Raw genomic sequence first — 57671 nt, 5'->3', positions numbered from 1 at the left:
GGCCGCGCGACAGCGTTGCTGCCGGGCCGCCGCTGCAGGAAAAGCCTTCGAACACATTGTAGTCGATCCGGCTCATCTGCCGCTTCGCGCTGATGGTCTTGGTCGCCTTGGGATCCCACACCACGATATCGGCATCCGAGCCGACGGCGACGGCGCCCTTGCGCGGATAGATGTTGAGGATGCGGGCGATGTTCGCCGAGGTCACGGCGACGAATTCCTCCTTGGTCAGCCGCCCCGTGGCGACGCCCGCGGTCCACAACAGCGCAAGGCGATCTTCGAGGCCGCCGGTGCCGTTCGGGATCTTTCTGAAGTCGCCGAGCCCGAACCGCTTCTGCTCCGTGGTGAAGGCGCAGTGGTCGGTCGCGACCACTTGCAGCGAACCCGACTCCAGGCCCGCCCACAGGCTGTCCTGATGCGACTTGTCGCGGAACGGCGGCGACATCACGCGCTGCGCGGAATGATCCCAGTCCTTGTTCTGGTATTCACGCTCATCGAGCAGCAGATGCTGGATCAACGGCTCGCCATAGACGCGTTTTCCCGCGGCCCGGGCGCGGGCGATCGCCTCATGCGCCTCGCGGCAGCTGGTGTGCACGATATAGACCGGTGTGCCCGTCATATCAGCGATCATGATGGCGCGGTTGGTGGCCTCGCCCTCGACCTCCGGAGGCCGCGAATAGGCGTGGCCCTCGGGGCCGGTGACGCCGCGCGCGATCAGCGCCTCCTGCATCAAGGCAACGACGTCGCCATTCTCCGCGTGCACCACCGGCATCGCGCCGAGATGGGCGCAGCGCGCGAACGAGTTGTAGAGCTCGTCGTCGTTCACCATCAGCGCGCCCTTGTAGGCCATGAAGTGCTTGAAGGTGTTGATGCCGTAGGTTTTGACCACGGTCTCCATCTCGTCATAGATCTGCTTCGACCATGAGGTCACCGCCATGTGGAAGCCGTAGTCGGATGCCGCCTTCTCGGATTTGTGGCGCCATTCCTGATAGGCCGCGAGCATCGACTGGCCGGGATCGGGCAGGCAGAAATCCACCACCATGGTGGTGCCGCCGGTCAGCGCCGCCTTCGTGCCGGACTCGAAGTCGTCGGCGGTGACGGTGCCCATGAACGGCATTTCGAGATGGGTGTGCGGATCGATGCCGCCCGGAATGATGTAGGCGCCGCCGGCGTCGATGATCTCCGTTCCCGTTGGCGCCGCGATCGCAGGGCCGATCGCGACGATGCTGTCGCCCTCGATCAGCACGTCCGCACGGCGCGAATGATCATGATTGACGACGGTGCCGCCGCGGATGAGGAGGGTCATGGGAACTCCAAGGGAGAAGAGACAAGGGAGAGAGAAAGAGACGGAACGCGGCGAAGGCTAAGCGCGTCGGTCGCGATGCGACAGGCAAAATTTTAGTCAGCCGCCGATCCTGGCCTCGCTGCGCTCTCTCGGCCTCTACGCCGCCCCTGGCACGGCTGGGAATTCGACATGCGCAACGGCCAGTCCTGGTTCGATCCGAAACGCGTCAAGATCCGGTCATATCCGGTTGCGGTGGAACGCGGCGACGAATTGCAGAAGGGCCCGTATGTCGCCGAGACGTTCCGGTGCATGTCGAAGACAGTTATGTGATTGGCGAGGTCTTAGCCGGCATTGCCGATTGAGATTCCAACGCAAGTGCGATATGGCTCTCGCGCTTTCAGAAGCGGAGACGAGTTTTGTCGAAACAATCCCTGCGTGAGGAGGCCGAGCGCCTGATCCGCGAATCGATGGAAAAGAAGACCATCGTCGTCAAGCAGGGCTCGACCCGCATCGAGGCCGTCTGCGGCAAGTGCGGCGCGCCAAACCGGGTTCAGGCGGAAAAAGGCCAGAGCCGCGTCAAGTTCGCCTGCAAGAATTGCGGGCACCAGCAAGAGACGCTGTAAGGGCTCAGGCCGACCGGCGCCGGCCCGTGCGCCCGATCGCCCTCAGGATCGCCGATCCCGCCTTCAGGCCGGACTGAAGCGCGCCCTCCATGTAGCCGTAATAGGCAAAGCAGGTGTGCTCTCCCGCGAAATACATCCGCTTGTGAAATGCGCTGTTGAGCAGCGGACCGGCGCGCGTGACTTCGCCGGGCGCCGGGCAGGAATAGCCGGCACCGGTCCAGGGATCGGCGGGCCACGCAATGAAGTCCGGAGGCTGGGACAGATTGTCCTCATAGCCGCGATAGACCTGGCCGAGCCGTGACGCGTAGAAGGCATCGACGGCGGTCTTGCCGCCGCGCTCCCATTCTCGAATGGCTTGCTGCGCCGGTCTGCTGCCGGCGAACAGGCTGAGTTCGACCTCGCGCCCGCGCGGCGCGATCTGGTTGTCGGTACCTTCCCATGTGACGCCGAAGCGGTTCGACGTCGCGGCCGGCGCCAGCCCATGATCGATCCAGAAACGGCGCTTGACCGGACTGAGGTATTTCACGGCCGTCCCCATCGAGATGTAATGGTCGGGCGTCAGTTGCGGCGTGATCTCGATCTTGGCGAAGCGGCCGCCCGGCCACAGGCTCGGCGGAATCGCAAGCACGACGTAGTCGGCGAGATGTGAGGCAGCCCCCTCCGGTGTGATCGTCACGCCCTCCTTGTCGACGTCGATCGCAACGACAGGCGAGGACAGATGGACCACCCCTCCGACCTTCCTGATTTCCTCGGCCAGGTGCTCGGCCAGCGACTGATTGCCCTCCGAGCAGCGTAGCGTCTCGGTCTGGGTGAAAAAGGCGGCCGGGTGTCCTTTGAGTGCGCCGCCGTGCACCACCGCGAAATTGGCGAGCAGGCTTTGTCGCTCCACGGGCCGACCCGCGTCGTTGCTGAACTGCTCCTTCATTGCGAGCTTGGCGAGACGCGAGCAAGGTTCGTCCCGAATCCAGTCCGCCATGGATTGCTGGTCCAGCGCGTCCGCGTCTGAAGTGAGCCACGGCGCATGCTTATGGACGTGCCGCGCGCGCCGTGCCATCCGACCGAAGGCCGCCTCCATCTGTTCGAACAGCGTCTTGAGCGCGAACGCGTTCGAGATCTTTCGACCGTCGAGATAGATCGGCATATCGAGATCGAGCGCGTCGAAATTCGAATCCAGCGTGAACAGCGACAGTCCCAGCCGGAACTGGCGCGCCAGGGCTAGCCACAGCGGATGATTATAGCCGATCAGTTCACCGCCGGCTTCGACCACGCCGCTCGATTTGTTCTTGCTCCAGACACGGCCGCCGACGCGTTCACGCGCCTCAAAAATCGTCACGTCGCAGCAATGAGCGAGCGTGTAGCCGGCCATCAGGCCGCCGAGCCCCGCTCCGACGATCGTCACACGCGGCCGTCGCGCCGCCCGCGCCGGGCGCGGCATGTCGCGGGGAGGCGTGGCCGCCGTGACGACCATTGCGTTGGCGAGGGTCGAACTGACAAGCTTCTGACGGTCGAAGCCGATGAACTTCTTGCCGTAACGGCGATTGAGCCGTGCGTAAATCGAGCGCATGATCGAAATCCTCAGATCGAAATCAGAAATCGAAAAACGGTCTCGAACGGTCGAGGATCGGTCCGAAACGAGCGGGCCGCGCCGGCCAGGCCCCAAATTTGACGGGTCCGAGGATCGACGATAACCTGCAACCTTTGGTCGTGTCGAGGGCGGGGGCTCGGATATGGCATCAAGGGCAAAGGCGCGTACCGGCCGCCGGGCGGCCGCCAATCGCAAGGCAGCAAAGCGTGACGACAAGACCGGGTCGGCAGGTGCGGTAAAGCACCCCGTCGTCGTGTCCGGCAGCGCGCGCCCGCCCACCGCGGGGGCCAGGCGTCTGCGCGATGAGAACCCACGTCAGCACGTCGAGATCACACTGACATTGCGTGGACCCAAATTGCCGGACGACGAAAGGCTCGGAGGTCGAGCGCTGTCGCGAGCCCAGTTCAGGGCGAGATATAGTGCCTCGAAGAGCGACGCCGACAAGGTGTCACAGGTTTTGCGCAAATTCGGCCTCAAGGTCGAGGACGTGTCCCTTGAGACGCGGAGCATGCGCGTGAGCGGGACCGTCGCGCAGATGGAGAAGGCGTTTCAGCCCCGCCTCGGCGTCTACTGGAGCAAGGATCAGGGGCAATTCCGCGATCGCGAGGACGACTACAAGATTCCCTCTTCGCTGAAGAAGATCGTCACTGCGCTGATCGGATTCGGCCAGCGGCGTGTCATGTGGCGGAGCAGGGCGAGGATCGGTGCTGGTTTGACGCCGCTCAGCCCATCTTCCCTGGAAGCGCTGTATCATTTTCCGCCCGGGGAGGCCGCTGGCCAGAAGATCGCGATTGCCGAGTTCGGTGGCGGCTATTTTGCCGAGGACCTCGCGCTTCACTGTAAGACATTCGGGCGCAAGAGGCCCAAGGTCGATATCGTCTCGATCAACTGGCCGGTGCGCAACCGCAGGCAAATCGAACTGTTGCCAAAGGACGATCGCCAGGACGCGCTGGACGATACCGGCGAGGTGATGATGGACGTCGAGGTGGTTGCAGGCCTGGCTCCCGGTGCCGAACTGTCGGTCTATTTTGCGAACTTCGATCAGAAGGGCTGGGTCGATTTATTGAACCGCGTCATCAAGGACAGGCCGGTGGCACTGTCGGTGAGCTGGGGCTCTGCAGAAGATTCCAGTGATTGGTCGCCGGCGGCACGTACTGCCATCAACGAGCGGCTCCAGGCGGCGGCCGTGCTGGGAATCACGATCTGCGGTGCGTCCGGCGACGATGGTGCTGGCGACGAGGAAACGGACGGCGCCGCCCACGTGGATTTTCCGAGCTGCAGCCCGTTCGTTCTCGCGGTCGGTGGCACGATGATCGCGCGTCTCGGCGGCGAGATCACGGAGCAAGTGTGGTGGGAGACGCCGGGGCGGCGCATGAAAGCGGGCGGAGGGGCAACAGGCGGAGGAGTGAGTGAGGTATTTCGTCGTCCTGCGTGGCAGCGCGGCCTCGATATTGCTTCCTTGAACGGTTCCGGTCAGTGGGGACGCATCGTGCCTGACATTGCGGCGCTTGCCGGCCCACCCGGCTACGCGATGATCTTCCGCGGCAAGCCGGACTATGGCGGTGGGACCAGCGCGTCCGCGCCGCTCCTGGCAGCGCTCATCGCGCGTGTCAATGCACTTTTGCCGCCGGAGAAGCGGCAGCGCTTTCTTGCTCCATTGCTCTATCGGAAATCGCCGCTTGGCCGGCCGACAGGAGATCTTGTCTGCTACGACATCACCATCGGTCACAACGTATCCAGGCCAAAGCCGGGCGTCGGATACGAAGCAAGGCGCGGATTCGATGCGGTGTCCGGCTGGGGCGTGCCGATCGGCAACGCGCTCCTGCTTGCCCTGAGCTGAACGCCTCGGCTAGCTCCGGTCGACGAAGTTTTTGAACGCGTCCGCGTAATCCGGATGCCATCGCGACAGCGGCGGGCGGTTCTCGACGATATCGCCGGCGGCCCACAGCATGCGCTTCTCGTCGAGCGCACGCGGCACGTCGTTATCGGGGCAGAGGATGTAGAAATCGCGGGCCTCAAGCCGCGCGATCATGAAATCGACGGTCTGCTCCGGCGTCCACGCGCCGGCCGGCTTTTCGGTGCGGCCCTTGGCGGTGAGCCCGGTGAACACGAAGCCGGGGATCAGCAGATGCGCGGTGATATGACAGTCTTTCGTGTTGCGCAGCTCGTGCTGGAGCGCTTCCGTAAACGCCTTCACGCCGGCCTTGGAGACGTTGTAGGCGGGATCGCCGGGCGGGGTGGTGATGCCCTGCTTGGAGCCGGTGTTGATGATCAGGCCGGCCTTGCCGCGCGCGATCATCTGCGGCGCGAAGATGCGTGCGCCGTTGATGATGCCCCACATGTTGACGCCGATGATGCGCTGCCAATTGTCTGATTCCCCGAACAGCGTGCTGCCCGGCTGAATGCCGGCATTGTTCATCAGCAGGTCCGTGCCGCCGAAATGTGCGCCCACCGCGCGTTCCAGTTCCGTCACGCTTTCGATCCGGCTGACGTCGACCGCAGACGTCATCACATTCGCAGCCCCCGCAATCGATGACAGTTTTGTTGCGGCCTCTGCCAGCCGGCCCTCGTCGACGTCGGCGATGCAAACCTTCATCCCGGCGCGCGCAAACGCTGTTGCCGCAGCGAGGCCGATGCCGGATGCGCCCCCGGTGATCACGGCGACATTGCCGTTGGCGATGACAGGATGCGGCATGGCTATTCTCCGGGAAGGGGCATTGCGCTCGGTCGAGCTATAACATGGCGCTCGCGCGACCCTGCACAAGTCGGCATGGGAGATCTTCGTTCCACGACGACTTTACGCCTTTCCGGCGCCGCTGTATTCTATTTGACCTAACGATCCCGCCCAGATCGAACCCAAACAATGACCTACCTAGGGAGTGCAGCCATGGCTGTGTCGCAGGCTATTCCGATCACGCGCCATCCGTTCGCCAACGGGTCCTACAAGCAAATGCTGATCGACGGGAAGTGGGTGGATGCCGCTTCCGGCAAGCGCTTCGAGACCCATAATCCCGCCACTGGCGAACTGCTCGCAACCGTCGCCGAGGGCGACAAGGAAGACATTGATCGTGCGGTCGCGGCTGCCCGCCGTGCCTTCGAAGGTCCTTGGAGCAAGGTCAAGCCGTTTGAGCGCCAGAACCTGCTGCTCAAGCTCGCCGACCTCGTCGAGAAGAATTTCGACGAATTGTCGCAGCTCGACACCCTCGACATGGGTGCGCCGCTCAGCCGCACGCGCGCCTATCGCCTCCGTGCCGTCGGCATGTTGCGCTATTACGCCGGCCAAACCACCGCGATCCACGGTGAGACCATCGAGAACTCGCTGCCCGGCGAAATCTTCTCCTACACGCTGAAGGAACCCGTTGGCGTCGTCGGTGCCATCATTCCCTGGAACGGCCCACTCACCGCGACGCTCTGGAAGATTGGTCCGGCGATCGCGACCGGCTGCACCGTGGTGCTCAAGCCAGCCGAAGAGGCGCCGCTGACCTCGCTGCGCATCGCGGAGCTCGCAATGGAAGCGGGCATTCCGCCTGGCGTCGTCAACGTGGTGCCCGGCTATGGTGAGACCGCGGGCGCGGCGCTCGCTTCGCATCATGACGTCGACAAGGTCGCGTTCACCGGCTCGCATGTCACAGGTCAGTCGATCATCCGGGCCTCGGCCGGCAACCTCAAGCGCGTCTCGCTCGAGCTCGGCGGCAAGTCGCCGGACATCGTGTTTGCGGATGCCGATCTCGACGCGGCCGTGCCGGGTGCGGCGATGGCGGTGTTCGCCAATTCGGGGCAGATCTGCAGCGCCGGCACTCGGCTGTTCGTCGAGCAATCGATCTACGATGAGTTCGTCGGCCGCGTCGCCGAGTTCGGCAAGAAGCTGCAGGTCGGCAACGGTCTCGATCCGAACACCCAGGTCGGCCCGCTGGTCTCCGAGCAGCAGCTCGAGCGCGTTACCGGCTATCTCGACATCGGCCAGAAGGAAGGCGCGCGAGCGCTCGCCGGCGGCGGCCGCGTCACGGAGGGCGTGCTGTCGAAGGGTTTCTTCGTCTCGCCGACCGTGTTTGCGGGTGTCCAGGACAACATGCGCATCGCGCAGGAGGAGATTTTTGGTCCCGTCATCTCCGCGATCGCGTTCAAGGACATGGACGAGCTGGTCAAGCGTGCCAACAACACCACGTTCGGCCTCGGCTCGGGCCTGTGGACGCGTGACGTCACCAAGGCGCATGCGGTCGCGAAATCGCTGCGTGCCGGCTCGGTGTGGGTGAATTGCTACCAGGCGATGGACCCGGCCGTGCCCTTTGGCGGCTATAAGATGAGCGGCTATGGCCGCGAGTCCGGCAAGCAGCATGTCGAGGAATATCTCAACGTGAAGGCCGTCTGGATCAAGACGGCGTAAGGCCTGTTTTCTCTCGCGTTCCGCGCGAGGGAATATCTGGTTTCATAGGGGCGGCGCCTTTTCCGGTGGCCGCCCCTCGCTATATGATCCGCATCCTTTCAAAGACATCCCGGGGGCCCCCATGAAATTCGAGGCGTTGTTCAAACCGTTGCAGGTCGGTCCGTACAAGCTCGCGCATCGCGTCGCGATGGCGCCGCTGACGCGCATGCGCGCCGAGCGCGAGAGCTTTTCGCCGCGGCCCCTCAACGCCGAATATTACGGCCAGCGCGCGACACCGGGTGGCCTGATCATCGCTGAAGCTTCGCCGGTGCTCTCACACGGCCGCGGCAACCCGGCAACGCCCGGCATTTATTCGGAGGCGCAGATCGCCGGCTGGCGCAAGGTGGTCGACGCCGTGCACGCCAAGGGCGGCATCATCTTCCTCCAGCTCTGGCATGTCGGCCGCGTCTCGCATTCGTCCTATCATGGCGGTCAGCTGCCGGTCTCGGCCTCGGCGATCGCCATCAAGGCCGAAGGCATGAAGGCGATGACGGCCGATGGCAAGCTGGCCGATTACGAGACGCCGCGCGCGTTGGAGACGGACGAGGTCAAGGGCGTGGTCGAGGCGTTTCGGCAGGGCGCGAAGAACGCGCTCGCCGCCGGTTTCGACGGCGTCGAAATCCACGGCGCCAACGGCTATCTGCTCGAGCAATTCTTGCAGTCGCGCAGCAACCAGCGCACCGATCAATATGGTGGCTCGATCGAGAACCGAACTCGCCTGCTGCTCGAAGTGACTCGGGCGGCAATCGACGTGTGGGGCGCCAACCGCGTCGGCGTCCGCCTGTCGCCTCACGGCATCGCCAATGATTCCGCCGAGCCCGATCCGATGCCGCTCTATACGCACGTGGTGAAGGCGCTCGACAAGCTCGGCCTTGCCTATCTGCATTTCATCGAGCCGCGCTCCAGCGGTGCGGGCCGCGCCGACGTCCACTGGGAGAACGTGCCCTCTGCGATGGTGCTGTTCCGTCCGCACTACAGCGGCGTGCTGATGACCGCGGGTGGTTTCACCGGTGAGACCGCGAACGCGGCGATTGCCGATGGCCACGCCGACATCATCGCCTTCGGCCGCATCTTCATCTCCAACCCCGATCTGCCGCGGCGCCTGGAGCACGACTACCCGATCACGCAGTATAGCCGCGCGACGTTCTATGGCGGCGAGGAGAAGGGATATACGGATTATCCTGCGTACGATGAGCTGACGCCTGCCTGACCTCTCCCGTCATTCCGGGGCGATGCGCTGCATCGAACCCGGAATCCATTTAACGTCCTGGCTTGCCGCCCAATGAATTCCGAGCTCGCGACTTCGTCGCGCCCCGGAATGACGATCGTGTATTGTCGTCTTCGCAAAGACGACGGAGAGACTTCCATGGCCAAAGCCGCAGTCGCCGCAGGAACCGCCGCCGGCCAATGCCTCTGCGGCAAGGTTACCTTCGAGATCGACGTTCCCGCACGCTGGGCCTGGCACGACCACTCCGCCGCCAGCCGCCGTGCCCATGGCGCGGCCTACGCCACCTATGTCGGAAGCTGGACGAAGCGCTTTCGGATCACCTCCGGCAAGGCTGCGCTGACCCGCTACGAGGACAAGGCGACCAAGACCGTGCGCAGCTTCTGCTCGCATTGCGGCACGCCGATCGCCTATGAGCGCCCGCGCGGCCCGCACATGGTCAACATCCCCCGCGCGCTGTTCAAAGAGCGCACCGGCCGCCAGCCGCTCTATCACATCGCGATCGAGGAGCTGCAGGAATGGGCCTATACCGGCGAGCCGCTGGTGCCGTTGAAAGGCTTTCCGGGCGTGGTCTGGCAGCGCTCGAAAAAGAAGAAGCGCGCTAGCGGCGAGGATCCGTTCGAATTGGGGCGCGAGGAGATGTAGTGTGAGCTGCACACTCTGCTCTCGTGCCCCGGACGCAGTGCGGCGCGCAGTGCCGCACTGCTGAGCCGGGGCCCATACGTCTTCTAGCTCGGTGCGAATCTGGGTCCCGGCTCTGCGCCGCAACGTTGCACGTTGCGCCGCGTCCGGGACACGAGACTGTCCCGCGCAACGCAGCCATGACCGCGCTTCCTTGCGCGCCCCCCAAAACTTCGGCCATCATGCCTCCGTCCTTGCGGCAACGTCCGCTCCTGGAGGAAGCATGAAGAACAAGATCACCGGCCGCTCCGCCTTTCTCGCGCTACTCAAGGACGAGGGCATCACGCACCTGTTCGGCAATCCCGGCACCACCGAGCTGCCGATCATGCATGCGCTGAAGGACCATCCTGATCTCACCTATGTGATGGCGATGCAGGAGAGCCTGGTGGTGGCGATCGCTGACGGCTACAGCCGCGCCTCCGGCAAGCTCGTAGCTTGCAACGTCCATGTCGCGCCCGGCCTCGGCAACGCGATGGGCTCGCTCTATAATGCCCAGTTCACGGGCACACCGATGATTTTGACTGCGGGCCAGCAGGAGCAGGGCCACGGCCTGATGGAGCCGGTGCTCTATGGCCCGCTGGTGCGCATGGCCGAGCCGCTGGTGAAATGGGCGGTCGAGGTGACGCGGCTGGAAGACCTGCCGCGCATCGTGCGCCGTGCCGCCAAGGTCGCGATGACGCCGCCGACCGGGCCAGTGTTCATCTCGCTGCCGGGCGACATCCTCAACAGTGAGGCCGGCATTGATCTCGGTCGCTCCACCCGGATCGACGCGCGCACGAGACCTTCCGATGAGGCGCTGAGGGCGTTCGCCGCGCGGCTGCTGAAGGCCGAGCGCCCTGTCATCGTCACCATGGACGAGGTGGTCAAGAGTGACGCGCTGAAGGAGGCTGCCGAACTCGCCGAACTGCTCGGCGCTGCCGCGTACCAATCCTCGGCGCCCTATGGCTCGCACTTCCTCTCGGAGAGCCCGAGCTTCGTCGGCACGCTGGCGCGCGTGCAGAAGGTCGTGCGCGACACGCTCGCGCCGTACGACCTGCTGGTCGCGCTTGGTGGCGATCCCTTGCGGATGTCTGTCTATAGCGAGGTGGATGCGCTGCCTGATGGCCTCGGCATCGTGCAGGTCGGTCTCGTCGATTGGGAGATCGCCAAGAACTACGGGGCCGAAATCGCGCTGAAGGCGGATGTGAAGGAAACGCTGCGCGCGCTGATCCCGGTGCTGAAAGAGATGGGGGGCGCCGCATTGGCGAGCCGCGCCAGGCAGCGCCTCGCCGAGCTTGCGCCGAAGAACTGGACTGCGCGGCGCACCGCGTTGGTCGAGCAGATCAGCAAGAGCGCCGGCCGTACGCCGATCGATCCGGATTTCCTGGTGCTGCAAATGGTCGAGGCCATGCCCGAGCATGCAATCCTCGTCGACGAAGGGCTCACCTCCAGCCGCCAGATCACGGCGCTGCGTCCGCACCGCGATCGCTATGGCTATCACGGCCTTGCCTCCGGCGGCATTGGCTGGGGCCTGCCGGCCTCGGTCGGCGCCAGCATCGCCAATCCGGATCGCCCCGTCGTGTGTTTCTCAGGCGACGGCAGTGCGATGTATTCGATCCAGTCGCTGTGGACGGCCGCGCATCACAAGCTGCCGCTCAACGTCGTCATCGCCAACAATGGCGGCTATCGCATCATCAAGCAGCGCCTGCTCGCCTTCCACGGCGACGACAATTATGTCGGCATGGACTTTGTCGATCCACCCGTGGATTTCGCCGGTGTGGCGAAGGCGCTCGGCTGCGAGGCGATCAAGATCAGCGATCCCCGCGAGCTGAAGGCAACGCTGGCGTCGGCGTTCAACCGGCCGGGGACCAAGCTGATCGAGGTGATGGTGGACGGGAGGGTGTAGTCCCGCTGTCGTCCCGGCGAAGGCCGGGACCCATACCGCGTGATTTATCGATCGCTGGTGCTACCAGTCCCGAACGACCAGTCTTCGCCAAACCACGCCCTGTGGTTATGGGTCCCGGCCTTCGCCGGGACGACACTGAGGGTGTGGCGGCTCGCTCTACCCCTTCTTCCCCACCCGATACCCCGTCGCCGGATGCGGCGCGTCGAGCCTCGCGCGCCCATTGCCGAACAGCTTCTCCCGCAGCGTGCCCTTCGCATATTCCGGCTTGTACCGACCGCGCTTCGTGAGTTCCGGCACCAGCATGTCGGCGATGTCCTCGAAATCGCCGGGCGAGATCGCAAAGGCAACGTTGAGGCCATCGACGTCGGTCTTGTCGAACCAATCTTCGATCTTGTCAGCGACGCTTTCGGGCGTGCCCACTACAACGGGTCCCGCGCCGCCGATGCCGACATGTTCGATGACGTCGCGCACGGTCCAGACGCGGTTGGGGTCGCCGCGGGTGACGTTGTCCAGTGCGCTGCGACCGGCGTCGTTCTGGACGTGACGGACCTGCTGATCGAGTTCGTAGCCGGAGAAGTCGATGCCGGTCCAACCGGACATCAGGGCGAGGGCGCCTTCTGGATTGATATGTGACCGGTAGTCGGCATATTTCGCCGCCGCCTCGGCTTCCGTGTTGCCGAGGATGATCGTCATCATGTTGAACATCAGGATCTCGGCGGGGTTGCGGCCGAGTGCGGCTGCCTCCTGGCGGATCGCGGAGACGCGCGGCGCAATGATCTTGGCCGAAGGCCCCGACATGAACACGCATTCGGCATGTTTCGCGGCGAACTGCCGGCCACGCGGCGAAGTGCCGGCCTGGTACAGCACGGGCGTGCGCTGCGGCGACGGCTCGCTGAGGTGAATGGTGTTGTTGATGCGGTAATTCGCGCTCTCATGATTGACGCGATGAACTTTTGTCGGATCGGTGAAGATGCCGCGCTTGCGGTCGCGCAGCACGGCGTCGTCCTCCCAGCTTCCTTCCCAGAGCTTGTAGACCACCTCCATGTATTCGTCGGCGATGTCGTAGCGGTCATCGTGCCCGGTCTGCTTCTCCTTGCCGGCGCCGCGCGCGGCGCTGTCGAGATAGCCGGTGACGACGTTCCAGCCGATCCGCCCCTCGGTGAGATGATCCAGCGTCGACATCCGCCGCGCGAATGGGTAGGGCGGCTCGAAGGAGAGGTTACTGGTGACGCCGAAGCCCAGGTTCTTGGTGACTGCGGCCATTGCCGAGAGCAGCAGCAACGGTTCGTTCGACGGCGTCTGCGCCGCATTGCGCAAGGCTGCGTCAGGGCTGTTGCCATAGACGTCGTAGACCCCGAGCACGTCGGCCAGGAACAGCCCGTCGAAACGGCCGCGTTCCAGCGTCTTGGCGAGATCAATCCAGTAGGGCAGGCGGTTATACTCGGCGGTGCGGTCGCGCGGATGGGTCCATAGCCCCGGTGATTGGTGCGCGACGCAATTCATCGCAAATGCATTGAGCCTGATCTGCTTGGCCATGCTGGTCCCCCGGCGCCCTGTACTGAGCGCTCTTCGAATGATAGATGTGCGCCCCAATCTGGCGACGTTCTTGCATATGGTTGGGCCTTGGCAAGGCTAAAATCGGCGGCACTCCCGCGCTTGGCAAGCCAATCTCAAGAGAGCAAGAACGAATTCCCAAGAACTACCAGGTCCCCGCCACTTTCGAAGGCTTGCCCGTGTCGGGTAAGGTCCTTCCTCCCAAAGCTTCGAAAACCAAGCCATGAAAAGAGCCGACACAAGAGCCGACGCCATCGCCCGCGCCCGGGACGACTTCAAATCCGGTGCGTTCCTCGCTGAACTCGACCGCCGGGTCGGCTTCAAGACCGAAAGCCAGAATCCGTCGCGCGGCCCTGAGCTGCGCGCCTATCTGGAACAGGAGATGATGCCCTCCTTCGCCGCGCTCGATTTCACCAGCCGCCTGGTCGAATCCCCGAGCGGCAAGGCGCCGTTCCTGTTTGCGGAGCATCACGAGAGCGCTTCGCTGCCGACCGTGCTGGTCTACGGCCATGGCGACGTCGTCGACGGCATGGAGGGCGAGTGGCGCGATGGCCGCGATCCCTGGCGCACCACCACGGCGGGCATTCGCCTCTACGGTCGCGGCACCGCCGACAACAAGGGCCAGCACAGCATCAACATGGCGGCGCTGCGCGCGGTGCGCGAGGCCCGCGGCGGCAAGCTCGGCTTCAATGCAAAATTCATCGTCGAGATGGGCGAGGAGATCGGGTCGCCTGATCTCGGCAAGGTCTGCGACCTCAACCGCGACGCGCTCAAGGCCGATCTGTTCATGGCCTCCGACGGGCCGCGGCTATCAGCGGATCGGCCAACGCTGTTCCTCGGCTGCCGCGGCGGTATCCGCATCCATCTCGATGTGAACTTGCGCGACGGCGGCCATCATTCCGGCAATTGGGGCGGCGTGCTCGCCAACCCCGCGACCATCCTGGTCAATGCGATTTCGACGCTGGTCGACGGCCATGGCCGGCTTCAGCTCGACGCGTTGAAGCCTCCGCGGCTCACCAACCAGATCCGCAGCTATCTGGCCGATGTGCAGGTGGTCCCGACCGAGGATGAGCCGGCGCTCGCGGACAATTGGGGCGAGGACGGTCTGTCCGCGGCCGAGCGGCTCTATGCCTGGAACACGCTGGAAGTTCTGGCGATGTCGTCAGGCAATATCGCGAAGCCGGCGAACGCCATTCCCGGCCACGCCAATGCCGTGCTGCAACTGCGGTTCGTGGTCGGCACCAAGGTCGATGGCCTGATCGACGCCGTCCGCGCCCATCTGGTCGCAAGGGGCTTTCCGATGGTCGAGGTGCGGGCGGCCCAGAGCTTTGCCGCCTCGCGCACCGATTTCGACAGCCCGTGGATCAAATGGGCGGCGGATTCAGTCCAAAACACCACCGGCAAGGCGCCGGCGGTGCTGCCGAACTTCGGCGGCTCGCTGCCGAACGACGTGTTTTCCGAAATTCTGGGCCTGCCGACGATCTGGGTCCCACACTCCTATCCCGGCTGCTCCCAGCATGCGCCCAATGAGCACATCCTGCTGCCATTGACCGAAGAGGCCTTGACGGTGATGGCCGGGCTGTTCTGGGATCTCGGGGAATTAACGCGGCCGTTAACCTGAGCCGGCATCCAGCCGAAAGTCACATTCTAATCCGGGCCGAGATGTGCTTGCATCCGGCCGCATCATCCTGAAAGGGGAGAAAAAGTGAAACATTTCCGCCACATCGGCCTTGCGCTCGCCGCGACCTTTGTCGTCAGCCAGGCCGGCGCCGAAGAGCTGACCGGCACGCTGAAGAACATCAAGGACACCGGCGCGATCACGCTGGGATTCCGCGATTCCTCGATCCCGTTCTCCTATCTGGACGACAACCAGAAGCCCGTCGGGTTCGCGATGGACATCTGCTACAAGATCGTCGACGCCGTGAAGAAGGAGCTCAAGCTCGACAAGCTCGAGGTGAAGCTCAATCCGGTGACCTCGGCGACTCGTATCCCGCTGATGGCGAACGGCACCATCGACCTCGAATGCGGCTCGACCACCAACAATGCCGAGCGCCAGAAGCAGGTCGCCTTCACCAACACCCACTTCCTGACCGCCAGCCGCTACGTGTTCAAGAAGTCGAGCGGGCTGAAGTCGATCGATGACCTCAAGGGCAAGACGGTGGTCTCGACCGCCGGCACCACCAACATCAAGCAGCTGACCGAGGCCAACGTCGAGAAGAAGCTCGGCGCCAACATCATCCCGGCCAAGGACCATGCCGAAGCCTTCCTGATGGTCGAGACCGACCGTGCGGTCGCCTTCGTGATGGATGATATCCTGCTCGCGAGCCTCGTGGCCGGCTCGAAGTCGCCGGACGACTACGTCATCTCCAAGGATGCGTTCTCCAAGCCTGAGCCCTATGGCATCATGCTGCGCAAGGACGACGCGCCGTTCAAGAAGGTGGTCGATGCGGCAACTGCTGCCCTCTACACCTCCGGCGAAGCCCAGAAGATCTACGACAAGTGGTTCACCCAGAAGATCCCACCGAAGGGCCTGAACCTCAACACGCCGATCTCGCCCGAGCTGAAGAACGAGTTCGCCAAGCCCTCGGACTCGCCGAATCCGGACGACTACAAGTAAGATGCTGTTCGCCTCTCCCCGCGTGCGGGGAGAGGCCGGAATTCAAGCGCAGCCTGAATTCCAGGTGAGGGGGACTCTCCACGAGTCCAGCTATCACCTCCCTCGCGGAGAGCCCCCCTCGCCCTAACCCTCTCCCCGCAAGCGGGGAGAGGGAAGACATTCCGGCCATTCTGGAGGGAAGTGGCCGGACATTTGCATAAGCGGCGGGACATCTCTGACTGGCGCGTTCGCGCGGGGGACACGTGAACTACCATTGGAACTGGGGAATCTTCTTCCAGCCGAACCCGATGGGGACCGGTACCTATCTCGACATGCTGCTGTCGGGACTGGTGCTGACCCTCGAAACCGGGGTGCTGGCCTGGATCATCGCGCTGATCACCGGCTCGGTCGTCGGCGTGATGCGCACGCTGCCGTCGAAGGGCGCCAACTGGTTCGGCTTTTGCTACGTCGAATTCTTCCGGAACATGCCGCTGCTGGTGCAGCTGTTCCTGTGGTTCTTCGTGCTGCCGGAGTTGCTGCCGAAGTCTGCCGGCCTGTGGCTGAAGCAACTGCCGAACGCGCCGTTCTGGACGGCGGCGATCGGCATCGGCTTCTTCATGTCGGCTCGCGTCGCGGTGCAATTGCAGGCCGGCATCGGCTCGCTGCCGCGCGGGCAGAAGATGGCCGCGACCGCGCTCGGGCTGACCACGGTGCAGGGCTATCGCTACGTGCTGCTGCCGATGGCGTTCCGCATCATCCTGCCGCCGCTGACCTCCGAGTTCCTCAACACCATCAAGAACACCGCGGTCGCCATCACCATCGGCCTCTTGGAGCTAACCGGAGAGGCACGCTCGATGCAGGAATTCTCGTTCCAGGTGTTCGAGGCCTTTACCGCCGCGACCCTTCTCTACCTCCTCGTCAACGCCGTCGTCGTGACCGCGATGCGCTTCCTCGAGCGCTACGTTGCGATCCCCGGCTACATCACGGGGAAATAGCGCCATGTTCAGCAATTTCGATTTCGGCGTTATCATCCGCGCGCTGCCCTATCTGTTCTACGAGGGCATGAGCTTCACGGTGATGCTGACGGCGCTGTCCGCGCTGGGCGGCCTCGTCTTCGGCACGGCGATCGCGCTGATGCGGCTCTCCGGCCTCAAGACGCTCGGACGCATCGCCGCCCTCTATGTCGACTTCATGCGCTCGCTGCCGCTGGTGCTGGTGATCTTCTGGTTCTACTTCCTGGTGCCCTATATCGGACAGTGGCTCACCGGTGCCTCGCGGCCGATCAGCGTCGGCGCGTTCGCGTCCTCGCTCATCACCTTCATCATGTTCGAGGCCGCGTACTTCTCCGAGATCATGCGCGCCGGCATCCAGTCGATCTCGCGAGGACAGCCGGCCGCCGCCAACGCACTCGGCCTGACCTACGCGCAGACCATGCGCTACGTCGTGCTGCCGCAGGCCTTCCGCAACATGTTGCCGGTGCTGATCACGCAGACCATCGTGCTGTTCCAGGACACCTCGCTGGTCTACGTGCTTTCGATTACGGACTTCCTCGGTGCGGCCAGCAAGGTCGCACAGCGCGACGGCCGTTTGGTCGAGATGTACCTGTTTGCCGCCGTCGTCTACTTCACCATTTCCTGTATCGCGTCCTTCGGCGTCCGCCGCCTCCAGGCGCGCATCGCCATCCTTCGCTAGGGCCTGTCATGATCGAAATCAGCCACGTCGATAAATGGTACAGCCCGACCTTCCAGGTGCTGACCGATTGCACCACCAGCGTCGCCAAGGGCGAGGTGGTGGTGGTGTGCGGTCCGTCCGGTTCGGGAAAATCGACGCTTATCAAATGCGTCAATGCGCTGGAGCCTTTCCAGAAGGGCGACATCAGCATCGATGGCATCAAGGTCAATGACCCCAAGACCAATTTGCCGAAACTGCGCTCGCGCGTCGGCATGGTGTTCCAGCACTTCGAGCTGTTCCCGCATCTCAAGATCATCGATAATCTCTGCCTCGCCCAGCAGAAGGTGCTCGGACGATCGCACGACAAGGCTGCTACAAAGGGTATGCAACTCCTGGAGCGCGTCGGCCTGACGGAGCATGCGCAGAAATTTCCGGCGCAGCTCTCCGGCGGTCAGCAGCAGCGCGTGGCCATTGCGCGGGCGCTCGCCATGGACCCCATCGCCATGCTGTTCGACGAGCCGACCTCGGCGCTCGATCCGGAGATGATCAGCGAGGTGCTCGACGTCATGGTCGATCTTGCCCGCGAAGGCATGACCATGATGGTCGTGACCCACGAAATGGGTTTTGCCCGCAAGGTCGCCAATCGCGTGATCTTCATGGACCGCGGCGAGATCGTCGAGGACGCGCCGAAGGACGATTTCTTCGGCAAGCCCCGCAGCGACCGCGCGCAGAAGTTCTTGTCGAAGATCTTGTCGCACTAACTCGATCGTCATTCCGGGACGCGCCTCTTGGCGCGGGCCCGGAATCCATCGGGCGGCAGTACGCGAGGTGAAATGGATTCCGGGCTCATTCGCTGCGCGAATGCCCCGGAATGACGAAACGAGGGGTGGTCGGCACTTCCAATTGGCGTATAAGCTCGCCAAATCCCCCTTCCCGCCAGGAGACCCGCCTTGGATTCGACCGCCTACGTCAACGGCTCATTCGTCCCGCTCTCGGATGCTAAAATCTCGGTGCTCGATCGCGGCTTTCTGTTCGCCGACGGCATCTATGAAGTTTCGGCCGTGCTCGACGGCAAGCTGGTCGACAACGCCTCGCATCTGGCGCGGCTGGAGCGCTCGGTCGGGGAGATCAGCTTGAGGCTGCCGGAGACGGTCGAGCGCATCACCGAAATCCAGAAAGAGCTGATCGTCCGCAACAAGGTCGTGAACGGCCTGGTCTATCTCCAGGTCACGCGCGGCGCCGACAAGGGCCGCGACTTCGCCTTCCCCAAGGGCGACGTCAAGTCGAGCCTGGTGATGTTCACCTCCGAGAAGGACATCATCAACGCAGCTTCCGCCAAGACCGGGATCAACGTGATCACGGTGCCCGACATCCGCTGGGAGCGGCGTGACATCAAGAGCGTGGCGCTGCTGGCGCAGGTGCTGGCGAAGCAGGCCGCGGCCGAAGCCGGCGCCGGCGAGGCCTGGATGCTGGAGGACGGCTACGTCACCGAGGGCGGCTCGTCGTCGGCGTTCATCCTCACCAAGGACGACGTCATCGTCACCCGCAAGAACTCCAACGCGATCCTGCCGGGCTGCACCCGCAAGGCCGTTGTCGCGCTCGCCGAAGAGCGCCAGCTCCGCGTCGAGGAGCGTTCCTTCACTGTGGAAGAGGCGTTGGCTGCGAAGGAAGCCTTTGCGACCTCGGCCTCGCTGTTCATCCAGCCGGTGGTGGCGATCGACGGCAAGAAGGTGGGCGACGGCAAGCCCGGGCCGCTTGCCGCGCGTCTGCGCGAGATTTACGTGGAGTTCGCCAAGGCCACCGCGGTCTAGGCCGCGCACGCAGCTATCGTAGGGTGGGCAAAGGCGCGCTTGCGCCGTGCCCACGTCTTCTCTCGCGTTCTTGAAAGACGCGGTGGGCATGCTTTGGCTTTGCCCACCCTACGAGACTTGCGCGTGAGGGGCCCGCCCTGCTCAGGCCACCGACGCCTTCACCTTCACCGGATGAACCGCACGGAACGCGATCGCGAGCCTGTTCCAGGCATTGATGGCGCCGATCAGCATGGTCAGGTTCACCGTCTCAGCGTCGGAGAATTGCGAGCGGATCACGGCATAGACATCGTCTGGTGCATGCGTCTCGGAGATCTGCGTCACCGACTCGGTCCAGGCCAGCGCGGCACGTTCGCGGTCGGTGTAGAGCGGGGATTCGCGCCAGGCGTTGAGCAGATAGATGCGTTGCTCGGTCTCGCCGCGCTTGCGGGCGTCCTCGGTGTGCATGTTGATGCAGAAGGCGCAGCCGTTGATCTGCGAGGCCCGGATCTTGACGAGCTCGATCAGCGATTTCTCGAGTCCCGTCGACTGGATCTGCTCTTCCAGCGCCATCAGCGCCTTCATCGTGTCGGGGGCGGCCTGGTAGAAATTCATGCGGGGCTTCATGGTCGTTCTCCTTGCTTGAAGTTGAGGTCAGTGGGCTTCGCCGGCCGAGACATGGCCGGGCTTCTTCAGGAAGAGGACGGCGATCAGGGCGACGATCAGCGCCATGCCGAGCAGATAGAAGGTGTCGCTGAAGGCGAAGATATAAGCCTGCTTCTGCACGATATGACCGATCGCGACATAGGCGCGATGCGACGCATCCGCACGGTCGAGCACACCGTGATTGATGAAGTATTGCGTGAGCTGCTCCAGCCGCGTGCGGGTGGCCTGTTCGAACACCGAGACCGATTGCATCAGCACGTTGGAGTGATACTGCTCGCGCTTGGTCAGCACGGTCTGGAGCAGCGCGATGCCGACGGCGCCGCCGAGGTTGCGCATCATGTTGAACAGGCCGGAGGCCGAGCCCGCATTCTCCGGCTCGATGCCGGCCGTCGCAACCGCGGACAGTGGCGCCATCACCAGCGCCTGGCCGATGGCGCGAACGACGTTGGGCCACAACAGCTGGTCGGCGGCGTAGTCGTTGGTCATGAAGATGTTCATGAAGTTCGAACCTGCAAACAGCACGAAGCCAACGCCGATGATGATCCGGGCATCGAACTTCTGCATCAGCCGCGGCACCAGCGGGATCAGCACGAGCTGCGGCAAGCCGGTCCAGGCCAGCACCGTGCCGATCTGCTCGGCATTGTAACCCTGGATGCGCGACAGATATTGCGGCAGGATGAACACCGAACCGTAGAGCGCGACGCCGAGCAGGAAGTTGGCGAGCATGCCGAAGCCGAAATTGCGGCGGACCAGCAGGCGCAGGTTCAACAGCGGCTTTGTCACCGTGAGCTCGATGATCAGGAAGGCGGTCAGCGCGACGGCCGCGATCACGCTGAGCTTGACGATGAAGGGCGAGCCGAACCAGTCGTCCTTGTTGCCTTCTTCCAGCACGGTCTGCAGCGCGGAGAGGCCGATCGCCATGGTGATGATGCCGGCCCAATCGCCCTCCCGCAGAAGCGACAGCTTCATCGGCCTGGCGTCGAGCGCATACCAGAGCATGCCGACCATGATCGCGCCGGGCGCAAGGTTGACATAGAAAATGTACTGCCAACCAAAGTTCTCGGTGAGATAGCCGCCGATGGTCGGGCCGATCGCCGGCGCAAACGTCGCCGACAGCGCGAACAGCGCGAGGCCGACCGGCTGCTTGGCACGCGGCAGCAACGTGATGATGAGCGTGAAGGCCATCGGGATCAGCACGCCGCCGGTAAAGCCTTGCACCGCGCGCAGTACGATCATCTGCGGCAGGTCCTGTGCCAGCGCGCAGGCCGCCGACAGCAGCAGGAACAGGACCGCATTGGTGAGCAGATAGATCCGGATCGAGAACACCTGCGCCAGCCACCCGGACAGCGGGATCACCACGATCTCGGCGATCAGATAGGAAGTCGAGATCCAGCCGCCGTCGTCGATGCCGGCGCCGATCGCGCCCTGGATGTCGGCGAGCGAGGCGTTGACGATCTGGATGTTCAGCACCGCCATGAAGGCGCCGAGCGTGGCGCCGATCACCGCGATCCACGTTTTGGCTGATACAGCCGGTGTAGCGGGAGCAGCTAGCGGAGCGGGGAGATTGGCGGCGGAAGCGGCGTTGAGGGTCGGTTGAAGCGTGCTCATGGAAGCCTCGTCTCGGTTACAGAGACAGGATGCGTTAGACTGATGGTTTCGATAATCGCGGAAGTCTGGGAAGGATCATCCGGCAAGACTTGATAATCCTGCCGGGCACATCCCGCGTCAGCCGCCGTTCGGGCGAGACGCGTTGTCAGCAATGCGCTTGGCGGTCTCGCGCTCGGCCACCACGGTTGCCTTGGTGTCGACGGTCGGCACCGCCGACATGCCGGGGCGCAGCAGGCCCGTGAGGCTGTGATCGTCGAGCACGATCTTCACCGGAACGCGCTGCACGATCTTGGTGAAGTTGCCTGTCGCATTGTCAGGTGGCAGCAGCGCGAATTCAAGTCCGCTGGCCGGCGAAAGGCTGTCGACATGACCGTGCAGCGTGCGATTGCGAAAACTGTCGACGTGCAATTCGACCGGCTGGCCTGCGCGCACATGCGTGAGCTGCGTCTCCTTGAAATTCGCGATCACATAGACCGCATCGAGCGGCACCACCGCCATCAATTGCGTGCCGGCCTGCACGAACTGGCCGACGCGCAGGCTGCGGGCGCCGACCGTGCCGTCAACAGGCGCGGCGATCTCGGTGTAGGAGAGGTTCAGCTCGGCCTGGTCCGCGACCGCGCGAGCGCGATCGAGCTGCGCCGTAGCCTGGGCGCGCTGGGTCGTCAGCACGTCGACCTTGCGCTGCGCGGCCACCAGGCCCGACTTGGCGTGCTGCAATTGCGCGTTGCTGGCGCGGAGCGCCGCATCGGTCTGCTGCGCGCGCTGGATCGTGCCTGAACCCGACTTCATGAGGTCGTCGTAGCGGGCGCGTTCTTCCTGCGCGAATTTCAGATTTGCGTCGGCAGCGGCAACGTCGGCCGTGCTTTGCTCGATGATCGGCTGTTGGAGTTCGAGCTGGGCATCGAGATTGCGGACCGAGGCTTCGGCCGCTGCGACGTCGGCGCGCGCTTGGCCAAGCGCGGCCTTGAAGTCGCGGTCGTCGATCCTGGCCAGCACCTGGCCCGCTCTCACCTTTTCGTTATCGCCGACCAGCACCTGGGCGATGTAGCCCGACACCTTCGGGGCGATGATGGTGGAATCGGCCTTCACATAGGCGTCATCGGTCGATTCCAGGTAGCGGCCGGTCGTCAGGTAATTGTAGCCAAAGTCGCTGGCGACAGCGACGCCGAGGGCCAGCGCCAGCGCGAGGGCCGCCCGCTTAATCGCCTGGCGGGACGGTTTCAGGCTGATTTTATCCGTTGTTGCAGTGGTATAAGTCGCATTCGACATGGCGCCCTCGGAATTTCCATGCGCCTGTTTCGAACAGTGCGCTCTTGATGGCTCCAAGATGCGTTGTCCCGGCGGCTGTGATAATCCCGGAATTGCTGGAAGCATTATCCAGCAATGGAGGATAATCGGAGCCTCAGACCATGGACCGCTTCAGCAGCCTTACCGCTTTCGTCCGCGTGGTCGAAAACGGCGGTTTCTCGGCCGCCGCCCGCCGCCTCAACATGTCGACGACCATGGTGAGCAACCACGTCCAGGCGCTGGAGGACCGGCTCGGTGTGCGGCTGCTCAACCGCACCACGCGAAAAGTGAGCCTCACCGAAATCGGCAAGGCCTATTACGACCGCTCGACCCAGATCCTCGCCGATCTCGAACAGGCCGATGACATTGCCGGCGCGCTGCAATCGACGCCGCGCGGCACACTGCGCATCCACACCGCCACCCACATGGTCTCGTTCGTCGCGCCCGTGATGGCCGAATTCCTCGCGACCTATCCCGAGGTCAAGGTCGACCTGCGCATGGGCGAGACCAATGTCGACCTGATCGAGGAAGGCTTTGATCTCGCATTGCGCATGATTGCGCCGCCCGACTCCAGCCTGATCGTGCGGAGCCTTGCGACCTGGCGGCACGTGTTGTGCTGCTCGCATTCCTATATCGAGACGCATGGACGCGTGCAGACACTCGAAGAGCTTGCCGGGCACAATTGCGTGCGCCACATCAACTACCCCTTCGACGAATGGCGCTTCTTCGATCGCAAGGGCACCCCGGCCTCGGTGCGCGTCTCAGGCAATCTGATCACCAACAGCGGCGAGGCCCTGCGCGAAGCGGCGGTGCAGGGCGTTGGCGTCAGCCTGGCGGCCGGTTTCCTGGTGGGGGACGATCTCGACGCCGGCCGGCTGGTGCGCCTCTTGCCGGAATACCGGCCGGTCGAGATGTCGATGAATGCGGTCTATCCGCACAAGCATCATCTGTCGGCGAAGGTCCGGACCTTCATCGACATGCTCGTGCATCACAGCGCCGAGCAGCAGAAGCTGATCAATCCGTATTCGTGAGGCGCTGCTCGTTCCTCATCCTGAGGAGCGCGGAACGCGCGTCTCGAAGGATGGTGGCCCGTGGCCTCGCCCTTCGAGACGCTTGCTTCGCAAGCTCCTCAGGGTGAGGGGATAGATATGCGCTCGCCTCAACGCGGCGGCGGCAGCCGTCCGAATACGGCATCCAGCGCCATGCCGATCGCAAGCAGCCGTTCGTCGCTACCTGCCGGGCCGTCCAGTTCAAGTCCGATCGGTAATCCACTGGTCGCCCCCAACGCGATCGGGATCTGAATACCGGGAATGCCGGCATTGCTGCCGGGATCGGTGTTCTGGATGAACAGGCCGAAATTCTCGAGGCTGCTGGACTCCGGATTGGAGGCGATCGCGACACGCGGCGTGGTCGGAAAGGCGATCGCGTCGAGCTTGTTGCCGGCAAAGGTTCTGCTGTAAAGCGACTGCAGCGCGGGACGTGCGGTCTTGATTGCTGCGTCGTAGATTGGCGCGGCATCGAGCAACGTATTGTCGGGACCTGGCAGTTTGCGCGGGATCACAAGGCCATCAAAGATGCCCTTGACGTCGAGACTGGCGATGTCCTTTGCCAGCGCGTCGATGCTGAGGCCGGTGCCGGTGTGCTTGAGATACGCGACCATGTCGTCATAGGCCTCGTACAGCGCGACGGGAAAGCCGACCTGGCCATTGAGGCCTGTGAGCTCCGGCATCTCGGTTTCGACGACCGTTACGCCCTGGGCTTTCAGTTTCGCGACGGCCGCCTGAAAGGCAGCATCAGTGTCGGCATCGAGATTGGTCAGCATCGTCTTCACGAGGCCGATGCGGACCTGCTTCAGATCAGCCGGCGTAACCTCGTCGCCACCCGCGATGATGCGATCGAGCAGTGCGACATCGGTCATGGTCGCAGCTATCGGACCCGCAGTGTCGCGGGTGTGCGAGATCGGCGCGATACCCTGTTGCGGATAGCGGCCAGCGGTCGGGCGAAGCGAGGCGCATCCGTTCAGCGCAGCCGGCACCCGGACCGATCCGCCGGTGTCGGTGCCAAGCCCGCCCGCGACAATTCGCGCGCCGACCGCGGCGCCCGTTCCCGACGACGAACCGCCGGCGATCAGGGCGCGATCATAGGCGTTGCGCACGCCGAACTCCGTGCCGGTCTTGAACGCGGTATTGTAGCCGGAGATGCCGAAGGCGAGCTCGTGCATGCTGGTCTTGCCGATGATGACCGCGCCGGCGGCTCGCAACTTCGCGACCACGGGCGCGTCGGCCTTCGGAACGTAATCTTTCAGCGCGGGCGTGCCGGCGCTACAGGGCAATCCAGCGACCTCGATATTGTCCTTGATGACGATGGGGACGCCGCCGAGCGGCTTGCTCGCGGCGCCTGCGCCCTGCGCGTCGAACGCGACAGCGGCCTTCAGGGCGCCGGCCTCATCCAGCGTGACGAAGGCGTTGAGGTCCGCATTGGCCTTGGCGTGGGCGAGCGCCGCGGAGGTGAGCGCGTGGCTCGTGATTTTTCCGGCAGCAAGCTCGGCAGCAGCCTGGGTCAGGGTCAACTGATCGAAATTCATGATGTGTCACCCGATTGCCGGCTCCATGAGGGAGCCGCTTCCAATCGGGGAGGCTGGAGCCTCGCTGGCGCCACGTCAACCGTAAGCGCGTATCTTGGCAGGCGATGATGCGGCGATAGTGGCGAGCAGCCGATCGACCTCCGGCTTTACCATGGCAATTGCGGTATCCTTCACCGGGCCGTAGCCGCGAATCTCCATCGGCGCCTTTGCGATGATGATGAGATCGGGTAGATGCGCCGCGTCGAGCCCGCCGATTATCCGTTCGATCAAGCCTTCATACCAGATGATCAGCTCCCGCTCGGCCCTCCGTTCGGCTGTGTAGCCGAACGGATCGAACGGCGTCCCACGCAATCCCTTCAGCCGCGCCAGCATGGCAAGGGGCATCTGGATCCACTGACCGAAGGCGCGCTTGCGCGGGCGGCCGCGGGCGTCGTGCTTGGACGGCAGGAACGGTGGGGCAAGGTGATACTGGACGTTGAAGTCGCCTTCGAATTCGCGCTTCAGCTCGTCAAGGAAGCTGCTCTGCATGTGCAGGCGCGCGACCTCGTACTCATCCTTGTAGGCCATCAGCTTGAAGAGAGCGCGGGCGACGGCCTCGGTCAGGGCCTCGCTGTTGAGGGCGGCTTCGGCAGCACGAACTTTTGCGACCAGTGCTCGATAGCGCGCCGCATAAGCCCCATCCTGATAGGCGGTGAGGAAATCAGCGCGCCGCCCGATAAGCTGGTCGAGCGTCTCGGCCTTTGGCGTCTCGTTCACCTTCGGCAAGAAGTCTGGATCGGCCGCGGCGATCCGACCCCAGGCAAAAGCCTGCTTGTTGCGTTCGACCGCGACGCCATTGAGCTCGATCGCACGCAGCAGCGCCGATAGCGAAACCGGCACCAGGCTGCGCTGCCAGGCAAAGCCCAGCATGATGATATTGGCATAGACTGCATCGCCGAGCAGGCGTTCGGCCAGCGCGTTGGCGTTGATGCTGTCGAGATTGTCGCTGCCGATGACCTGCCGGATCGCCCGAAGGCGGGCAGGGGAGGCGAGATCGGCATCGCGGAAACGGACCACGTCGCCGGTCGGCATCTCCGCGGTGTTGATTGCAGCGCGCGTGCCGCGGCGATAGGTGCCGGACGCCTTCGGCGAGGAGCTGACGACGAGATCGCAGCCGATCAGCGCATCGGCCGCGCCCTGGTCGATGCGGACCTGGTGCAGCGCCTCGGGACTTGAAGCAAGGCGGATGTAGCTCAGCACCGGGCCAAACTTCTGCGCAAAGCCGGTAAAATCCAGCACCGAGACGCCGCTTCGTTCCAGGTGCGCGGCCATGCCGATCAGCGCGCCGACCGTGATCACGCCGGTGCCGCCGACGCCAGTCACGAGCAGATCGTAAGGGCGATCGAGCGTGGCGGGGGCGGGCAGGGGGAGCGTGGCCGCGCGACCGATTGCATCGATCTCGCTCGCGGTCTTTTTCCGGCGCGTTGCGCCTTCGACGGTGACGAAGCTCGGGCAGAATCCGTTGAGGCAGGAAAAATCCTTGTTGCACGCCGACAGATTGATCTGACGCTTGCGGCCGAACGGCGTCTCCTTCGGCTCGACGCTGAGGCAATTGGACTCGACCGAGCAGTCGCCGCAGCCTTCGCAGACGAGGTCGTTGATATAGGCAAAGCGCTTTGGGTCAGCCATCTGTCCGCGCTTGCGCCGACGCCGCTTCTCGGTGGCGCAGGTCTGCTGATAGATCAGCACCGAGACGCCGGAGATGTCGCGCAGCTCGCGCTGCACGGCATCCATCTCCTCGCGCGGATGAATGGTAACGCCGCTAGGCAGATCTGCGGGCGAGAACTGCGCGGGATCGTCCGACACCAGCGCGATGCGGGCCACGCCCTCGGCCCGGACGCTGTGCGCGATGGCATGCACGCTGATGGGACCATCGACCGGCTGGCCGCCGGTCATGGCGACGGCATCGTTGAACAGGATCTTGTAGGTGATGTTGGCCTTGGCAGCGATCGCCTGGCGGATCGCCATCGAGCCGGAATGGTAATAGGTGCCTTCGCCGAGATTCTGGAACACGTGCTTGTGGCCGGTGAACCGTGACGACGCGGCCCAGTTCACGCCTTCGCCGCCCATCTGGATCAGCGACGAGGTCTCGCGGTCCATCCAGCTCGCCATGAAATGGCAGCCGATGCCGGCCAGCGCCTTCGATCCCTCGGGCACCTTTGTCGAGGTGTTGTGCGGACATCCGGAGCAGAAATAAGGCGTGCGCGTCGCGCCTGCGACGTTGATCGTGCGCTCGGCTTCCGGCAGCAGCGCGGCGGCGCGCGCGGCAAGATTGAGGCCCGGAAACATCGGATCGAGCCGGCGGGCGAGCACGGACGCCAGCGCGCGCGGTGACAATTCGCCGATCCAGGAGATCAGCCGCGCGCCGGTTTCGTCGTGCTTGCCGACCATGCGCTCGGGTTTTGCACCGGGATAGTCGTAAAAATATTCCTTGAACTGGCTCTCGATGATGCCGCGCTTCTCCTCGACGACGAGGATCTCGCGCTTGCCTTTCACGAAATCCATGGCGTCGTGCAGCGCCAGCGGCCACACCATGCCGACCTTGTAGATGTCGATGCCGATGCTGCGGCAGGCGGCCTCGTCGAGCCCCATCAGCCGCAGCGCTTCCATCAGATCGAGATGCGCCTTGCCTGTCGTGACGATGCCGTAGGTGGCATTGGGGATGTCGTAGATATGGCGATCGATCGGATTGGCTTTGGCGAAGGCGTAGACCGCGTGCTTCTTCGCCTCGAGCCGCTCCTCGATCTGCGGGCCCGGCAGATCGGGCCAGCGATAGTGCAGTCCGCCCGGCGGTGGCGTGAAGTCGGGCGTGCGGAAGAGGCGCGGCGGGCGCAGCGCGACGGACGCGCCTGACTCGACGATCTCCGAGATTGCCTTGAAGCCGACCCACATGCCGGAGAAGCGGCTCAGCGCGTAGCCGTACTCGCCGAATTCGAGATACTCACTGACGCTTGCGGGGTGCAGCGTCGGCATGAACCAGCTCATGAAGGCGACGTCGGACTGGTGGGGCATCGAGGACGACACGCAGCCATGGTCGTCGCCGGCGACCACCAGCACGCCGCCATGTGGCGACGAGCCGTAGGCATTGCCGTGCTTGAGCGCGTCGCCGGAGCGATCGACGCCGGGACCCTTGCCGTACCAGAGCCCGAACACACCATCGACCTCGCGGTCGGCTTGGGTTTCGACCTGCTGCGAGCCGAGTACGGCAGTTGCGGCGAGGTCCTCGTTCACGGCGGGGAGGAATTCGATGCGGTCCAGCTTCAATCGCTGCTGGATGCGCCACAGTTCGAGATCGATGCCGCCGAGCGGCGAGCCGCGATAGCCGGAGATGAAGCCGGCGGTGTTGAGCCCCGCAGCGCGATCGCGCCTGATCTGGTCGAGCGCAATGCGGACGATGGCCTGCGTGCCCGTGAGGAAGACGCGGCCCTCCTCCCGATCATAACGATCGGAGAGCTCGTAGGCGTCGAGTGACGAAATGGCGTCCATGGCGGACCTCACGCGGCATCCTGCCGATTGGGCGAAGGTTAAGCCCGGCGCGCTGGTAGGTCTTACCTATTCATCCCGCCACGGACGCCAGGATCGGTAGAATTTTGCATTACGTGGAAAAATCTGGTAGATTTTATCGATTTGAGGGCTCTCGATGATCGAAGACCAGGACACGCGGATTCTCGCTCATCTCCAGAAGGACGGCCGCGCCACCAACCAGCAGCTTGCCGACGAGGTCGGCATGTCGACCTCGGCCTGCTGGCGCCGGGTGCGTGCGCTTGAGGAAAGCGGCGTCATCCGCGGCTATGCGGCGCTGGTCGCGCGCGAGCAGGCGGGCTTTGCGATGTCCGCCATCCTCCACGTCTCGCTGGAGCGGCACGACGCCAAATTCGTCGACGAGTTCGTCTCCCGCGTCACCACGCGTCGCGAGGTGCTGGAGTGTTTTGCGACCACGGGTGACGCCGATTATCATCTGCGCGTCGTCGTGCAGGATATGGCGGCCTACAACCGCTTCCTCGACGAGTTCATGTTTCGTATCCCCGGCATCCGCTACGTCCGCAGCAATGTGGTGCTGAAGGAGATCAAGACGAGCGTTGAGCTGCCGTTTTGATCAACTGGCGCAGCTGCCGTAGGGCGGGCAAAGGCGCATAGCGCCGTGCCCACCACCTCACCTCTCGCATCACGATCTCTTTGCTTCCAACCCAGGCTTCAGCAGAAGCATGAAGACGAGAACGCGGCCGACCAGCAGCAAGGGCACGTAAAGGGCCGGGATATAAATGCCGGCGCCGAACAGGCCGGGGTTCTGGATCTTCGTCGCGCCCACGTAATATGCATTCAGGAGATCGAGCGTACCCCAGACGTTGAAGATCCAGACCATCGGAATGGCGATCGACCATCGCCAGGAGAGCGCCGCCATTGAGATGAGTGCGAGAGTGGCGGCGATGAGATCTCCCCATCCGACTTCGCTGGCGAAATCCGGGCTCAACTCCGGGGAGACGAACCCAGCGACCATGAAGTTCATCCCCAGGAAGCGGAACGCATGGAAGGCTGCGAGAAGTCTCAGGGCGTCATAACGCGGCATCGCACGGACAAGGGGCCAAACATAGACGGAGGCCACCACCGCGCTTGCCAGCAAGGCGCCTGCGACACTGAGGACGAATGGAATGTTGAAGCCCGGTGGCACGTTCGGATGTCCTTGTAATGGTTCGCCCGGTCGAAGCCTGTCGATTCGGTTCGACGTCGGGGGCGCTCAGGGTTTGGTCATGAGCAGGCGGAGCGGCATCAGCGGACCGACTGCGATGTACTCGTGGTCAATGAGATCCTGCCTGGCGAGCGGCAGGGCATCCATGATCGCGTGTCCTTCGGCGACATCCTTGGCGTCGAGCAGGAAGACGGCTCCGCGCCCGTCGGACCGCGAATACCATTCACGAACCGTTCCGTTGAGATAGAGCTGGACCGTCTGCCTGATTTCATCGGGCATGACCGCCATGATCTGTTCGCGTGTGACGCCCGCCTTGGCGGTCAGAATGACCATGACGCCGGTAGTTGGTGATGTGGCTTGTGTTTGGGCAAGGGATGGATCGGCCATGGAGGTAACACCTGTTAGTGTGAGGGTGAGTGCCAGGATGACGTTGCGGATTGCCTTCATCGCTCTCGTCTCTCCGGTGCGGTTCATTTGCAATTCGGATGTAAGGCCACTTTCCGCGAGCGACTATTCGCGATAATGTTGATGGGCCATGAAGCAGAACTTCACAGTCAGGCACGGAGCGCTGGACGGCGTGGAGGCGTTTCTGAGTGTCGCCCAGCACCGCAGTTTCCGCCGGGCCGCGGCTGAACTCGGGGTCACGCCGTCGGCGATCAGTCAGGCCATACGAGCGCTCGAGGCGCGCGTTGGTGCCGTGCTCTTCCTCCGCACGACCCGCAGCGTCGGTCTCACCGAAGCCGGCGAAAAATTTTTTGCACGCGCAAGGCCTGCTTTCGAGGAGCTCATCGCGGCAAGCGGTGCTGCGCGTGATCTCGGCCAGCGGCCGGCCGGGCTGCTGCGTCTCACCGTGCCGCGTTCGGTCGTACCGATCCTGCTAGAGCCGCTCATCGCGTCGTTCTGCCGGGAATTTCCCGAGATCGAGGTGGAGCTTGCGGCAAGCGAAGAACTGGTCGATCTCGCAACCGGAGGTTTTGACGCTGGCATCAGGATGGGCCAGTTCATAGCCCCTGACATGGTCGCGGTGCGCCTGACGAAGCCATTACCTCTCGTCATCGTCGCCAGCCCGACTTACCTCGCCCGTTGCGGCCGGCCCAAGCGCCCGGACGATTTGCGCGAGCACGCGTGCTTGAGATTGCGACGATCGAACGGTGCGCTCGCCGCGTGGTCGCTCAATGACAACGGTCGTTCGATCGAGATTGCCGTTTCGGGACCTTTCATCGCCAACGACTTTCCCACGATGCTCGGAGCCGCCGTCGAAGGCGTGGGCCTTGCGCAGGCGCCCGGGCCGCTGGCCACAGACGCCGTGAAGACCGGAAAACTCGTCCCCGTGCTGGAGCAATTCGTGCCGATGACCCCGGGTGTGTTTCTCTATTATCCCGGCCATCGGCAAATCATGCCGAAGTTGCGGGCCTTCATCGACCATGTAAAGGGTCGCTCGGGCGCCACGAGCTGATCTGAGTACGGACTTCTGCTCCCTGACTGCGCGATAGGAGATCCTGCGGCATCGCGCAATGCGTCTACCGCTGCTCGCGCACGAACCGGTTCCGCAGCGTGCCGATGCCGGTGATGTCGATCTCCACGACATCGCCGTGCTTGATATCGGGCGAGGCCCCGTCCGTGCCCATCCAGATCACATCACCCGGCCACAGCGTAAAATACTTCGTCAGCTCGACCAGGAACGGCACCACGCCAAAGATCATGTCGTTGGTGTGGAAGCGGTTGGTCTCCTTACCATTGACCCGGACGATGGTTTCCATCGTCGCGAGATCGGCCTCGGTCTCGATCCACGGCCCCATCGGCTTGAACGAGTCGGCGTTCTTCGAGCGCCACAGGCTGCGGTCGGCCTTCTGCCAAGAGCGTTCGCTGACATCGTTGCCGATGGTGTAGCCGAACACGCAATCCATCGCGTTCTCTGCGGCCAGATGCTTCACCTTCTTGCCGATGACGACGGCGAGCTCGCCCTCGTAGTGGATCTTCTCCGTCGCGAAGGACGGGATCACGACATCCGCGTCATGCGCGATCAGCGCGTTCTGCGCGCGATAGCCGATCTCGGGCCGTTCAGGGACGGCAGGCACTTCGCCGCGCTTGTCGGCGGCTTCCTTCAGATGTTTTAGGTAGTTCAGGCCGACGCAATAGAAGGTGCGCGGAATCAACGGCAGCTCGATCTTGACCTGCGTCAGCGGATGCGTGCGCGACGTGCGCTGCCATTCACTGAAGGGATCGCCGTCGACCGCGATGACCTGGTCGCCTTCGACCAGGCCCCAGGTGGTTTTGCCGGAGGCGGTGAATTTCAGCCAGCGCATGGTCTGTCCTCGTTATTATTCCGCGGCGTCGCGCGGCTGGACTTTCCAGGCACCCGCAGCCGGCCGCTTCAGCCCGAGATTTTCCCGCAACGTCTTGCCGCGATAGTCCTTCTGGAACAGCCCGCGCCGCTGCAATTCCGGCACGACGTGCTGGACGAAATCGGCATAGGAGCCGGGCACGTAGGTGGCGGCGATGACAAAGCCGTCGCAGCCGCGCTCGACGAACATCTCTTCCAGTTTGTCCGCGATCTCCTTGGGGCCGCCGACCATGGCGTCATGCACCTGGCCGCGGCCGGAGAAGGTGACGAAGTCGCGCGCGCTCGGATTGCTCTTGCCGGAATTCTTCAGCACGCCGTCGCGGATGCCCAGAATGCCCTGCATGCTCTTGAGCTCGTCTGTCGTGAGCGGCGCGTCGAGGTCCTTGGACGCGAAGTCGTAATTGAGCGCTTCGGCGAGCAGCGACAGCGCGTCGATCTCCAGCGGGAGCTTGTTGATCAGCGCCATCTTGTCCTCGGCTTCAGCCTTGGTCGCGGCGCAGACCGGCGTCGTCAGATTGCAGAGGAACATCTGCTCCGGATCGCGGCCGGCCCCGGCCGCCTCGTTGTGCACGGACGCATAGCCTTCCTTGGCGCCGGCGAGATTGCGCGCGGCGGTGAAGATGACCTCGCCCCATCGGCCGGCAAAGCGCTGGCCGCGGCCGGATGCGCCGGCCTGGATGATAACAGGGTGGCCCTGGTCCGAGCGCGGCACGGTGAACGGGCCGCGCGATTTGAAGGCCGCGCCCTTGTGGTCGAGCCGCTTCACCTTGGTCGGATCGGCAAAGCGGCCGCTCGTCTTGTCCATGATGAGCGCGCCATCTTCCCATGTGTCCCAATGACCGAGCACCACCTCCATGAACTCGTCGGCCTTGTCGTAGCGGGAATCATGTTCGGGATGGGAGTCCCGCCCCATATTGAGCGCCTCGCCGTCATTGAGCGAGGTCACGACGTTCCAGCCCGCGCGGCCGCCCGACATCAGATCGAGCGTGGCAAAGCGGCGGGCGACATCGAACGGCTCGTAGTAAGTCGTCGAGCAGGTCGCTCCCAGTCCGAGCTTGTCGGTGACCATGCCCATCGTGGTCAGCACGATCAACGGGTCCATCTTCACGCAGCGGATGCCGTATTCGACGGTGTGGGCGTGGTCGTTGCCGTAACGGTCCGGCATCGCGAGGCGATCGTCGAAGAAGGCCATGTGGAATTTGCCGGCCTCGAGAATGCGCGCAATCTCCTGGTAATAATCCGCCGACATCGAATCGGCGCGCGAGTCCGGATGCCGCCACGAGCTCGGCAAGTTCGTGCAGTTCTGCGCCTGAAGGAAGCCAACCAGGACCATCTGCCGATTCATGCTGCTGTTCTCCGAATTGCCTCAGGCCAGGTCGAGGACTGTGTCGAGCCTGTATTCGCGCGCCAGCGCGCGCAGCTTCTCCCAGGTCGTATCCTCGATTTCGATGCCGTCGCGCAGGCGCTGCTGCTCGCGCACGCCCTCGATCTCGCCGGGATAATAGACTCCCTTGCTGCCCTCGGACGGAGGCGTCGATTTCAGATATTGCGCGAACTCCGCGACCTCGCGCTTGAACTCCTTCAGCGGGCGGAATGCGGCGACGTTGAACACCGCCATGAAACATCCGTCATTGTGCCGTCCCGTCGGCTCGACGCCGAAACCAAGACCGGTGAGCAGGCCGCACAGCACCTCGACCATGGCGGCAAGCCCGCTGCCCTTGTAGCCCTCGGTGCCGCCAAGCGGCAGCAGTGCGCCGCCCTTGCGATATTGCGTGGGATCAGTGGTGTGCCGTCCTTCGGTATCGATGATCCAACCGGTCGGAATCTCCTCGCCGCGGGCGACCGCGAGCTGGATCTTGCCGGCCGCGACTGCCGATGTCGCCATGTCCAGATAGAACGGCGCATCGAGATCGGACGGCACGGCGATCGAGATCGGGTTGGTGCCGAGCCGCGCCTCCTTGCCGTCGAATGGCGCCACATGTTTCGGCGAACGGCCCGAGTCCGCCGTCGCAATGCCGATCATGCCTGCGCGCATCGCCATCAGCGGATAGGCGGCGAGGCGGCCGACATGGCTCTGCCGGAACACGGTGCAGGCGGCGACATTCGCCGTCTTCGCCTTGTCGATCGTCAGCGCCATCGCCTTGGCGTTGACGTGGAAACCAAAACCCCAATGGCCGTCGATCACGGTCGTGGTCGGCGATTCCTGGACGATGGTCCATTTGGCGCCGGGGACGATGTGTCCGGCCTTGATGCGGTCGATATAGGTCGGGACCGCGATGATGCCGTGGGAGTCGTGGCCGGCGAGATTGGCGTTGACGCAGCCGACGGCAACGGCATCGGCTTCTTCCTCGGAGGCGCCGGCGGCACGGAGCAGCGCAGCGGCTACGCGCGTGAGGCGGTCGGCCTTGACGATGGGCATGGCGTTCCCTCGGCTTTGTGCCCTTAACGGGCTGCTTGTTGGGTGCCATCGTCTCAAAGCGGGGCTGCGATATCAATCTCCCGTAAACCAATACAGGGCTGCAAATTCGTAAAGAGAGCGCGCCTTTGGTCGTCAATTCCTCCCGTGCGGCGGTATTCCCGATAGTTTCGCGCCCGCTATTCGCAGCTCGTTTACTTTGATCGGCGGTTTCCACCGCGCAATAACGACCACTTAGGCGATCCCCGTTCATTAAGGCACCCGGGAGAAATCGGCAGAAATGCCCGGGAGTTGAGATCGTGCCGACGACACTCGCGCGCACCTTTGCGGCGTTGAGCGCCATCAATGAAGCGATCCTCTACGCGAAATCGCCGGACGAGCTGTACCAGATGGTCTGCGACGCCGGGTTTTCGAGCGGGGACTTCATGGCCGTTGCCGTGTTCCTGGTGGAGCCGGGTGGCCAGCGCTTGCGCTTTGCTGCCGGCTGCGGCGACGACGCCGCGCGCCTGCGCGCGATCGAGATCACCACCGAAGCGGGCACGCCCGAAGGCTCCGGCGTCGGCGGCGAGGCGTTTCGCAACCAGAGGCCCTGCATCAGCAACGACTATCTGAACGATCCGCGCTCGCTGGCGTGGCGCGAGGGTGCGGCCGAGGCGCATATCGGTGCGACCGCTGCGCTGCCGCTTCTGTGCAACGGCAAGAGCGTCGGTGTGCTGTTCGTGACCCGCAGCGAGGCCGGCTCGTTGACTGAGCAGATGGTCTCGCTGTTCGAGCGCATGTCGTCCAACATTTCCTATGCACTGGAGAATTTCGAACGCGAGACGGCGCGGCGATCCGGCGAGCGCGCGACGCGGCGGCTCAACCGCATGTTCGGCGCTCTCAGCGCGACCAACGAGGCGATCCTGCGCGCGAAAACCGAGCATGAGTTATTCCAGCTCGTGTGCGATGCCTCGGTGCACGGCGGCAAGTCGCTGGCGACATTCGTCCTGCTGAAGGAGCAGGACTCCCATTGGCTGAAGCCCGTCGCCGGCACCGGTGAAAACGTGGAGATGGTCGCCCAGACTCGCTACTCCGTCGATCCCGAAAATCCCTATGGTCGCGGCATTTCCGGCGAGGTGTTCCGGACGAAGAAGCCCTTTGTCGAACGCGATCTCGCACACCGCACCAAGGGAACGCCGTGGGAGCAGGCCAATCTCAACACAGGCGTTGCCGCCTGCATCGCGGCCCCCCTGACCAGGCATGGCCAAAGCATCGGCGTCATCCTGTCCTTCCTCAGCCAGTCCTGGGCCAGGGACGAGGGAGTCGTCGCGCTGATGCTGCGCATCGCCGAGAACGTCTGTTTCGCCATTGATAATTTCGACCGTGAGGCCGAGAAGGCGCGGATCGCCGAGGAAGAGGATCGCCTGGCGCGCATGTATGCGGCGCTGAGCGCGACCAACGAGGCGATCCTGCGCGCGCACTCGCGGGCCGAGCTGTTCGACCTCGTCTGCGAAGCGACGGCGAAGGGGGCCAAGTTCACCTCGGCCGCCATCGCGCTGATCGATCACGATGCCAAGCTGCTCCGCGTCGTCGCCTGCTACGGGCCGAACGCGGATACGGTCCGCAACTTCAAATTCTCCAGCTCCGATCAGGTGCCCGAAGGGCGCGGGTTGACGGGAACGGCCTTCCGCACGCGCCAGCCTTGCATCAGCAACGACGTGCTGTCCGACGACCGGATCAAGCCCTGGCAGGCCAACGCCCGCCGCAACGGCATCGGATCCTCCGCGGCGCTGCCGCTGTTCAACGGCGATCGTGTCGAAGGTGTATTTCTCTTCAACTCGCCGGAGCGCGGAACGTTCACGCCGGAATTCGTCGAGCTGCTGCAACGGCTCCAGGCCAATGTCGCCTTCGCCCTCGAGAATTTCGACCGCGCGGACGAGAAGGCGAAAGCCGAAATGCAGCGCAATCGCCTGCGCGGCATGCTGGAAGCGCTGAGCGCGACCAACGAAGCGATCATGCGGGTGAAGACCCGGGCCGAATTGTTCGAAGCGGTCTGCGACGCAGCCGTGCTCGGCGGCACCTTCTCTTCGGCAACCATTGCAATGGTGGACCCGAGCGGCCGCAATCTCGACATTGTCGTCACCAAGGGCGAGTGTCGCCATCACGTCGAGAAATGGCGCTTCGCCACGTCCGCCGACGAGCCGGAAGGACGGGGCCTCGCCGGCACCGCGTTCCGGACCAAGGCGCCTTCCGTCGCGAACGAGTTGCTCACCGACGTTCGTGCGACGCATTGGCGCCGAATCGCGTGCGATCAGGCCACCCGGTCGGGCGGCTGCTTCCCGTTGATGAAGAATGGCACCGACGCCATCGGCGTCCTGCTGTTCCTTTCGCCGGATGAAGGCACCTTCACGCCCGATCTCATCCAGCTCCTGGGGCGCCTGGCGGAGAACGTCTCCTTTGCACTGGACAATTTCGACCGGGCCGAGGAGCGGTCTCGGACCGAGGCGCAGAAGGAGCGCCTGACCCGCATGTTCGCGGCGCTGAGCGCTACCAATGAGGCAATCGTCCGCGCCAAGTCGCGCGGCGAGCTGTTCGAGCTGGTGTGTCAGGCTGCGTCCACTGGCGGCAAGTTCACCTCGACGACCATTGCGCTGGCTAGCGCCGACACCGACCAGCTCGAGATCGTCGCGGCCGCGGGGCCGTCAGCCGAGACCACGAGAAACGTTCGTCTCTCCATCGACGCCGACCGGCCCGAAGGCCGCGGCATGAGCGGCACGGCGTTCCGCACCCGGCGGCCCTGTGTCAGCAACGACTATGTCAACGACAACCGTGTAAGCGCCTTCCATGCCGTCGTGCAGAGCGACGGCGCGCGCTCCGGCGCGGCGTTCCCGCTGATCACGCACGACAAGCCGGTCGGCGTCATGATCTACATGTCGATCGAGCAGGAGACTTTTACCACCGAGTTCGTCGAACTGTTGCAGCGCCTGGCCGACAACGTCGCTTTCGCGATGGAGAATTTCGATCGTGCCGACGAGAAGAATGAGGCGGACGAGCGTATCGAATATCTCGCGTCGCATGACAGCCTGACCGACCTGCCGAACCGCGAGACTTTCAACGGGCTGCTGCGCGAGGCAATCGACGCGGCGCAACGCCATGATCACCGTTTCGCGGTGTTGTTCATCGACCTCGACCGCTTCAAGGTCATCAACGATTCGCTGGGCCATGAGGCCGGCGATTTGCTCTTGCTCGAGGTGGCGAACCGTTTGCGCGGCGCGCTGCGGGCAAGCGACGTCGTGGCGCGCCTTGGCGGCGACGAGTTCGTGCTGATCCTCGACCAATGCGGCGAGATCGACGACGTCCAGCGCATCGCCACCGGGCTGCTGACGGCGCTCGCCGAGCCCATGGAGCTCGCCGGCCATGAGTGCCACACCACGGCCTCGATCGGCATCGCGATGTATCCGGCCAACGGCGCCGACGCGCAGACGCTGACCAAGAACGCCGACATGGCGATGTATCTCGCCAAGGAAGACGGCAAGAACGGCTATCGGTTCTTCTCCAAGGAAGTGAAGACGCAGTCGATCGAGCGGCTGTCGCTCGAAAGCGCGCTGCGCCGGGCGCTGGAGCGTGAGCAGTTCTCGTTGAACTACCAGCCCAAGGTCGACATGGAGACCGGCCAGATCACCGGCGTGGAAGCGCTGTTGCGCTGGAGCCATCCCGATCTCGGCAATATCTCGCCGGCGCAGTTCATTCCGCTTGCCGAAGAGACCGGCCTGATCGTGCCGATCGGCCGTTGGGTGGTGAAGGAAGCCTGCGCGCAGGCGATGGCCTGGCAGCGCCGCGGCCTGTTGCCGGTGTCGATGGCGGTCAACCTGTCGCCGCGACAATTTGCCGACGAGCATCTGTTGCAGGACGTTGACGAGGCCTTGGCGGCCTCTGGCATGTCGCCGGTACTGCTCCAGATCGAGGTCACCGAGAGCATGATGATGCGCAATGTCGGACGCGCGCTGAAGGTGCTCGACGCCATTCAGAGCCGAGGTATCCGGCTTGCCATCGACGATTTCGGCACCGGCTATTCGTCGATGTCGCTGATGAAGCACTTCCCGATCGACACCATCAAGATCGACCGCTCCTTCGTGCGCGATCTGCCGCAGGATTCGGAGGATCAGGCGATCGCGCAGGCGATCATCAGCATGGGCAAGGCGCTCGGCATGACCGTGGTCGCCGAGGGCGTCGAGAACGCCGAGCAGGAGGCATTCCTGCGCACCCATGGCTGTGACGAGATGCAGGGCTTCCTCATCGCGAAGCCGCTGCCGGCGAAGCAGATGGCCGAGTTGCTGCGGCCCATGGAGTTGCCCGTCGCGCCGCCACTCCAGCCGGAGACGGACCCGGCCGCGGACGAAGCCGCGGCGCTAGGGCTGAAACGCGCTGTCGTCTGACGGCAGCGGGTGCAGTTCGCGGATGTCGTCTTCCTTGATCTCCGCCTTGCGCGGAAAATCATTCGGCCACGTTAGCGAGGTCTGCTCAGCGAACAGCGTGAAAAGGGCATTCGCACCTTCGGCAAAGCTTGAGCCGTCGCCCAGGCCAAGCTCACAACACCATTTGTGTCGCATCGGCTCGTGCGTGTCGCACATCGCCATCGCCGGACCCCACCACCACGCCGGTGCCGGCGAGCGTTCGCCCTCGGGCACTGCGTGCCAGAGAACGAGCTCGTCCATCACGCGCTCGAATTGCAGCCTTGCGGCCTGATGCATTCGCTCCGTGCTCCTTGGGCCGCGCCTGAAAGCAGGCCGATGCGCAGACTCGATCGTGGCCTTTCGCTGTGAAGAATCGGCTCGCACTATTGGCTGAGCTACGCGTGCAGCTTCCATGGGCGGCCATACACGCAACATGCGGCTGTCGGGACATTCGCCGACGCCGGCTGCAACAACCTCTTTAGCCGCTCAGGGGCCTAACCAGCAAGTCGTAATACGGTTGTTTAACGGACCTTGAGCGGATGCGCCTTCTGGTGCCAGGCCCAGGCGGTGCGGATCACGGTCGGCAGGTCGGAATGGCGCGGCACGAAGTTCAGCGCCTTTCGCGCGGCAGAGGGGTCTGCCACGAGATAGGTCGGATCGCCGGCACGGCGCGGCTTGACGGTGTGCGGCACCTCGCGCCCAGTCTCCTGCTTGATGGCGGTGAGGATCTCGCGCACCGAGAAGCCTGCGCCGGTGCCGAGATTGAAGCTGCCGCCGGCATGTTCCGTTTCCAGCAGCTTCAGAGCCGCGACATGCGCCGCCGCGAGGTCGGTGACATGGATGTAGTCGCGGATCGCAGTGCCGTCGGGCGTGTCGTAATCGTCGCCGAACACGGCGAACTCGACATGGCCCTGCAACGCCATCATGGCGCGCGGGATGAGATGGGTCTCGTTGTCACGCAATTCGCCGATGCCGCCGGCCGGATCGGCGCCGCTGGCATTGAAATAGCGCAGGCAGAACGCACCGAAGCCGTAGGCCGCGCGGTAGTCGGCGAGCATGCGCTCGATCATCCATTTCGAAGCGCCGTAAGGATTGATCGGCGCGCAGGGAAAGTCCTCCGGAAGCGCCTTGGAATCGGCGTTGCCATAGACCGCACCGGTCGAGGAGAACACGATGCGGTGGCAGCCGGCGTTCCGCATCGCCTGCAGTAGCGACAGCGTGCCCTGGACGTTGTTGATGTAATACTTTTGAGGGTCGGTCATGGACTCGCCAACGAGGCTCGCCGCCGCGAAATGCATCACCGCCGTCACCTTGTGGTCGGCAAAGGCACGCGCCAGCGTCGCGCCATCGAGCAGATCGCCCGCCACCAGCTCTCCGGCCACGAAGCTGCGATGACCTGTTGTGAGATTGTCATACACGACGGGCCGATAGCCGGCAGCGGAAAGGGCGCGGCAGGCATGCGAGCCAATATAGCCCGCGCCTCCCGTGACGAGAACAATCGGCCGGTCATTCATGTCGTTCTACTCTCTTCAGCGATTGAAGGGCCGGTTGCGGCTGAAGAGAAGATAGATCGCGCGGGGGTTGGTGGTCAAATAGCGCCACAACAGGCGGCGCGGCTCGAGCCAGCTTCGCCAGGCCCATTCGAGTCCGATCCGCTGCATCCATTGCGGCGCGCGCGAGCGGCTGCCCGACAGGAAGTTGAACAGGCCGCCCGAGGTCTTGATGACCCCGACATTGGTCAGCAGCGGCGTGTATTCCTCGACGAAAGCCTGCTCGGAAGGCACGCCGAGCGCGACCCACAGGCAATCCGGCGCAAGAGCGTTGATCTCCTCGACCTTGGCACGCAGCGCGTCGCCGCGGAGATAGCCATGGCTGTATCCGACGATCTTGAGCTTCGGATACAGGTTTTGGACTTTCTTCACCGCTGCATCGTTCTCTTCCTCGCTGGCGCCGAGCATGTAGAAAGTGCGGCCGGCAACTTCAGCCTTGCGCGCGACAACATGGAACAGGTCTGTCGTGGCAACGCGCTCCGGCAGCGGAAACCAGGACTGCAGCCTGGATGCCGCCACCAGCGGCTGGCCGTCGGCATTGATCAGATCGGCGGCGCGGAACAGGCGTTCGGTCTGCGGCTCTGTCGAGCAGCGCGCCAGCACTTCGCCGTTGGCCGAGGTCAGGTACAGCGGCCGGCCGATGCGGTGACGCGGATCGGTTGCCTCGATCATGAAATCGGCGGTCGCTTCCAGGTCGAGTGCGGCCATGCGAAGGCCGCCGACGGTGATCCGTGGCACCTCGGCGGTTGCGGCCCGACCTTGAAGATTGACGCGGCGCTCAAGCATATTGTCTGCCTCGCTGGCGCGGTTGCGTTGCTGGCGTGAGCTCGTCGAGCACGACGCCGACGAGTTTGCGCTCGGTGCCGCCGAGCGCGGACAGGATCTCTTCCATGCTATCGTTGATGTCGAGGCTGGTCGGCAGCACTGCCACCAGCGCGTCGGCGCTGTCGAGCAGCTTGCGGCCGGCAGCCGTGAGCGGCATCGCGGGGCCGTCGAGAATGACGAGGTCATAGCCGCCGGCCGAGCGCGCCTGTGCGATTGCCCTGCGGATGGCGTCAGCGGCTTTGCCGGCATCGCTCTCGGTCGCCGGCAGCACCGAGATGCCGTTGGCGGTCTTGATCTCGCGCGCGGCCTTGCTGCCGATCGAGAGCCAGCCAAGCTTGGCCGGCTCGCTCTTGCCGGGACGATTGATCCTGTTCGAGAGCGTATGCGCCTGATGGTCGGCGTCGATCATCAGCACACGGCTGCCGTCGCGCGCCGCTGCGAGCGCGAAATTCAGCGCGGTCACGCTGCGCCCGGTGGTATCGCCGGCGCCGACCAGCGCCATCACCGGCATGGTCTTGCCGCCGGCACGACGAGCCATCGCCGCCCGCATGTCGCGCAAGGCGTTGAGCAGCGTCGTCAGCGGAAATCCGGGGCGCAGCGTCGGCCAGCCGACGCGGGTCAGATCGACGCCGCTGCCGGTGGCGAGAATGGCGCCGAGCGTGCGGATGACGTCGGCCTCCTGAAGGCGGGCGATCAGCGGCTTCTCGACCAGCGCGAGCGCAGGTGAAGGCGCCGCGGGTTCCGGCTGAGGTCTCGTAAGATCCGGCGACGGCGTGCGCTCGCGGCGGCTCGGTTCGGGGGCGGTCGCGCCGTTGAACAGATGCTCGGCCGCGACGAACCAGCAGGCGGCGGCAAGTCCACCGAAGATGAAGCCGATCATGGCGAACAGGCTCATCGCCGGCGGGAACGAACGACGCTGCGGTATCGTGGCCTCGCCGATGACGCGGGCAGCCGATGTGTTCAGGGTTTCCTGCTCCTCGGTCTCGCGCGAGCGCTTGAGGAAGGATTGATAGACGTCGCGGCTGGCGTCGGCCTCGCGCTCGAGCTCGCGCAGGCGCACGGCGGCCTGGCTGAGCTGCACGCTCTGCCGCTTCTGGACTTCCAGCGCCCGGTTGAGCGATGCCTCGTAGTCGCGGGCACGGGTCAGGTCGTTCTTGGCCGACAGCGCAAAGCGCTCGATCTCCTCGCTGATGGTGCGCTTGAGATCCTCGACCTGCTTTTCGGTCTGCCGCAGCGCCGGGTGCCGCGGGCCGAGCTCGGCGGTCTGCTCCGCATATTTCTTGCGGGCGTCGGCATATTGCGCGCGGAGGTTCGCGATCGTCGGCGACTGCAGGGCTTCGGGAATGGCGCCTGCATCCGCAGCGGTCCGCTTGTTCGCGTCGATCTGGTCCAGCCGCGCCTGCGCGTCCATCGTCGCCGCGCGGGCCGCGGACAGCCGCTGGTTGCTATTGGAGAGTTGCTGATCGCTGATCAGCGAGTCCTGGGTGCCGACGAAATTGTTCTGTGCCTTGTAGGTCGCAAGCGCGGTCTCGGCGTTGCGCAACCGCTCGCGCAGCTCCTTCAGCCGGCCGGACAATTCACTGGTGGCGCGCCGCGCCGCCAGCGCCTGCGAATTGCGGGAGTCCGTGAGGTAGGTGTTGGTCAGCGTATTGGCGAGCATCGCCGCCTTCGCGGGGTCGGTCGACCAGACCTCGATGTCGACGATGAAGCTCTTGTCGCCCTTTCGAATCGTGATGTGCTTGTTCAGCGCGTCGAGTGCCGCAAGCTGCACGTCCTTGACGTCAGCCGCGGACGGCGCGCGCTGCTGAAGGCCGATCAGGCCCGGCAGCGAATTCATCAAGGTCTTGGTATCGCCGCCGCCGCCGAATTCGGGATCCTTGTCGAGATTGGCCTGCTGGATCACCTGCAGCAGCACGCTGTTGGACGTGATCAGGCGCGCCTGGCTCTCCACCACCATGGACATGCCGGAGACGTCCTGCGCGCGCGGTGTGAGCTCGCGATCGACGAGCTGAAGCTCGCGCGGGTCGACATAAAGCTGGGCGGTCGCGGTGTAGCGGGGTGTCAGGCTCTTGCCGACGGTGACCGCGAGGCAGGCGCCGATCAGCGCCGCGGAGGCGATCGCAATCTTGCGCCGCCATAGCAGGCTGACGAGCTCCAGCACGTTGAAGCTGGCCTCGGACGTCCGCTGCGGGGCCTCCGACATCGTCGGATGTCTGGCCCGGTCGATCGGCTGGTTATAGTCGAGCATAATCCCCAGCTTTCATTCCAACGGCCGCGGGCTGAGGGGCTACTCTTCGCTTGACGCCTCGCACCGGGGATATAGGCGCGCAATCAACGCAACAGGGAAAATTAACGATACTCATTGAGGGACTATTCACCGAAATGGCAAACAAAGCGTTTAAGCGCGAGCCACGATCTGCCGCGTCCTTGTGACGCTTCGGCGGCGTCGGTCCCCCGGTGATTAACGGTTCGTTACCGTGCATGCCCAACGGTGCGCGCGCATGCGGCTTTGCAGCGTCTTGGCCGGCCTGCGCGCGCATGGCCGTCAGCGCTTCCGCAGGATGACGTGGTAGTCGCCGCGGCGGACGTCGGTGCCGCGCGGAAGCACGGCGTTCATCACAGCGGCGCCGGCGTCGACGAGGGCGGCGAACAGCGGCTTACGCTGGCGCATCTCGGGATAGCGCGGGCTTTCGACCTCACGGCGGTAGATCATCTCCAGGCCATGGGCGGCTGCGAACGCTTCGAGCTTCGACAGCGTCACCAGCGGATGGAAGAAAGTCGGGAACGGCGCCTCGCCGGGCAGGCCGGCGGTCTTGATGCCGCGGATGTTCCGGTAGAACCAGACATGAAACCAGTGCGGCGAGTGCTTGGTGACGACGCCCGACAGCGAGCGTGGATTGGGCGCGCCGATCAGGATCATGCCGCCGTGCTTGAGCGCATCGCGGAAGTTCAGGAGCGCCGCCTCGACATCGGGTAGGTGCTCGATCACGTTGTAGCAGATCACGACGTCGAAGGTTTCAGGGCCGAACCGATAGGTCTGCACGTCGCCAAGGATCGCCGCGTCGGCGTAGGTGTTGTTGCGGACCTGGTCTTCGTCGATGTCGACGACGGTGACGTGGCTGCGGCCGAGCACGTCCATCGGCAGGAAGCTCGAGGAGCCGCCGCCGGCCTCGTAGATCGCAAGCCGGCCTTGCGGCAGCTCGCGGCGCAGCACCTCGTGAACGCCGAGCAGGCTGTCGCGGGCTTCGCCGGCGACGAGGTCGAGCAGTGCCTGGGTGTGCGCAGGACTTGTGGGGGCTTGGGCACTGGTAGCTGTCGCGAACTCGATCGTGGCTGACTTGTTCATGTTTTATAACCGCGCTTGTTCGACTCAAATTTACAGGAAAAAACTCTCGTGCCCGAAGAGCAAATCTGATGCCGCGCGCCTTCGCCGGTCGCGGTGCTTACGGTCGGGTTAACGCACCCATGCGTTAACTACGGCATTGTCCATGTTGCGCTGTTGGCGGGCGATGGACCGCAGATTGCAGTATCACACGCGCAGGAATTCGCAGGGAAAACACGCGAAAGCAGTTAAGCGTATGATAGGATGCCTCGTAGTCTGGACATTGCCGTCGCGGTGCAGCTTGAGCGCTGGAGCAGGCCGTCCATTTTGGGACGCATCTGTCCCGCGCGGCCGTGTCGGGACGGCGTTTGATGCAGGGCTTTCTCAATGAATCTCGGACATTGAAAAGGTCATGACGCTGATCCCGACAGACCTGTCCGCCAGCCGGATCTCGGAAACGTTGCGCGATCCCAACCGGGAGATCGCGGCGAGCTCGCGCGTCATTGATCTCTCGGTCGGCATCGTCGTCTGCATTCCCTGCTTCCGTCGCCCGCAACATCTGCGGCTGACGCTGGACTCGCTCGTCGACCAGCGCACTCCGCGCTCCTTCGCGGTGGTCATGGTCGAGAACGATGCGGCCGGGCGCGCGAGCGCATCGGTGGCCGCCGAGTATCTCGCTTCCGGCAAGCTCCAGGGCATCTGCCTGGCCGAGAAGCGGCAGGGCAATTGTCAGGCGATCAACGCCGCGTTCGAGACGGCGCAGGCGCTGTTTCCCGCCGCAACCCGTTTTCTGATGATCGACGATGACGAGATCGCTTCGCCCGACTGGCTTGAATTGATGGTCCGCACCGCGGAGGCGACCGGTGCCGACGTGGTCGGTGGACCGGTGCTGCCGGTATTCGACGACGACAGCCAGCCTTGGCTGGCGCGTCATCCCGCCTTCTGCCCCACTTACGACTACACCGGTGCGGTGCCGCTGATCTATGGCTGCGGCAATTGCCTGATCACGCGCGCGGCATTCGAGCGGCTCGGCAGCCCCGCCTTCGATCTGCGCTTCAATTTCCTTGGCGGCGGAGACTGCGACTTCTTCTATCGCGGCCGCAATGCCGGCATGACCTTCCACTGGACCGCGGAAGCCGTCATCACAGAGACCGTGCCGCAGAGCCGCACCAGCCTCGGCTGGATCGCAAGGCGCGGCCTGCGCATTGGGGTCATCAACTACCGTGTGCAGTACAAGGCCGCGCAGAGCGCGGCAGCACGGGTGCGCGTGTTCGCGCAGACCTTGGGACGGCTGCCGCTGTCGCTGGTACGCTCGGCTCGCCTGCTGACGTCATCGAAAGCGGTCGTTGCGATGCATCCGATGCTGGTGGCCGTCGGTTCTGCTCTCGCGGCATTCGGTTACGATCCGAAGCCCTATGAGGCCTCGAAGATCGTTTCCTGACGCGTCAGCCGCTAGATTCCAAGATAGGAAAGAGCGATCTTGATCGCGGATCGCGGCATCGCCTTGAGCGAGCGCCGGCCGACCATACCGAGATAAGTGAGCGCTTCGCGGTATCTCCTGAAGCGTATCGCTTGCATCGCCGCATAGGTCACCAGATGGATTTCGGCTGCTCGCCGCAGCCGGGGCGCCGCGCCGGACGGCAGCTTGCCGAGGATCAATTCATCGTCGAACACCCGCGCGACCGCCGGGAAGAAGTCCTGCGGCGTCCGCACCGCGGCGTTCATGGTGTTGGCTGTGTGCAGGCGGTAGTCGAGCAGGAGTTCCGGCACATAGGCGAACTCACCTGTTGCGGCGAGGCGGCACCAGCAATGCCAGTCCTCGCAATAGCGGAGCGAGACGTCGAAGCCGCCGGTGGCGCGGAAGGCCTCCGCGCGAACCAGCATGATGCCGCCATTGACGATGAAATTGCCGCAGGCCAAGCGCTCCAGCACGTTGCCGGACGGCTTGAGACGTCCCTTCAGGAGGCCGCGGCGGCCGATCGCCTGTCCCGCGCTGTCGATCGTGTTGTAGTCGCCATAGACCAGCACCGCGTGCGGAGCGGTCTTCGCCGCCGTCAGTAGTGTCGTCACCGCATCGGCGCGCAGGCGATCATCGGCATCAAGGAACATCAGCCAGTCCCCGCGCGCGCCTCGTGCGCCGAGATTTCGTGCAGCCGACACGCCGCTGGCGTCGTTCATGATCAGGCACAGCCGTGGATCGCGGATGGCCTGGACGATCGCCACAGTGTCATCGGTCGAGCCGTCATCGACGACGATCACCTCGGAGACATCGGCTTGCGCCAGCGCGCTTGCGATGGTTTCGCCGATATAGGCCGCGGCATTCTTCGCAGGAGTGACGACAGAAACCACAGGCGGCATCGCGCGCGCATCCGCCGCCGCGGGCGCACCGGCCGGTGGATCGAGCATGGCGTCGGTGAGGGTCAAGCGATGGCTCGTCGTGTTTAAGGATCTGTTAACCAGGCGAAGGCGGCAACAGCTCTGGTCGTCGCGGATGATACCCACATAACGATCAAATCGTTGTTGCGAAGGCCGTCATGTCGTCGGTTTCGTAGATTAGCGTTAAGCCTGTGGCGCTAAGTCTGTCGCAGCTTTCGAGAGGTGCGACAGCCGGTCTCATGCGAAATGAGGGGCCTGATTGCCGCGGATGGATCCTGTGCCCGCAAAGACATTCGACTACGATCCCGACGACATGATCCTCAACCTGTTCTACGAGGACAAGGACGATCGCTGGTTTCCCGGCGACCGTCATCTGCGTCGCATGGCGCGCAAGATGCTGTTCGGCGAGCCGCGGATGAGCGGGCAGCTGCGCGTGTTCCTCAATCTCTGTGCAGGGCTCGACCGGCTCGGCATCCGCTATCGCGTCAACGACTACGGCTACATCGCGCAGTATCCCGAGGAAGTTGCCTGCATCATCGGCCGAGCCTTCCTGCTCGACAAGTTTGCATGGAAGAACCCGATCCTGCTTGGCGTTTGTGCCTATAATCATCCGTTGGACGATCCCGACCTGTTCAAGCGGCTTCCAGTCCGGAAATTCCTGGTGCCCGGTCCGTGGTATGCGGAGATGTACCGGGCCCATTGGCCTGAGACGGAAGCCTGGCCCGTCGGCATCGACACTGATTTGTGGGCGCCGTCGCGCCCGGGCGGGAAGACCGTCGACGTCCTCCTCTACGACAAGGTCAGCTGGGACCGCGAGCGCTACGTGCCGGAGCTGGTCGAGCCGGTTCGCGCGCGGCTGATCAAGGAAGGTCGCTCCTTCACCGAGTTGCGTTATGGCAGCTACAAGGAGGACGATTATCAAGCAGCGCTCCGGCACTCGCGCGCGATGATCTTCCTGTGCCAGAACGAGAGCCAGGGCATTGCCTATCAGCAGGCGCTGTCCTGCGGTGTGCCGGTGTTCGCCTGGGATCCCGGCGGCCCGTGGCCGGATCCCGACTACTATCCGCACCGGGTGCAGTTCGAGCCGGTGTCATCGGTGCCCTATTGGGATGATCGCTGCGGGCTCAAATTCACGGACCGCGCCGGCTTCGAGGACCGCTGGACCGATTTCTGGGCCGGCTGCACCGCGGGCAAATTCGATCCGCGCGGCTACATCCTGGACAATCTCACGCTGGAGCAGCGCGCGCTGCAATATTACGAGATCGCGCGCAGCGTCGCACGGCAGAGCCGGATTCCTGCCGCGTCCGGCATGCTGGTTGACGGATGGTTAACGGGGATGGGCTAGACCTCTGACGTCCCGCATCGTCCCACCCGGCCTTGAGGCATGGATCGCAGCGCCGCAGACATGACTGACGTCGAGGCCCGCTCGCTCGGCCATGCGTTGCGCGACGAGCTGGCGAGGTTCAGCGTCGTGAGCGCGGCGCGCTGTCTTGTTGCCGTCACTGCCCTGCTTTTGGTCCTGATAACGCTCGATCCGTTTCCAGACTTGCGCAACCCCGACGTCGCCACCGTCGTCAGCGGACGATTGGCGACGACCTACATCTTGTTCGGATTGCTGGCCGTGGTCGCGGTGCTGTTCACCCTCACCACCGACGCGGCCTCGCTCAGAAGCCTGGTCACGCCGCTGCATCTCTGCCTGATCGGCTGGATGCTGATCGATCTCGCATTTTCCGAGAGCCGCGAGGTCTCGATCCAGCGCTTCGTGCTTGCCGCCAGCGCAACCACGCTTGCCGTCCTGCTGCCGCTGCTGCCGCCGACACACCGGAGCTTCAATCTGTGCCTCGGCGGCGCCGCGCTGGTGCTGCTGGTGGTGTGCTATCTCGGCGTCCTCTTTGCCCCGCAATATTCGATCCACAGCGCGCTCGACATCACCGAGCCGCAGCTTGCCGGCGACTGGCGCGGCAGTTTTGGCCACAAGAACATCGCCTCGCCGGTGATGACCGTCCTGGTCTATGTCGGCATTTACCTGTCGGCCGTCGGCTCCTTCGTGATGGGGCCTGCTATCGCGCTGCTTGCCGGCATCTTCCTGGTCTTCACCGGCGGCAAGACGTCGTCGGTGCTGTGCCTTGCCATCTATGCCCTGGCATCGCTGGTCTATGTTATCAGGAGCCTGTGGCTGAAGCGGATCATCTGCTTTGCGCCGCTGATCGTGATGAATTTGCTGACGGTCGGCAGTGTCATGACCCCGGTGCTCGGCAGCATCACGCGGGCGCTTCCGGTCGATCCCACTTTCACCGGCCGTGCCGAGGTCTGGGAGTTTGCGCTCTCGGCCGTCGCGGAAAAGCCGATCATTGGTCACGGCTATGCGGCGTTCTGGGACGGCGCGGCGGAGGGGCGGACCACCCAGGGCTCGGAATGGGCGGTGACGGCGGCCCACAGCCACAACAGCTATCTCGACCTCGCCGTCACCATCGGCCTGCCTGGCCTGCTGCTGGTCGTCCTCATCTTCGTGGTTGCGCCGCTGCGCAATTTCCAGCAGGTCCAGGCCCACAACCGTAGCCACGCGCTGGGTAAGCTGTTCCTGACCATCTGGCTGTTCGGCCTGTATTTCGGGACGACCGAGACCTTCCTGCTCGAGCGGCAGAACCCGGTCTGGTTCATGTTCGCGCTCGCGGTCGCCGGGTTGCATTTCCTCGCCAGGTTCCAATGCGTCACGCAAATGGACCCGATCGCTGACAGCTTGTCGCAGCCGCGCGTTCCATATCGGGACATTGCGCGCGCCGTGACGGTATCGGCTTAACGATAAGCAGCGACGTAACTTGTGGTCTGCGACAAAACATAATCTATCTGGACACGTTCAGTAACTGTATGCCCCCGCAAATGGCGTTTCTCAGCGTCGAACAACTAGATGGCCGGGTGTCCAGCACGTCGGGAATCTCAGTCGATTTCATGCGTGACTGGCGACAGGCCGCATTGCGCCTGAACGCCGGCCATCGCACCGCATTCCAGCATGGTTACTGGTTAGGTGCCTGGTACGAGGCCTTTCACGGCGTCGCGCCGCTGATCGCTGTCATCGCCGATACGACGAGCGGCAAGGACATCGCGATGGTGCCGATGTTCAGCCACGTCAGGCGCGGCATCCGCGTCGTCGAGTTTGCCGATCTCGGTGTCTCCGACAACAACGCCCCGATCCTGGCTTGCGACGCGAGTTTCGATGCGGCCGGCGCGCAAGCGATCAGCGCGGCGTTCGTGGACGCGTTGCGCGCCTTGCCTGATGGCTTCGACCTGCTGCGCCTGAAGAAGTTGCCGGCCTATGTCGGGGCGAAGCCGAACCCGCTGGTGTCGCTCGGTCGGCTCGGCTCGTGTTCGCTCAACGGCAATCTCGTGCTGACCGGCGACGAATATGCGGACTATCAGGCGTCGATCAAGCGCATGCAGATGCCGCGATGCTGGCGCGTGTTCAGCCGTCACGGCGGCGCGCGGTTCGAGATCGCCAGCGACGTTATTCGCGCGCACGAGCTTCTTGACGTGATGGACGTCCAGCAGCAGGAGCGCATGCAGCAGCTCGGCGCGAGGTTCGTCCTCAACGACGAGGCTCATGCCGACTTCTATCGCGAGGTGGCTCGGCAGGGGGTTACGGAAGGCTATGCGGTGGTTTCGGCGCTCGTCTGCGACGAGGGCATTGTCGCGACCACGTTTGGCGTCAGATACGGCGCGACCTATTATTTGCTGCGCATCGGCCATGCCGGCAAGTCGTGGGCGAATTGCTCGCCCGGGCTGCTCGTGACCGAGCGCACCATGGCGGCGCTGCATGCGCAGGGCGTGCGGCGCTTCGATCTCAGCATCGGCAATCACGATTACAAGCGCCGCTTCGGCGCCGAGCGGGTGCCGCTGACCGACGTCAGCGTCGCGCTGTCCTGGCGCGGGGTGCCTTATATGCTGCGCGACCATGCCGCCCAGGGCTTGCGCCGCCATCCGAGGCTCTCTGCCTTCGCGGCGAGGGTGATGGGCAAGGGCACGCGTTAGAGCGGTCCACGCTCGCGGGTTGCTGGGTCACTCTAATATCGCAATGATTGTGCTATCGTCGCCGCGAGGAGGCGACATGGACGATCATTCGGACAAATTTCGCGCATTCTATGCGCAGTTGATCTGCGCTGCCGCCAAGACCACGGACCCCCGCATCGAGCAGGCGTTTCGCAAGGTGAGACGCGAGCCCTTCGCCGGACCCGGGCCGTGGTCGATCTCCTTGGGTGGCCATCCTTATGTCGTGACGCCCGACGATGATCCCGCCTTTCTCTATCAGAACGCACTTTTGGCGCTGGATTCGGTGCGCGGCCTCAACATCGGCATGCCCGGCGCGCACGCCTATTGGCTCAGTGGCGCCGGCGTCAGGGAAGGCGAGACCGTGCTGCAGATCGGCGCGGGCACCGGCTATTACACCGCCGTTCTCGCCGAGCTCGCCGGTCCCAATGGCCGGGTCTATGCCTATGAGATCGACGAACGCCTGGCGGGGCTCGCGCGCGGGAATTTGAAAGACATCGCCACAATTGAACTGCGCGAGCGCTCGGGCATTGCGTCCGATCTGCCTGATGTCGACGTGATTTATGTCTGTGCGGGCGCGGCGCAGCCGGCCACGGAATGGCTCGCGGCGTTACGCCCCGGCGGCCGGCTGGTGTTTCCGCTGGCGCCGGAGGGCGTGCACGGCGGCATGCTGATGATCACGCGCCCGGAACAGGGCACGGCTTGGCCGGCGAAATTCCTGGGCCGCGCCCAATTCATCGGCTGCGCCGGACTTCAGGATGCGGAGGCCGGCCGGCGACTGGCCGAGGCGTTCGCAAAGGGATGGGAGAGCGTGCAGTCGTTGCGGCGAGGGGACGCGCCCGACGACACCTGCTGGTTTTCCGGCGACGGCTGGTGGCTTTCATCGGCGCCCGCATCTGCGCCGGCGGTCAGCATCCCGCCGCACGCGGACATCACGCAGGCCTGATACTCAAGATCCCGCGCAGCCGGCGCAGATGGGGCGGCATTCCTCGAGAGAATGCCGCCCGCGTCGCATCTGCCATGCGGCTTGTCGAGAGGCCCAGGCTTAACCGTGCAGCTTTTTTGCGGTCTCCGCGATCTGGCGTCCCTGATAGCGCGCGCCGGCGAGCTCGTTGGCGCTGGGCTGGCGGCTGCCGTCGCCGCCGGTGATCGTGGTGGCGCCGTAGGGCGCACCGCCGGTGACCTCGTCGAGCTTCATCTGGCCGGCAAAGCCATAGTTCATGCCGACGACCACCATGCCGAAATGCAGGAGGTTGGTGATGATCGAGAACAGCGTCGTCTCCTGGCCGCCATGCTGGGTCGCGCTGGCCGTGAAGGCGCCGCCGACCTTGCCATGCAGCGCGCCCTTGGCCCACAGCCCGCCGGCCTGGTCCAGAAAGTTCGCCATCTGCGAGGCCATGCGGCCGAAACGGGTGCCGGTGCCGACGATGATCGCGTCGTAATTGGCGAGATCCTCGATCTTGGCGACAGGGGCGGCCTGATCGACCTTGTAATAGGAAGCCTTTGCGACCTCGGCCGGCACCAGTTCGGGCACGCGCTTGATGTCGACGGTGGCGCCGGCTTCGCGCGCGCCTTCAGCAACGGCGTTCGCCATCGCTTCGATGTGGCCATAGGCGGAATAATAGAGGACGAGAACTTTGGTCATGGTGGTCTCCGTTGGGTTGGTTTGATTGCTGGTTGTTGGGATCGTCATGCCCGGGCAGAAGCGCGTCTTCGCGCTAGATGTCCCGGGCATCCGTGTTCTTGTTTCCGTGTGGAAGGGCATGGATGGCCGGGAGAATCCCGGCCAGGGCGGAGAGCGTTGCTAGACCGCGTCGACCAGCACGAACTCGGAGTCTTCGAGCGCCGTGATCTTCAGCCTGGCCTCGTCGCGGATCGCGGCGCCGTCGCGGGCGTTGACCCGCACGCCGTTGATCTCGACCGCGCCTGCCGCGGGCACCAGGTAGAGGTGCCGCGTCCTCTCGGGCTCGTACTCGGCGCTCTCGCCGGCCTTCAGCGTGGTGGCGAGCACCCGCGCATCGGCGCGGATCGGCAGCGCGTCGGTGTCGCCCTCGATACCGCTCGCAATCGTCACGAGCTTGCCGGAGCGATCCGACTTCGGGAACGGCTTGGAGCCCCAGGTCGGTTGTCCCCCGCGCGCGGTCGGCTCGATCCAGATCTGGAAGATCCGGGTCTGCGTCGGCTCGAGATTGTACTCGGAGTGGCGGATGCCGCTGCCGGCACTCATCACCTGCACGTCGCCCGCTTCAGTGCGGCCCTCGTTGCCAAGGCTGTCCTGATGGGTGATCGCGCCCTCGCGCACATAGGTGATGATTTCCATGTTGGCGTGGGGATGCGCGGGAAAGCCGGTGTTTGGCGCGATCTCGTCGTCATTCCACACCCGCAAGGATCCGTGACCCATGTTGTTCGGGTCGTAGTGGCTTCCGAAGGAGAAATGATGCTTGGCATTGAGCCAGCCGTGGTCGGCGCCGCCGAGCTTGTTGAAAGGTCTGAGTTCGATCATGGAAGTGGTGACCTGATTGGAGGGGAAGGATTTGGCGTTATGCGCCAAACCCTCCGTCGACATTGAGCACGGTGCCGGTGACGAAGGAGGCTTCCGGGCTGGCGAGGAAAACGACGCCGGCGGCGACTTCCTCGGGCCGTCCGAAGCGCTGCAGCGCGTGCTGCTTGCGCTGCGTCTCGGCGAACTCGCCGCCGTCCTTCGGGTTCATGTCGGTGTCGATCGAGCCGGGCTGCACCACGTTGACGGTGATGCCGCGCGGGCCGAGGTCGCGCGCCGCGCCCTTGGTGTAGCCGACCACGGCCGACTTGGTGGCGACATAGTCGGCAAGACCCGGGAACGAGGCGCGGTCCGCGAGCATCGAGCCGACGGTGACGATGCGTCCGCCTTCACCCATCAATTGCGAGGCGGCGCGGATCGCCGCGATCACGCCATGCACGTTGACCTGGTCCTGCCGCTCCAGCGCGGCCGTGTCGGCGTTGGCGTCGTCGATCGCGCCGCCATTGGCGACGCCGGCGTTGTTGACGAGAATGTCAAGATGGCCGAATTCCCTGGCGACGTCGTTGACGAGGTTCGTCACGTCCCTGGCCGAGGCCTGGTCCGCCCTGAAGGCGCGGGCCTTGACGCCGCGGGCTTTCAATTCGTTGACGACGGCTTCGGCCTTTTCGGGCGAGGCGACGTAGCTGATGGCGACGTCCGCGCCTTCGTCGGCCAGAGCGCGGGCTGAGGCCGCACCGATGCCGCGCGAGCCGCCGGTGACGAGGGCAACCTTGCCTGAGAGCTTCTTGGTCATTGGATTTCTCCAGTCCTGAATGTCTGATGACCTTGGATAAGCGTCCGTCTGTGGTATAGAAATAGAAACTGTCGAAACACATTGTTTCCTTAAATATCCTGATTGGACGGTTGCCGTGGCAAAACTCCCCGATTTCGAGGCGCTCGCGATTTTCGCAAAAGTCGTGGAATTACGGTCGTTTGCGGGGGCCGCAGGCGAGCTCACAATGTCCAAGGCCACGGTGTCGAAGGCCGTGACCCGCCTGGAGGAGCGGCTCGGCGCCCGCCTGTTCAATCGCACCTCGCGCCGGCTGGCGCTGACCGATGCCGGGCACAAGCTCGCCGAACGTGCCACGCGCCTCTTGGTCGACGGCGAGGCGGCGGAGAACGAGGCGCTGGCGCAATCGGTGGCGCCGCGCGGCCTGGTGCGGCTCGCGGTGCCGATGACGTTCGGGATCAAGGCGGTGGCGCCGCTGCTGCCGGAGTTTTTCGAGACCTATCCGGAAGTCTCGGTCGATCTGCATCTGAGCGATGCGACCGTCGATCTCATCGGCGAGGGTTTTGACATGGCGGTGCGGATCGCCCGGCTTCCGGATTCCTCGCTGATCGCGCGGCGGCTCTTCACCATGCCGCGTTTCACCGTCGCGGCGCCGTCCTACCTCAAGACACACGGCCGGCCGACGCATCCGATGCATCTCGCCGGGCACAAATGCTTCAGCTACGCCTACCTCTCCACGCCGAACGTCTGGCACTACACCAATTCCGCCGGCGAGCAGGCGAGCGTCCGCCCCGGCGGCCAGCTTCGCGTCAACAATGGCGAAGCCGTGATGCCCGCGCTGATCGCCGGCCTCGGCATCGCCGAGCTGCCTGAATTCATTGTCGGCGATGCGATCTCCTCCGGCGCCGTCGAAGTGATCCTGAAAGACTGGAAGCAGGCCGAAGGCGCCGTGCATCTCGTAACCCCACCCGGCGGCCCGCGCCCCGCGCGCGTCGAAGCGCTCGGCGATTTCCTCGCCGCGATGCTGCCGGGCACCTGCAAGCGGAAGCCGAAGAAAAGCGGCAAAACCAGTTAGCTACACTTTGGTGGGCACGACGCTTCTCGCCTTTGCCCACCCTACGGCGTCTCGCTAGTCTATCGTCCGAGCAAGCTATCGTAGGGTGGGCAAAGCGAAGCGTGCCCACCACTCTTTGGTGAGAAGGTCACAGTGCCTCAATATCGCCGAGCGAAAGGTAACACATTCTTCTTCACGGTCGTGCTCGCCGACCGTTCAAGCACCCTGCTTGTGGATCATGTTGATCGCCTCAGGCGAATTTACCAGACTGTCCAACAACGCCGCCCATTCGAGACGGTCGCGATCTGTATCCTGCCCGACCATCTCCATTCCATTTGGTCGCTTCCGGACCACGACATCGATTTTTCGTCTCGGTGGAATCTGATCAAAGGCGGCTTTTCGCGAGGCTCAGAACCGCAAGCGCGCTCGGCAAGCAAGCTACTCAAGCGCGAGAAGGGCATCTGGCAGCGCCGCTATTGGGAGCACGCAATTCGCGATGACGCGGACCTGGAGCGACACATCGACTACATTCATTTCAATCCTGTGAAGCACGGCCTCGTCGCCCGGGTGCGCGATTGGTCGCTTAGCAGCTTCCATCGCTATGTGGAGCAAGGTGAGCTGCTGCCGGTTTGATGGACACCCGGTTAAGCTAATCCCACCTTGCGCTCGAACTCAACAGGGCTGAGGTATCCGATCGTCGAATGACGCCGGACGGCGTTATAGAACCGCTCGATGTAGTCGAACACATCTGCTCTTGCCTCGTTCCTGGTTCGATAGGTCTTGCGCTCGGTGCGCTCGGTCTTCAACGACGAGAAGAAGCTCTCCATCGCGGCGTTGTCCCACACATTGCCGGACCGGCTCATGCTGCAAACGATGCCGCTGTCAGCCATCAAGCGCTGGAACTGTTCGCTGACGTATTGGCTGCCGCGATCGGAATGATGCATCAAGGCATCCGGCTTGCCGCGCCGCCAGATGGCCATCAGAAGGCCGTCCGCAACCAACTGAGCTGTCATGCTGGCGCTCATCGACCAGCCGACCACCCGGCGCGAGAATAGGTCGATCACGGCCGACACATAGAGCCAGCCCTCGGCGGTCCAGATGTAGGTGAAGTCGGCGATCCACTTCTGGTTCGGCCGCTCGGCCACAAACTGACGATCCAGAAGATTCGCCGGCACGTTCGCTATCTGGCGATTGCCTTCGTCCTTCGGCAGGCGCCGGCGCCTTGGCCGCGCCCGTAAGGCCTGCAGGCGCATCAGCCGCTCGATCCGATGCAGACCGCAGTCGACGCCGTCCGCCAGAAGGTCTCTCCAGACGCGCCGTGCGCCGTAGGTCCGGTCGCTGGCAAGGAAGCTTGCCTTGATCCGCTGGCCTACCGTCTCGTCGCTTCGGGATCTGGCGCTGGGCGATCGGTTCAGCCAGGCATGGAAGCCCGACCGCGACACGCCCATTGCTTCGCATAGCCATGCCACCGGCCAGATATTCCGGTGCTTCGCGATGAAGACGAACTTCATGTCGCTTCCTTCGCGAAGTAGGCAGCGGCCTTTTTTAGGATGTCCCGCTCTGCCTTCAGCTTGGTGACCTCGCGCCGCAGCCGCTCGATTTCCAATTGCTCAGGCTTCATCTGCCCGTGGCCGGGGAAGGCCTGCACAGGGTCGGAGCCGAACTCCTTCACCCATTTGCGCAGCACGTTCTCATGCACGCCCAGGTCTCGGCCCGCTTGCGCCACCGACACCCCGCGCTCCCTGACAAGCTTGACCGCCTCAACCTTGAACTCTCGACTGAACTTCCGTCTCTGCATGACAACCTCCGGCTTCATGAAACACCCAATCTTGGTGTCCATCAAACCGGCAGCAGCTCA

At 64.1% G+C, this 57671-nt stretch carries 48 protein-coding genes (1 of these 48 running past the window's edge); 24 read left to right on the top strand and 24 right to left on the bottom strand.

The genetic code is table 11. The features are described from left to right. On the bottom strand, positions 1-1303 hold the 5' portion of the coding sequence (hydA, locus tag YUA_RS0109645; protein WP_027530499.1) for a dihydropyrimidinase. Its footprint begins 152 nt before the window's first position; the window shows 1303 of its 1455 coding nt (coding positions 1-1303); its start codon is at positions 1301-1303; its stop codon lies off the left edge, out of view. 168 nt (positions 1304-1471) lie between these two features. Between hydA and YUA_RS51575 the strand changes: the two genes are divergently transcribed. Then, positions 1472-1612, top strand: coding sequence for a hypothetical protein (locus YUA_RS51575; protein ID WP_245285130.1), 141 nt, complete (start codon positions 1472-1474; stop codon positions 1610-1612). 86 nt (positions 1613-1698) lie between these two features. After that, positions 1699-1905, top strand: a complete 207-nt coding sequence (locus tag YUA_RS0109635; RefSeq protein ID WP_014491844.1) for a hypothetical protein — start codon at positions 1699-1701, stop codon at positions 1903-1905. 4 nt (positions 1906-1909) lie between these two features. Here the strand turns inward: YUA_RS0109635 and YUA_RS0109630 are convergent, their stop codons facing one another. Beyond that, entirely contained in the window at positions 1910-3469 is a 1560-nt protein-coding gene (locus YUA_RS0109630) for an NAD(P)/FAD-dependent oxidoreductase (protein WP_027530498.1), read from the bottom strand. A 163-nt stretch (positions 3470-3632) separates the two neighbouring features. On the opposite strand from YUA_RS0109630, the gene YUA_RS0109625 reads away from it, so the two are divergent. Next, a complete protein-coding gene (locus YUA_RS0109625) occupies positions 3633-5330 on the top strand; it encodes a protease pro-enzyme activation domain-containing protein (protein WP_027530497.1) in 1698 nt (565 codons plus the stop codon). 9 nt (positions 5331-5339) lie between these two features. Here YUA_RS0109625 and YUA_RS0109620 read toward each other — a convergent pair whose 3' ends face one another. Next, positions 5340-6185 carry an SDR family NAD(P)-dependent oxidoreductase gene (locus tag YUA_RS0109620; protein ID WP_027530496.1) on the bottom strand — a complete coding sequence of 282 codons (846 nt, stop codon included), beginning with the start codon at positions 6183-6185 and terminating at the stop codon, positions 5340-5342. A gap of 192 nt (positions 6186-6377) precedes the next feature. On the opposite strand from YUA_RS0109620, the gene YUA_RS0109615 reads away from it, so the two are divergent. From YUA_RS0109615 to YUA_RS0109600, 4 genes are all read left to right on the top strand, one after another. Beyond that, positions 6378-7874 carry an aldehyde dehydrogenase family protein gene (locus tag YUA_RS0109615; protein ID WP_027530495.1) on the top strand — a complete coding sequence of 499 codons (1497 nt, stop codon included), beginning with the start codon at positions 6378-6380 and terminating at the stop codon, positions 7872-7874. 121 nt (positions 7875-7995) lie between these two features. After that, complete coding sequence (locus tag YUA_RS0109610) at positions 7996-9123, top strand: alkene reductase (RefSeq protein WP_027530494.1); 1128 nt, start codon at positions 7996-7998, stop codon at positions 9121-9123. Between the two features lie 156 nt (positions 9124-9279). Further along, on the top strand, positions 9280-9783 hold the full coding sequence (locus YUA_RS0109605) for a GFA family protein (RefSeq protein ID WP_027530493.1): 504 nt from the start codon (positions 9280-9282) through the stop codon (positions 9781-9783). A gap of 259 nt (positions 9784-10042) precedes the next feature. Continuing rightward, positions 10043-11704: a thiamine pyrophosphate-binding protein gene (locus tag YUA_RS0109600; RefSeq protein ID WP_027530492.1), complete on the top strand. Its 1662-nt coding sequence runs from the start codon at positions 10043-10045 to the stop codon at positions 11702-11704. Between the two features lie 156 nt (positions 11705-11860). Here YUA_RS0109600 and YUA_RS0109595 read toward each other — a convergent pair whose 3' ends face one another. Then, the gene (locus YUA_RS0109595; protein WP_027530491.1) at positions 11861-13240 is read right to left on the bottom strand and encodes an LLM class flavin-dependent oxidoreductase; all 1380 of its coding nucleotides are present in this window, start codon (positions 13238-13240) and stop codon (positions 11861-11863) included. A 241-nt stretch (positions 13241-13481) separates the two neighbouring features. Between YUA_RS0109595 and YUA_RS0109590 the strand changes: the two genes are divergently transcribed. The 6 genes from YUA_RS0109590 to YUA_RS0109565 all read left to right on the top strand — a co-directional run bounded on the left by YUA_RS0109590 (position 13482) and on the right by YUA_RS0109565 (position 19336). Beyond that, positions 13482-14879 (top strand): M20 family metallopeptidase, encoded by a 1398-nt coding sequence (locus YUA_RS0109590; protein ID WP_027530490.1) that lies wholly within the window; start codon positions 13482-13484, stop codon positions 14877-14879. A gap of 84 nt (positions 14880-14963) precedes the next feature. Continuing rightward, the gene (locus tag YUA_RS0109585; protein WP_027530489.1) at positions 14964-15875 is read left to right on the top strand and encodes an amino acid ABC transporter substrate-binding protein; all 912 of its coding nucleotides are present in this window, start codon (positions 14964-14966) and stop codon (positions 15873-15875) included. Between the two features lie 242 nt (positions 15876-16117). After that, positions 16118-16849, top strand: a complete 732-nt coding sequence (locus YUA_RS0109580) for an amino acid ABC transporter permease (protein ID WP_027530488.1) — start codon at positions 16118-16120, stop codon at positions 16847-16849. Between the two features lie 4 nt (positions 16850-16853). Continuing rightward, positions 16854-17546 carry an amino acid ABC transporter permease gene (locus YUA_RS0109575; protein WP_027530487.1) on the top strand — a complete coding sequence of 231 codons (693 nt, stop codon included), beginning with the start codon at positions 16854-16856 and terminating at the stop codon, positions 17544-17546. 8 nt (positions 17547-17554) lie between these two features. Then, positions 17555-18286 (top strand): amino acid ABC transporter ATP-binding protein, encoded by a 732-nt coding sequence (locus tag YUA_RS0109570; protein WP_027530486.1) that lies wholly within the window; start codon positions 17555-17557, stop codon positions 18284-18286. A gap of 189 nt (positions 18287-18475) precedes the next feature. Further along, entirely contained in the window at positions 18476-19336 is an 861-nt protein-coding gene (locus YUA_RS0109565) for a D-amino-acid transaminase (protein WP_027530485.1), read from the top strand. 141 nt (positions 19337-19477) lie between these two features. Here the strand turns inward: YUA_RS0109565 and YUA_RS0109560 are convergent, their stop codons facing one another. From YUA_RS0109560 to YUA_RS0109550, 3 genes are all read right to left on the bottom strand, one after another. Beyond that, positions 19478-19939 (bottom strand): carboxymuconolactone decarboxylase family protein, encoded by a 462-nt coding sequence (locus YUA_RS0109560; protein WP_027530484.1) that lies wholly within the window; start codon positions 19937-19939, stop codon positions 19478-19480. 27 nt (positions 19940-19966) lie between these two features. After that, positions 19967-21586, bottom strand: a complete 1620-nt coding sequence (locus YUA_RS0109555; protein WP_027530483.1) for an MDR family MFS transporter — start codon at positions 21584-21586, stop codon at positions 19967-19969. Between the two features lie 117 nt (positions 21587-21703). After that, the gene (locus YUA_RS0109550) at positions 21704-22855 is read right to left on the bottom strand and encodes an HlyD family secretion protein (protein ID WP_027530482.1); all 1152 of its coding nucleotides are present in this window, start codon (positions 22853-22855) and stop codon (positions 21704-21706) included. A 140-nt stretch (positions 22856-22995) separates the two neighbouring features. Between YUA_RS0109550 and YUA_RS0109545 the strand changes: the two genes are divergently transcribed. Then, positions 22996-23904 (top strand): LysR family transcriptional regulator, encoded by a 909-nt coding sequence (locus YUA_RS0109545; protein ID WP_027530481.1) that lies wholly within the window; start codon positions 22996-22998, stop codon positions 23902-23904. A gap of 128 nt (positions 23905-24032) precedes the next feature. Here the strand turns inward: YUA_RS0109545 and iaaH are convergent, their stop codons facing one another. Both iaaH and YUA_RS0109535 read right to left on the bottom strand, forming a co-directional pair. Continuing rightward, positions 24033-25457 carry an indoleacetamide hydrolase gene (iaaH, locus tag YUA_RS0109540; RefSeq protein WP_027530480.1) on the bottom strand — a complete coding sequence of 475 codons (1425 nt, stop codon included), beginning with the start codon at positions 25455-25457 and terminating at the stop codon, positions 24033-24035. 75 nt (positions 25458-25532) lie between these two features. Continuing rightward, positions 25533-28982, bottom strand: coding sequence for an indolepyruvate ferredoxin oxidoreductase family protein (locus tag YUA_RS0109535; protein WP_027530479.1), 3450 nt, complete (start codon positions 28980-28982; stop codon positions 25533-25535). A gap of 154 nt (positions 28983-29136) precedes the next feature. Here YUA_RS0109535 and YUA_RS0109530 point away from each other — a divergent pair, with 154 nt between their 5' ends. Then, the gene (locus YUA_RS0109530) at positions 29137-29592 is read left to right on the top strand and encodes an Lrp/AsnC family transcriptional regulator (protein ID WP_027530478.1); all 456 of its coding nucleotides are present in this window, start codon (positions 29137-29139) and stop codon (positions 29590-29592) included. 69 nt (positions 29593-29661) lie between these two features. Here the strand turns inward: YUA_RS0109530 and YUA_RS0109525 are convergent, their stop codons facing one another. Beyond that, positions 29662-30117 (bottom strand): hypothetical protein, encoded by a 456-nt coding sequence (locus YUA_RS0109525; protein WP_245285129.1) that lies wholly within the window; start codon positions 30115-30117, stop codon positions 29662-29664. Positions 30118-30231: 114 nt separating this feature from the next. After that, entirely contained in the window at positions 30232-30657 is a 426-nt protein-coding gene (locus YUA_RS0109520) for a hypothetical protein (RefSeq protein ID WP_084292322.1), read from the bottom strand. A 61-nt stretch (positions 30658-30718) separates the two neighbouring features. On the opposite strand from YUA_RS0109520, the gene YUA_RS0109515 reads away from it, so the two are divergent. Then, the gene (locus tag YUA_RS0109515) at positions 30719-31639 is read left to right on the top strand and encodes a LysR family transcriptional regulator (RefSeq protein WP_027530475.1); all 921 of its coding nucleotides are present in this window, start codon (positions 30719-30721) and stop codon (positions 31637-31639) included. A gap of 64 nt (positions 31640-31703) precedes the next feature. Here the strand turns inward: YUA_RS0109515 and YUA_RS0109510 are convergent, their stop codons facing one another. From YUA_RS0109510 to YUA_RS0109500, 3 genes are read right to left on the bottom strand one after another with little or no spacing between them, the layout of a single operon-like run. Next, complete coding sequence (locus YUA_RS0109510) at positions 31704-32489, bottom strand: fumarylacetoacetate hydrolase family protein (RefSeq protein WP_027530474.1); 786 nt, start codon at positions 32487-32489, stop codon at positions 31704-31706. A 15-nt stretch (positions 32490-32504) separates the two neighbouring features. Beyond that, positions 32505-33872, bottom strand: coding sequence for an LLM class flavin-dependent oxidoreductase (locus tag YUA_RS0109505; protein ID WP_027530473.1), 1368 nt, complete (start codon positions 33870-33872; stop codon positions 32505-32507). Between the two features lie 21 nt (positions 33873-33893). Then, positions 33894-34946 (bottom strand): Ldh family oxidoreductase, encoded by a 1053-nt coding sequence (locus tag YUA_RS0109500; RefSeq protein ID WP_027530472.1) that lies wholly within the window; start codon positions 34944-34946, stop codon positions 33894-33896. Between the two features lie 296 nt (positions 34947-35242). On the opposite strand from YUA_RS0109500, the gene YUA_RS0109495 reads away from it, so the two are divergent. Then, entirely contained in the window at positions 35243-39358 is a 4116-nt protein-coding gene (locus YUA_RS0109495) for a GAF domain-containing protein (protein WP_027530471.1), read from the top strand. Here the strand turns inward: YUA_RS0109495 and YUA_RS0109490 are convergent. The 5 genes from YUA_RS0109490 to YUA_RS0109470 all read right to left on the bottom strand — a co-directional run bounded on the left by YUA_RS0109490 (position 39332) and on the right by YUA_RS0109470 (position 45097). Then, a complete protein-coding gene (locus YUA_RS0109490) occupies positions 39332-39673 on the bottom strand; it encodes a hypothetical protein (RefSeq protein ID WP_027530470.1) in 342 nt (113 codons plus the stop codon). The two genes, YUA_RS0109495 and YUA_RS0109490, sit on opposite strands and share 27 nt — an antisense overlap. Positions 39674-39897: 224 nt before the next feature. Next, positions 39898-40890: a UDP-glucose 4-epimerase GalE gene (gene galE / locus YUA_RS0109485; protein ID WP_027530469.1), complete on the bottom strand. Its 993-nt coding sequence runs from the start codon at positions 40888-40890 to the stop codon at positions 39898-39900. A 15-nt stretch (positions 40891-40905) separates the two neighbouring features. Further along, positions 40906-41712, bottom strand: a complete 807-nt coding sequence (locus YUA_RS0109480; RefSeq protein WP_027530468.1) for a WecB/TagA/CpsF family glycosyltransferase — start codon at positions 41710-41712, stop codon at positions 40906-40908. Further along, entirely contained in the window at positions 41705-43999 is a 2295-nt protein-coding gene (locus YUA_RS0109475) for an exopolysaccharide transport family protein (protein ID WP_027530467.1), read from the bottom strand. The genes YUA_RS0109480 and YUA_RS0109475 overlap by 8 nt, the downstream gene beginning before the upstream one ends. Positions 44000-44296: 297 nt before the next feature. Further along, on the bottom strand, positions 44297-45097 hold the full coding sequence (locus YUA_RS0109470) for a bifunctional 2-polyprenyl-6-hydroxyphenol methylase/3-demethylubiquinol 3-O-methyltransferase UbiG (protein WP_027530466.1): 801 nt from the start codon (positions 45095-45097) through the stop codon (positions 44297-44299). 388 nt (positions 45098-45485) lie between these two features. Here YUA_RS0109470 and YUA_RS0109465 point away from each other — a divergent pair, with 388 nt between their 5' ends. Further along, positions 45486-46514 (top strand): glycosyltransferase family 2 protein, encoded by a 1029-nt coding sequence (locus YUA_RS0109465; RefSeq protein ID WP_027530465.1) that lies wholly within the window; start codon positions 45486-45488, stop codon positions 46512-46514. An 11-nt stretch (positions 46515-46525) separates the two neighbouring features. On the opposite strand, the gene YUA_RS0109460 is transcribed toward YUA_RS0109465, so the two are convergent. Next, a complete protein-coding gene (locus tag YUA_RS0109460) occupies positions 46526-47479 on the bottom strand; it encodes a glycosyltransferase (RefSeq protein WP_051383141.1) in 954 nt (317 codons plus the stop codon). A 247-nt stretch (positions 47480-47726) separates the two neighbouring features. Between YUA_RS0109460 and YUA_RS0109455 the strand changes: the two genes are divergently transcribed. The 4 genes from YUA_RS0109455 to YUA_RS0109440 all read left to right on the top strand — a co-directional run bounded on the left by YUA_RS0109455 (position 47727) and on the right by YUA_RS0109440 (position 52436). Next, entirely contained in the window at positions 47727-48794 is a 1068-nt protein-coding gene (locus YUA_RS0109455; RefSeq protein ID WP_035970797.1) for a glycosyltransferase, read from the top strand. 39 nt (positions 48795-48833) lie between these two features. Next, positions 48834-50249, top strand: a complete 1416-nt coding sequence (locus YUA_RS43740; RefSeq protein ID WP_051383134.1) for an O-antigen ligase — start codon at positions 48834-48836, stop codon at positions 50247-50249. A gap of 80 nt (positions 50250-50329) precedes the next feature. Further along, positions 50330-51475, top strand: a complete 1146-nt coding sequence (locus YUA_RS50925; RefSeq protein ID WP_027530462.1) for a GNAT family N-acetyltransferase — start codon at positions 50330-50332, stop codon at positions 51473-51475. Between the two features lie 76 nt (positions 51476-51551). Next, complete coding sequence (locus tag YUA_RS0109440; protein WP_027530461.1) at positions 51552-52436, top strand: protein-L-isoaspartate O-methyltransferase; 885 nt, start codon at positions 51552-51554, stop codon at positions 52434-52436. A 99-nt stretch (positions 52437-52535) separates the two neighbouring features. Here YUA_RS0109440 and wrbA read toward each other — a convergent pair whose 3' ends face one another. The 3 genes from wrbA to YUA_RS0109420 form a co-directional block, all read right to left on the bottom strand. Next, entirely contained in the window at positions 52536-53135 is a 600-nt protein-coding gene (wrbA, locus tag YUA_RS0109435; protein ID WP_027530460.1) for an NAD(P)H:quinone oxidoreductase, read from the bottom strand. A gap of 159 nt (positions 53136-53294) precedes the next feature. Continuing rightward, on the bottom strand, positions 53295-53993 hold the full coding sequence (locus YUA_RS0109425; RefSeq protein WP_027530459.1) for a pirin family protein: 699 nt from the start codon (positions 53991-53993) through the stop codon (positions 53295-53297). Between the two features lie 37 nt (positions 53994-54030). After that, a complete protein-coding gene (locus tag YUA_RS0109420; RefSeq protein ID WP_027530458.1) occupies positions 54031-54783 on the bottom strand; it encodes an SDR family NAD(P)-dependent oxidoreductase in 753 nt (250 codons plus the stop codon). Positions 54784-54898: 115 nt separating this feature from the next. On the opposite strand from YUA_RS0109420, the gene YUA_RS0109415 reads away from it, so the two are divergent. Together YUA_RS0109415 and YUA_RS43735 are read left to right on the top strand one after the other, a co-directional pair. Continuing rightward, complete coding sequence (locus YUA_RS0109415) at positions 54899-55834, top strand: LysR family transcriptional regulator (protein ID WP_027530457.1); 936 nt, start codon at positions 54899-54901, stop codon at positions 55832-55834. Positions 55835-55966: 132 nt separating this feature from the next. Further along, complete coding sequence (locus YUA_RS43735; RefSeq protein WP_051383133.1) at positions 55967-56446, top strand: transposase; 480 nt, start codon at positions 55967-55969, stop codon at positions 56444-56446. 11 nt (positions 56447-56457) lie between these two features. Here the strand turns inward: YUA_RS43735 and YUA_RS0109405 are convergent. Next, positions 56458-57611, bottom strand: a protein-coding gene (locus YUA_RS0109405; RefSeq protein ID WP_156947059.1) for an IS3 family transposase whose coding sequence is annotated in 2 segments (ribosomal slippage) — positions 56458-57362 and positions 57362-57611 — 1155 coding nt in all. Because the reading frame shifts where the segments join, the coding sequence is not laid out codon by codon here. Between the last annotated feature and the right edge of the window lie 60 nt (positions 57612-57671).

Source organism: Bradyrhizobium sp. WSM3983, from assembly GCF_000473045.1.
Classification (GTDB): Bacteria; Pseudomonadota; Alphaproteobacteria; order Rhizobiales; family Xanthobacteraceae; genus Bradyrhizobium.
Note: the sequence above shows the minus strand (reverse complement) of the source record. Positions and strands in the feature narration are given on the sequence as shown.

Coding starts and splice junctions, on each gene's coding strand:
- YUA_RS51575 (WP_245285130.1), top strand. CDS start 1,472: ATGCGCAACGGCCAGTCCTGGTTCGATCCGAAACGCGTCAAGATCCGG.
- YUA_RS0109630 (WP_027530498.1), bottom strand. CDS start 3,469: ATGCGCTCGATTTACGCACGGCTCAATCGCCGTTACGGCAAGAAGTTC.
- YUA_RS0109625 (WP_027530497.1), top strand. CDS start 3,633: ATGGCATCAAGGGCAAAGGCGCGTACCGGCCGCCGGGCGGCCGCCAAT.
- YUA_RS0109620 (WP_027530496.1), bottom strand. CDS start 6,185: ATGCCGCATCCTGTCATCGCCAACGGCAATGTCGCCGTGATCACCGGG.
- YUA_RS0109615 (WP_027530495.1), top strand. CDS start 6,378: ATGGCTGTGTCGCAGGCTATTCCGATCACGCGCCATCCGTTCGCCAAC.
- YUA_RS0109610 (WP_027530494.1), top strand. CDS start 7,996: ATGAAATTCGAGGCGTTGTTCAAACCGTTGCAGGTCGGTCCGTACAAG.
- YUA_RS0109605 (WP_027530493.1), top strand. CDS start 9,280: ATGGCCAAAGCCGCAGTCGCCGCAGGAACCGCCGCCGGCCAATGCCTC.
- YUA_RS0109600 (WP_027530492.1), top strand. CDS start 10,043: ATGAAGAACAAGATCACCGGCCGCTCCGCCTTTCTCGCGCTACTCAAG.
- YUA_RS0109595 (WP_027530491.1), bottom strand. CDS start 13,240: ATGGCCAAGCAGATCAGGCTCAATGCATTTGCGATGAATTGCGTCGCG.
- YUA_RS0109590 (WP_027530490.1), top strand. CDS start 13,482: ATGAAAAGAGCCGACACAAGAGCCGACGCCATCGCCCGCGCCCGGGAC.
- YUA_RS0109575 (WP_027530487.1), top strand. CDS start 16,854: ATGTTCAGCAATTTCGATTTCGGCGTTATCATCCGCGCGCTGCCCTAT.
- YUA_RS0109570 (WP_027530486.1), top strand. CDS start 17,555: ATGATCGAAATCAGCCACGTCGATAAATGGTACAGCCCGACCTTCCAG.
- YUA_RS0109560 (WP_027530484.1), bottom strand. CDS start 19,939: ATGAAGCCCCGCATGAATTTCTACCAGGCCGCCCCCGACACGATGAAG.
- YUA_RS0109555 (WP_027530483.1), bottom strand. CDS start 21,586: ATGAGCACGCTTCAACCGACCCTCAACGCCGCTTCCGCCGCCAATCTC.
- YUA_RS0109550 (WP_027530482.1), bottom strand. CDS start 22,855: ATGTCGAATGCGACTTATACCACTGCAACAACGGATAAAATCAGCCTG.
- YUA_RS0109545 (WP_027530481.1), top strand. CDS start 22,996: ATGGACCGCTTCAGCAGCCTTACCGCTTTCGTCCGCGTGGTCGAAAAC.
- iaaH (WP_027530480.1), bottom strand. CDS start 25,457: ATGAATTTCGATCAGTTGACCCTGACCCAGGCTGCTGCCGAGCTTGCT.
- YUA_RS0109535 (WP_027530479.1), bottom strand. CDS start 28,982: ATGGACGCCATTTCGTCACTCGACGCCTACGAGCTCTCCGATCGTTAT.
- YUA_RS0109530 (WP_027530478.1), top strand. CDS start 29,137: ATGATCGAAGACCAGGACACGCGGATTCTCGCTCATCTCCAGAAGGAC.
- YUA_RS0109520 (WP_084292322.1), bottom strand. CDS start 30,657: ATGAACCGCACCGGAGAGACGAGAGCGATGAAGGCAATCCGCAACGTC.
- YUA_RS0109515 (WP_027530475.1), top strand. CDS start 30,719: ATGAAGCAGAACTTCACAGTCAGGCACGGAGCGCTGGACGGCGTGGAG.
- YUA_RS0109510 (WP_027530474.1), bottom strand. CDS start 32,489: ATGCGCTGGCTGAAATTCACCGCCTCCGGCAAAACCACCTGGGGCCTG.
- YUA_RS0109505 (WP_027530473.1), bottom strand. CDS start 33,872: ATGAATCGGCAGATGGTCCTGGTTGGCTTCCTTCAGGCGCAGAACTGC.
- YUA_RS0109500 (WP_027530472.1), bottom strand. CDS start 34,946: ATGCCCATCGTCAAGGCCGACCGCCTCACGCGCGTAGCCGCTGCGCTG.
- YUA_RS0109490 (WP_027530470.1), bottom strand. CDS start 39,673: ATGCATCAGGCCGCAAGGCTGCAATTCGAGCGCGTGATGGACGAGCTC.
- galE (WP_027530469.1), bottom strand. CDS start 40,890: ATGAATGACCGGCCGATTGTTCTCGTCACGGGAGGCGCGGGCTATATT.
- YUA_RS0109480 (WP_027530468.1), bottom strand. CDS start 41,712: ATGCTTGAGCGCCGCGTCAATCTTCAAGGTCGGGCCGCAACCGCCGAG.
- YUA_RS0109475 (WP_027530467.1), bottom strand. CDS start 43,999: ATGCTCGACTATAACCAGCCGATCGACCGGGCCAGACATCCGACGATG.
- YUA_RS0109470 (WP_027530466.1), bottom strand. CDS start 45,097: ATGAACAAGTCAGCCACGATCGAGTTCGCGACAGCTACCAGTGCCCAA.
- YUA_RS0109465 (WP_027530465.1), top strand. CDS start 45,486: ATGACGCTGATCCCGACAGACCTGTCCGCCAGCCGGATCTCGGAAACG.
- YUA_RS0109460 (WP_051383141.1), bottom strand. CDS start 47,479: ATGCTCGATCCACCGGCCGGTGCGCCCGCGGCGGCGGATGCGCGCGCG.
- YUA_RS43740 (WP_051383134.1), top strand. CDS start 48,834: ATGGATCGCAGCGCCGCAGACATGACTGACGTCGAGGCCCGCTCGCTC.
- YUA_RS50925 (WP_027530462.1), top strand. CDS start 50,330: ATGGCGTTTCTCAGCGTCGAACAACTAGATGGCCGGGTGTCCAGCACG.
- YUA_RS0109440 (WP_027530461.1), top strand. CDS start 51,552: ATGGACGATCATTCGGACAAATTTCGCGCATTCTATGCGCAGTTGATC.
- wrbA (WP_027530460.1), bottom strand. CDS start 53,135: ATGACCAAAGTTCTCGTCCTCTATTATTCCGCCTATGGCCACATCGAA.
- YUA_RS0109425 (WP_027530459.1), bottom strand. CDS start 53,993: ATGATCGAACTCAGACCTTTCAACAAGCTCGGCGGCGCCGACCACGGC.
- YUA_RS0109420 (WP_027530458.1), bottom strand. CDS start 54,783: ATGACCAAGAAGCTCTCAGGCAAGGTTGCCCTCGTCACCGGCGGCTCG.